Below are 57,671 nucleotides of genomic sequence, written 5' to 3' on the forward strand. Positions count from 1 at the left end.
GTTAGCTCAGTTGGTAGAGCAGTTGGCTTTTAACCAATTGGTCGTAGGTTCGAATCCCACACGACCCACCATATCGCAAGACCAAAACAGCCGGTTTATCCTCAGGGATGACCGGCTTTTTTGTGCCTGCGATTTGATGATCTACCTCTTCGAGTGCGCACTAGCTGATATTCGACGGGAAGGATTGCCTAGTATGCTTCTCCCGCTTTAAATCAATAAGTGCTTTGCACTTGAAAATCCGTCAGGGCGATCGGCAGTTGGCGGCCGAGCGTAGGCAGGATGGGGCAATAAGCATCAAGGAGGAGCGCTCATGATGCGTGTCAAGGAACGTTTCTCAGCCTACAACCAAGTGCTGAGTGTGTTGCCTTTTCGCAAGCAGCTCATCGGTCAGGGGCTGTCGATGGCCGGCGATGCGATTTGTCTGGCGGCGCTGCCGATAGCGTTCATACGAGAAGGTTTGGGTGGCGGTGTGTTTGGCTTCGTCATGGCCGCAGTGGGTGTCGGAACAGTGATCGGTGCTCTGGCCGGGGGGATGCTTGCGGATCGCAAGTCGCCTAAACAAGTACTCATTTATACCGATACGGCCAGAGGAGTAACGCAACTTGCCGTCGTTGCGTTACTCATGACAGGGGCGCCTTGGGGCTTGATGGTGCTCGCCTACCTGATCTTCGGTATCGGCATCGGTGTTTCACGGCCATGCGCTCAGGTTCTGCTGGTCAATCTGCTGCCCAAAAAAGCTCTAGTGGCGGGCAACGGAGCGATGAACTTCATTGATAATCTGGTCGCCATTCTGTTTCCGGCCACGTTGGGCGTGTTCATCATTCTGTGGGAGCCGGTATGGGGAATACTGATCGATGGCTTGACCTTCTTCTGCGCTGCGATTTACACCGCTCAATTGCCGAATGTCGGCCATCATGAATCAGACGAAGAGTTCTCGCTGCGTGAGGCGCTCAATGGCGTCACTGTGGTTATCAATAACGCGACGCTGGTGCTGGGGTTTGCCGCGACGCTGGTGCTGAACGTTTTGTGTTTTCCGATTTTTCTGGTGGTTGCCCCTTACGCGATCAGTCATCGCTTCAGCGAAGAAATGTGGGGTTATTGCCTGGCCGCATCGGGGTTCGGCGCGTGTGTTGGCTCAGTCATCACCGTGCTGGCTTCGGGACATGAGCGACTGGTGGGGCTTGCGGTCATTTGCGGACTGTTTCTGGCGGGGGCCATGGCGTTGCTCGGGCTGGGTACGTTGGCATGGATGGCTATTCTGGGGGCGACATTCGTCGGTATCGTCGAAGCCTCCTGGCTCACGGGTTGGGCAACCGCTATGCAGACACTCTCCCCGGAGAAGGATCTGGGCAAAGTCGTGGCGGTAGATACCTTCGTCACCAGCGGCGCTCACCCCTTTATTTATATGGGCAGCGGTGTGGTCGGCGGGATTATCGGCTACTCCCAGGCCCTGACGCTCACCGCCGTTGTCAGTGCGGGCGCAATACTGTTGATTGTCCTTACGGCAATCCTGTTCTCTCCAAGGGTGTACCAGGGCTAGCGGCAGCCCGGGCACTGGCCTTGAGTGACCGTGAAGTGTAGCGATAGAGTTGCCCACGGTTTCGAGCTAAATCCACAGCGCTAGGGAACGTCTTGCAGCCCCAGGGTCACGTCATCAATGATCGCCTTCGCCATCTCGCTGAGGTAGTGCGACGCCCAGCGCATGGTTTCATGGCCATCGTCCATGGCGCCCAGATAAGAAAGCCTGTTGACGCAGTTCAACAGTAACGAGGCGTGTTGTAGGGCTTCTTCGCCCGAGACACCGGCAATGACGCTGAACAGGCGCTGGTTCTCAGCGTTGCATGCACCAAAGGTGGCGCCGCCAACGGTTTTGATCAACGGGGAGACGTTCATAGGTCACCTCGTTTTGCATCGAGATGTAGGGCTTTGGGCCGGTCGACAGTACGCGTAGGGCATTTTTTGAACGGATTGAGAGCGTGCATCTGGCATTACTCCTGTATGTGAGGAGCTACCACGGTTCGCCGCTAAACGAATAAGGGTGGCAGCTGTGCGCAGGTTAGCGGACCGGGCATACAGGACCCCGGCAGACCCGAAGGTCTCCCACGCACAGCCGCCATAAACAGATAGGCGGGCACAAAAAAGCGCCTGCTATCGGAATGGTGGGCGCTGTGCGCCTGTATGAACTCGGGCCGCTAAACCCGTTCGCTGATGTGCAGCGACGTCGGAAGGGTAACGCTTACTTAGTTAAAAAGTCGAGAGCTCCCGAATGCCATACGCCCTATCCATCATAAAAAAAAGCGTCCTTGCGGACGCTTTTTTATGCCTGCGTAAAACCCAGCCTGTGGTCACTGCCTCGGACAGCGACCACCTGACACCCTAGGTTGCCGCTGGCGCGGGAGGCGGGGTCGATGACGTCGTGCCGTTGCCTGCGGCAGCCGCGGCAGCAGCCTTGTCGTCTTCATCTTGCAAGTCTTGCAGCGCCGCTGAGTACTGGTCGGCTTCTGCCTTGGGCACCATCTGCCACGAAGGTTTGCGCACCGCATAGAAGATAAAGGGCGGTATGCCCGCGATGATCAGCCCGAGCAGCAATATCCCCGCGTATTCGAGGAACGGCATGCTGCTGAAACTGCTCGGTGGAATAAAGCCGAAGATCAGCGCCACGCAGGTCGAAAACAGACCCAGATAGCACCAGCCGTGCAGCCCTTTGAGCACATAGCCGCGTTTGACGTTGGGCTGAGTTTTGCGCAACTTCATGGCGGCCAGGAACATGAACACGTAAATGATCAGGTACATCAACGCGGCCATGGCACTGATCATCCAGAAGGCATCGGATACGTTGTCGATGAAGATATAAATCGTTGAAAGCAGGGTTACGATGATGGCCTGCAAGTACAGGATGTTTTTCTGTACGCCTTTTTTGTTCACTTGTTGAAAGATCGGCGGAAGCATGCCGGCTTTACCGACAAACAGCAGCCCCGTAGACGGGCCTGCCGTCCAGGCCAGCACGCCGCCCAAAGCACCAATAATCAACAGGATTGCCAGAATAGGCGTTGCCCACGGTATGCCGAAGCCTTCGAAAAAGGCGGAGTAGGCCTGAATGACGCCCGCGGTCAGGCTGGTCGAATCAGCCGGAACCACTATCGAAATCGCCACGGTCGGCGGGATGAACACCAGCAGAATCATGAAGAAGGCCAACAGGATGGCGCGCGGCATTTCTTTTTGCGGGTTGCGCAGCTCGCGGGCGTGAATGGCGTTCATTTCAATACCGGCGAACGCCAGGAAGTTACTCACGATCAACACCAGACCCGTGATGGCCCCGGTGAATTGATGCCAAAAGTCCTGATGCAGTTTATGTGCGCCCACTTGTGCGGTGGTGTGGGTGTCGAAAATGGTCGGAATCAGTGCGTCCCACGTCAGCGGGGTCGCCGATTTATGCCCCAGTACCAGCCAGGCCACGCCCAGCAGAACCAGGAGCGCCGCAGGCAATGCCGTGCCCAGCAGCATGAACCAGGAGGTCAATTTGGACAGGGCTGTCATGCCGTTAAGCGCAACAAAGGTCGATAGCCAATACAGGACGATGATCACCGCGGTGGTGAATACCCCGCTCTTGGCCAGCTCAGGATTGATCAGGTAGGCCAGCGTACTGGCGCCAAAGCCCAGCACGATGGGGTACCAGGTGACCACTTGTACCCACATGAACCACATGATGAAAAAGCCCGGTCGGTCGCCATATGCTTGGCGGACCCAGCCGTAAATCCCGCCGTTCCAGCCGGTGCCCAGTTCAGAGGCAACCAGTGACACCGGGATGAAGAACAGCAGCGCCGGGATCACGTAGAGAAACACCGAGCCCAGGCCGTAGACCGCCATGCTGGGCAATGAGCGGATGCTGGCAACAGCGGCAACCATCATGAAGCAGATGGTGAGCCACGACATGTATGTTTTAGCTTTGCTGGTAGTAGCCATGGATGTCTCGCTCCTTTACGCGAATTCGTGCAGCAGGCTCAGATTGAGCGTGCGGCTCAGGTGCTCGGCGGCCAACTGGCCGCGCACGCTGTTACCCGCCACATCCAAAGGCGGGGCAAAAGCGGCAATGGCGCACACGCCCGGCACCACAGCCAGAATGCCACCCCCGACGCCACTTTTACCCGGCAAGCCAACCTTGTAGTACCAGTCGCCCGTGGTGTCATACAGGCCATTCAAGGTCATCTCGGAAAGGATCGGCGCCACATTTTTCGCGGCCACAACACGCTTGCCGGTGATGGGGTTCACGCCGCCATTGGCCAGCGTCACGCCCATGGTCACCAGGTCATGGCAGGTAATCGACACCGAGCATTGGCGGGTGTAGACATCGCACACTTGCATCGGGTCGGCGTGCATGTACCCGTAGCTTTGCAACAGCCAGGCAATGCCGCGGTTGTGTTGATTGGTGTCGGCCTCCGATTGGTAAACCTCTTCGTTGACCGGCAGTTCGCGCCCTGCAAAAGCGTTGTAGGTGGTTTGAATCTGATCCCAGCGATCCTTCGCGTTGTCGGCCTTGATCAGGCTAACCGTGGCCATCGCACCGGCATTGACAAAGGGATTCAGCGGTCTGCCCTTGTGCAACTCCAGGGCAATCACCGAGTTGAAAGGCTCGCCGGTCGGGTCGCAGCCGATCTTGCTGCGCAAGACTTGGGGACCTACTTCATCCAGCACATGCGCCAGGGTAAAGACCTTGGAAATCGACTCAATGGCGAATGCGTAATCGGTGTCGCCCACTTCGGCATGGGTGCCATCGCAAAACATGATGCTGATGCCAAACAGGTTCGAAGGGACTGAGGCCAGGTACGGGATGTAGCTGGCGTTTTTGCCGTGATGGTTGCCGGAATACCGCTGGAGCGCTTCGTCCAGTGCCTGCTTGACCTCGTCGTTTAGGGTGGTGGGTCGTTGTTTCATGGTGCTCGCTCCGTGAGGACGTTGAAGAAACAAGACTATAGATCGGAAAATTTACGTTGATCGAAAATCGGACGGCAGACCCAAAAAGGTTGTCTATGCTGGCTTGGCCTGACCCGAGCCGCAGTTGATTAGGCAGGCTCCCCGGTTGACCCATACTCAAGGAGAGATCACATGGCCCTTCACCGTATCAAGAGCAATAAGGACATTGACCCCGTATTTGGTTCTTCTACGCTGGCGCACGCCGCAGCGGTCAAGTTGTTCCCAGAGGCTGAGCAATCGCCCCGTGAGGTGTATCAGCTGGTTCATGATGAGTTGTATCTGGATGGCAACGCTCGGCAGAACCTCGCCACCTTTTGCCAAACGTGGGAAGAGGATGAAGTCCACAAGCTGATGGACCTGTCGATCGACAAGAACATGATCGACAAGGACGAATACCCACAGTCCGCCGAGCTGGAAAGCCGTTGCATCCACATGCTGGCGGACTTGTGGCATTCCCCGGAAGCTGAGACCACTATCGGCACATCCACCGTAGGTTCCAGTGAAGCGTGCATGCTCGGTGGTCTGGCTGCTCTGTGGCGCTGGCGTGCAGCACGCAAGGCGGCAGGCAAGCCGACGTCCACCCCGAACATGGTCTGCGGCCCGGTTCAGGTGTGCTGGCACAAATTTGCCCGTTATTGGGACATCGAAATTCGTGAAGTGCCGATGTCCGAAGGGCACTGGTTCATGACGCCTGAGGACATGCTGGCGCGTGTCGATGAACATACGATTGTGGTGGTGCCGACCTTTGGTCAGACCTTTACCGGGCTGTATGAAACGGTAAAACCGCTGTCGGACGCGCTGGATGATCTGGATAAACGCACCGGGCTGAGCGTTGATATTCACGTCGATGGCGCAAGTGGTGCGATGCTGGCGCCGTTTTGCGCGCCGGATGTTCTTTGGGATTTTCGCGTCGCACGGGTCAAGTCCATCAGCACCTCGGGGCACAAGTTTGGCCTGGCGCCACTGGGGGCAGGCTGGGTGATCTGGCGTGACGTCAAAGAATTACCGGAAGGCTTGATCTTCCACGTGAATTATCTGGGCGGGGACATGCCAACCTTCGCCTTGAACTTCTCGCGTCCGGCGGGGCAAATCATTGCGCAGTACTACAACTTCTTGCGCCTGGGTCGTGAAGGTTACGAGCGAATTCATTCGGCGTGCTATGAAACGGCACAGTTTCTGTCCAGTGAAATTGTCAAAATCGGCCCGTTCGAAATGCTCTATGACGGTAATCCACAGCTAGGCATTCCCGCGCTGACATGGCGTTTGAAGCCGGGCGCAGAGGTGGGTTATTCGCTCTATGATCTGGCGGATCGGTTGCGAACACGCGGTTGGTTGGTGCCAGCGTATAGCTTGCCTGCGAACGCAGAAAAGGTGGTGGTGCAGCGGATTTTGGTCAAGCAGGGCCTGTCGATCGACATGGCCAAGTTACTGTTGGCTGACTTCAAGCGTGCGGTTGAGTTCTTCGATGAACACCAGCCTCATGGCTTCAAGGGCCGTGAAGGCGAGTCGGGTAACCACACCGGTCGTTAAACCCTGGCCCCGCAAGCCCATGCTCGCGGGGCCAAAAGCCGGCTTAATGCAGTTTCAGGCGCGGTTCTGTACCGCGTCCGATTCGGCTGCCCAGCATCAGCATCAAGGTACGGAACGTCCCGTAAAGCGCCATCTGGTGCATGCGATACAGCGAGATGTAGAACATTCGCGCCAACCAGCCTTCCAGCATGACGGTGCCCATCAAACTGCCCATCAAGTTACCCACCGCCGAAAAGCTCGACAGCGAAATCAGCGAGCCGTAATCGCGGTAGTGGTAGTCCGGTAATTGTGCTTTACCTTCCAGCCGCAGCTTCAGCGACTTGGCCAGCAGCGAAGCTTGCTGGTGAGCGGCTTGCGCGCGAGGCGGGACCATCTTGTCGCTGCCCGGTTGCGGGCACGCCGCGCAATCGCCAAAGGCAAAGATGTTGTCATCGCGCGTCGTTTGCAGGGTAGGGCGCACGACCAATTGGTTAATGCGGTTGGTTTCCAGCCCGGCAATGTCTTTCAGAAAGCCCGGTGCCCGAATGCCCGCCGCCCACACTTTCAAGCTGGCAGGTATTACTTGGCCGTCCTTGGTGATCAGACTGTCAGCCGTCACTTCGCTCACCGCGGCGTTGGTCAGTACGGTGACCCCCAGTTTTTCCAGGGTTTTATGCACAGGCCCGCCAATACGTTCCGGCAAGGCAGGCAACACCCGTGGACCGGCCTCGATCAGGGTGATGTGCATGTTTTCCGGCTTAATCCGATCCAGTCCGTAAGCCGCCAGCTCATGCGCGGCGTTATGCAGTTCGGCGGCCAGTTCAACACCGGTTGCCCCGGCACCCACGATCGCGACGCTGATTTGTTCAATGGCATCGGTTTGCCCGGCGTGCGCGCGCAGGTAGTGGTTGAGCAGTTGTTGATGAAACTTCTCGGCCTGTTTGCGGGTGTCGAGAAACAGGCAGTGCTCTGCTGCGCCCTGAGTGCCGAAGTCGTTGGTAGTACTGCCTACAGCAATCACCAGCGTGTCGTAACTCAGCTCGCGCGCAGGCACCAGCTCTTGGCCGTTTTCGTCGAGGGTCGCCGACAATGAGATCTTTTTCGAGTCGCGATCCAGACCGCTCATGCGCCCCAGCTGGAACTCGAAGTGGTTCCATTTAGCCTGAGCGACATAGTTGAGCTCGTCTTCCGAAGAGTTGAGCGAGCCAGCGGCCACTTCGTGCAGCAGCGGTTTCCAGATATGGGTCAGGTTGGCGTCGACCAGCGTGACGCTGGCTTTACCGCGCTTGCCCAGAGTCTTACCCAGGCGGGTCGCCAACTCCAGGCCGCCGGCGCCGCCGCCGACAATAACAATACGATGGGACATAGGTATCACTCACAAGGCTTGAAAAAAAATTCTGTGCCTGAGCGATCCGGGCGAGCGCAACGCAGCTCATAGCGCCAGATAACTCAGGAGGCGGCTCAAAAAGCCAAGGCCAATCACCACGATCACCACCACAGCAAGGAGCAGCCAAGGCCTGAAAGGCCGGCGCTCAACTTGATGTTGAGGAAGCAGCAGGTACTCTTCGACATGCTTTTGATCATCTGAGTTCAAGCGGCTGGACATATTTTGGGCCTCGTCCGATAGACGTTGCAGGCGGAGTTAAAGCTACAGCATTGATCAACCGGGATGAAATGAAGCATAGCCGTTGGGCCCCAGCGGCTCGACTCTTACTTGGTCGTCTAGACGAATGATGCCACTTTCTATTACCCGCGCCGTGATACCGCCGTGGCCGCGTACTGCCTGAAACGTCCCTTCACCCAATCGCTGCTCAAGCCGGGCGCAAGGCTGGCACCAGCCTGTGGTTTCGAAAATGGCCTGGCCAATCTTGAAGCGTCGACCTTTGAGGCTAAACAGGTTGATCCCGCTGATCACCAGGTTGCGGCGCAAGTCTTGCGCCAGTACGGGTTGATCGGGCGAGCGTCCCAGCAATGAGTTGATCACCGCCAGATGTTCCCACTGAATCAGTGTCACTTGTCGGGCATTGCGAGCGCCGGGCCGAGCATGGTCGCCGGTGAGTCCGGCTTCTCGCCGGGCTTCGACGGCATCCAGTTCCACCATATCGGCACGAGACTCGGGGCGCACGCCAATCCAGCGCACCACTCCGGTTTGCGGGACGGCCGCAATCAACGCTTGCAGTGGGCTCACAGGCTGATACCTACATCAAAAATAATGCTGCGGCCCAGGTTGTTGCGCAAAAAATCGGGTGCATCCGGTTGTGCGAACAGCACACGGGCGAAGGTCGGGCCGACCAACGACAAAGAGCGCCAGCCCATACGCAAGTATTCGGTCGGCGGCGGGAAGTGGCTGTTAAGGTCCAGAACCTCACGTTTGAGGCTGGAGAAGGCAATGATGTCCAACTGCCCCAGATCGATATCGCGCTCTAAATAGTTTTTGGCTTTTTTGTGCAGCGTCGGGCCCAGTCGTTGCAGCAGCTTGCTCGCAGGAATGCGTTTGGGGCGTGCTTCACGGCGCACCAGTTGGCTCAGGGAGTACGCGCTGCGCCGCCGTTGCAGCTCTTCGCGCCATTCGTCATTCAAGCGTCGACCTTCATCCAGCACAAAAAACACTTCGAAGCGCGCTTCGCCAAACAGAACATCCGGAGGTTCCTGGCTGGCGGGTGTGAAGTCCTCAGTGTGGTAAGGGACATTCAAACCCTGAAGCAGGCGCTGGCATACCCAGCGCTCACGCTCCCATTTGCGTGCATTGGATAGAAAAGCATTGGCTTGTTCGGCCTGGATCGTGAGCAGGCGCAGGTAATCTGAGTCGTCCATACAGGCACCTTAGCTTTGAAACAGGGGTTACTGATAGCCCGACGCCTATTCAGGCTGGTAGCCGCTACCCGACGCTCCCCGATTAATGCAGTCGATCAGGCAAGTCTTCGGAAAATAAATCATCTTCAGCATCCGGGCTTACCGGGATTTTATGTTCTTCACTGGCCCATGCGCCCAGATCGATCAATTTGCAGCGGTCGGAGCAAAATGGACGGAACGGGTTGCTGGGGTTCCATTCCAGGGGGGTGCCACAGGTCGGGCAGTCGATGGTCATAGGTTTGGTCATGGTTGGCCTCCGCGCAACGTTAAATAAAAATCATGCAGGCGCTCGACTTCGGTTTTGAGCGCCTCAAGGTCACGGTCATTGGTGAGCACGTCGTCAGCGTGGCGAAGGCGATCTTCGCGGCTGGCTTGTACCTTGAGAATGGCGTGTACCTGTTCTTCGCTGGTGTTGTCGCGTTTGAGCGTGCGCTGAATCTGCAACGCTTGTGGCACGTCGATCACCAGCACGCGTTGAGTCGTTGTGTATTGCCCGGACTCGATCAATAGCGGTGATACCAGAATGGCGTAAGGCGATTGGGCCTGTGCCAGATTGTCGGCGATTTCTTCACGAATCAGCGGGTGCAGCAGGGCTTCGAGCCAGCGGCGTTGCTCAGGGTCGCTAAAAATAAGCGCGCGCAATGCGCCACGGTTGAGCTGACCATCGGCTTGCAACACCTGCTCGCCGAAGTGTTCAGCAATTTGGCTCAGCGTCGGGCGCCCCGGTTCAACGACCCAGCGTGCCGCATGGTCGGCGTCAACCACATGGACACCCAACGCCGCAAAATGCTCTGCGGCAGCACTTTTGCCGCTGCCGATGCCGCCAGTCAGGCCGAGAATCCAGGGGTGTGCAGAAGGGGTATTCATTTCAACTCGAGAGCTGCCAATAGAAAGTGGTTATTTGATCACCCCAGAGCAATGCAATCCAGCCGGCAATTGCCAGGTAGGGGGCAAAGGGGATTTGAGTCGAGGTTTGCGTACGGCGCAAGGCCAGCATGATCACGCCCACCACTGCGCCTATCAGTGAGGCGAACAGCAAGGTCAGCGGTAATACCGCGATGCCGCCCCACGCCCCGATCATGGCCAGCAATTTGAAATCGCCATAGCCCAGACCGTCCTTGCCGGTCAGCAGTTTGAAGAGCCAAAAGATCGACCACAGGCAGCCATAACCCAATGCTGCGGCCCAAACCGCCTGCGACAGGCTGGTAAAGGTGTCGAAGCTGTTAAGCAGCAAGCCCAGCCACAGCAGGGGCAACACCAGCACATCAGGAACGATCATATGCTCCAGATCGATCAGGCAAATGGCGATCAATCCCCAGGTCAGCACGAGCATCCAGCCCGCTTGCGCACTGAAGCCAAAATGCCAGGCGATAAAGGCTGAAAATAATCCACAGGCCAGCTCGGTCAACGGGTAACGCGGGCTAATGGCTTTTTTGCACTCTGCGCACTTGCCGCGCAGGAACAGGTAACTGATCAGCGGGATGTTTTCCCATGCTCGCAAGCGGTGCTGGCAGTGCGGGCAATGAGAGTGGGGCAGCAACAGGTTATACACAGGGCCTTTATCGGGCGCGGGCAGGGCCAGGAACTCACGTGCTTGCGCCTGCCAATCTTGCTCAAGCATTTTGGGCAGGCGCCATACCAGCACATTGAGAAAACTGCCTACCAGCAGTCCAAGCACAAGCGCGCTGGCAATGAAGAGGTCGGGGTAACGGGTGAACAGGTCGATCATGCTCAAATTACTTGGCCTAGTTTGAATATGGGTAGATACATGGCGATGACAAGGCCGCCTACCATAACGCCCAATACCAACATGATGGCGGGCTCCATCATGCTGGTCAGGCTATCGGTCATTGTGTCGACCTCGTTCTCATAATAGGTGGCCAGATGGTCAAGCATGTTTTCCAGTGTGCCGGATTCCTCGCCAATGGCGATCATTTGAATCGCCATGTCCGGAAATACGCCGGTAGCAGCCATGGCGACATGGATCTGTGATCCCGCTGCCACCTGATGTTTGAGCGCTAGCACGGCATTTTTATATACGTTATTGCCGGTGGTGCCGGCGACAGCATCAAGCGCTTCCAGCAAGGGCACCCCGGCGGCAATAGTCGTTGCGAGTGTGCGGGCAAAGCGGGAAAGGGCCGACACGTGCAGCAGGTTACCGATAACGGGCATTTTTAGAAGCCATTTATCCAGGCGTTGACGTAACGGCTCGGAGTGTTTGTACCGATAGCGAAAGCCCGCCACCATCAGGCAAACCGATACCAGTAACCCTAATGCGTGGTCTTGAAGCACTTGGGATAACGCGATGACCCACAGAGTGAGGGCTGGAAGTTGGGCGTCAAACGAACTGAACACACGTTGAAATTGCGGCACGACTTCAAGTAATAAAATGGCGCAGACCATCACGGCCACGAGCAGGACGGCGATAGGGTAGGTCATGGCCTTTTTTATTTTCTTTTTCAGTGCCTGGGTTTTTTCTTTATAGGTGGCTATGCGTTCCAGCAGTACATCCAGGGCGCCTGCCTGTTCGCCTGCGTCGATCAAATTGCAAAAAAGGGCGTCGAAGTGCGCCGGTTTTTTACGCAATGCATTGGCCAGGCTGGTGCCTGCGCTGATGTCCTGTTTCAGGTCGTTCACCAGCTGGCGCATGGCCGGGAGCTCAACCCCTTCGGCGATAACGTTCAGGGCTTGTAACAGGGAAATGCCTGCTTTGATCAATGAGGCCAGTTGCCGGGTGAACAACATGATATCCAACGCCTTGATGGATGGACCACCGGGGCGCCCTCGATGCGCTTTACGTCGAATGTTGCGTGCGCTAATGCCTTGGCGGCGCAGTAGAGCGCGGATCATCGCCTGACTTTCGGCGCTGGTTTCTCCCTTGATTTCGGCCCCTGTGAGGTCTGTACCTTCCCACCGATACAGACGGGTCTTGACGGGTTGTGTAGGCATGCGGCTTGTCCTGGTGGCGCTGATGGCTCTTGCGAGCGCTGAACCAAAAGACTAGGTGCCGTTTCAGCCAGACCCTCCATTGGAGCGTGTCCAAAGGTGTCCGCGGAGCGGTTGTGGAGCATCGGCGGGCTAACCTTGATAGCCTGTGCGCCATTTTTGGCGGCTCAGAACGGCTATGGCATTTGGCCAAGGTGCCGCGTCTTTAATTTTGGAGATGACTTGTGAAACAACAAAAAGGCTTCACCCTGATCGAATTGATGATCGTGGTCGCGATTATTGGCCTCATCGCCTCTTTTGCATTGCCGGCGTACACCGAGCACACCATGAAGGCCCGGTTCGCAGAAGTGAATACCATCAGCAACACCTATAAAACGGCGGTAGCACTGTGCTACAGCGAGAGCAATGATTTGGCCGTATGCGATGCAGGCAGTCATGGCATTCCTGGCCCGGCCGATGCGACAGACAATCTGGCAGCGGGCATGACGGTGATTGATGGCGTGATTACCATGACCGGCACTCAGGCGGCCGGTGGCTGGACCAGCGTGCTGACGCCTGCCCTCAGTGAATCAGGCAGCACCCTGGTGTGGACACAAAGCGGTACGTGTCTTGAAAAAGGCGCCTGCAAGTAGCTTTGTAGTCGCTGACGAGGCACGAGGCTGCGATCGGCTGCGCAGCAGTCGTGAAGCCATTCAATTCGTTCATTCAAGAGGAGCGCATTGGCTGGGTTTACGAGGACGTCGTCCTCGATCGCAGCCTCGTTCCACTCGTCAGCGACTACAACAGTGGTATTTAGACGTCCGAAAATGGCGAGAATCGGTCAATGGCCAGTGCTATCGTGCGGGCTATGAACACATCCCAGAGTCTTTGCGTACCCAGCACCGCCGCCTGCGAAATCGCGCGTTTAAGCCGCGATTCGCGGTTCGACGGGGTGTTTTTTACCGCGGTGCTGAGTACACGCATCTACTGCCGCCCGGTGTGTCCGGCGCGCGCGCCCAAAGCAGAAAATGTGGTGTATTACCCCAGCGCCGCGGCGGCTCAAGCCGACGGCTTTCGCCCTTGTTTGCGCTGTCGGCCGGAGCTGGCGCCGGGTAATCCCTTCTGGCAGCAGGGTGAGCATTTGGTGTCTCGCGGCTTGAAGCTGATCAATGAAGGTTTTTTGGCTGATCACTCGCTGGAGCAGTTGGCCCAGCGCCTGCACGTCAGCGCCCGGCAAGTGCGCAGGCTCTTTGTTCAGCACGTGGGCGCGCCACCGATGGCGGTGCATGCCACGCAGCGTTTGCTGTTTGCCAAGCAACTGCTGACCGAAACGGATCTGTCGATCACTGAAGTGGCCTTGGCGTCGGGCTTTGGCAGTCTGAGGCGCTTTAATGCTGCCTTTGCCGAGGCCAACCACGCACCGCCAAGCACCTTTCGGCGTAGCCCCAAAGCACGGGCGGACAAGGCCTTGGTGTTGCGCTTGGGTTATCGTCCGCCCTATGACTTCCCCGCCTTGCTGGGTTTTTTGCAGACCCGTGCTCTACCGGGTATTGAGCAGGTCGATACGCACAGCTATCAGCGTGTATTCGATACGGGCGCCGCACCCGGCTGGTTGCGGGTCAGCGCCTGGCCCGGTGAACAGCACGCGCTGCAATTAGAACTGCTGAATGTGCCGCCGAGCCAAATGCTGGGCATCGTTACGCGGGTCCGGCGAATGTTTGATCTGGATGCCGATCCCCTTGCGATTGCCCGCACATTAAGTGCCAGCCCGGCGCTGGCGCCAGTCATCGAACGCTACCCGGGGCTGCGTCTGCCTGGGGGCTGGGACGGTTTTGAAGTGGCGGTGCGGGCGGTGTTGGGGCAGCAGGTTAGTGTGGCGGCAGCGCGCACGTTGGCCAGCAGGATTGTGCAGCGGTTCGGGGTACCCATCGAATCTCCGTGCGCGGCCCCTCTGGATCGCTTGTTCCCCGGCCCGGCGCAACTGGTTGATGCCGATCTGGGGCAGATGGGCATTACTCAGGCGCGCATTGATACGATCAAAGGGATTGCCCGCGCCTTGATCGAGGGGCGGGTGGATTTTGCCGTGGAACAACCGTTGTCGGACTTTATCGAGCGTTGGGTGCAACTGCCCGGCATAGGTGACTGGACGGCGCATTACATCGCCATGCGCGTGCTCAAGCACCCCGATGCTTTTCCTGCGGCGGACTTGATCCTGCGCCGTGAGGCCAACCCTCAAGGCGGGCCATTGACGACCAAAGCGCTGCTATCGCTGGCCGAAAGCTGGCGGCCGTGGCGAGCCTATTCCGTGATGTATTTATGGCGCGCTGCCACCGACTCGGCAGCGGCACGTAAGAGGTAATCATGAGTCAGATTTATTTCGATCAAATGCCATCGCCCATTGGCCCGCTGTTTTTGGTGTCCGATGATGAAGGATTGCGTGAGGTGCGTTTCGAACTGGAAAAGCGCCCGCACGAGCCGTTGCACGACTGGGTGCATTCAGCGCAAAAGCTGGCACAGGTTCGTCACCAGCTTGAAGCGTATTTCTCGGGAGAGTTGCAGGCTTTTGATCTGCCGCTCAAGCCACAGGGCACTGAATTTCAGCAATCAGTGTGGCGGGCGCTGACGACCATTGCGTACGCCGCAACCACCAGCTACGGGCAGCTTGCGCAACAGCTTGATCGGCCCACCGCCTCACGAGCGGTGGGTGCTGCGAACGGGCGCAATCCGATCCCGATTATCATCCCGTGCCATCGTGTGATTGGCAGTAATGGCACGTTGACCGGGTTCGCTGGCGGGTTGGCCGCCAAGCAGTGGTTGCTTGAGCATGAAATGAAATGCCAGGGGTTCGCGCTGATTTAGCTTACAAACTCAAACGCATCGACAAATCCACGGCTTTGACATCCTTGGTCATGGCGCCAATGGAAATGTAGTCCACTCCGGTTTGGGCAATAGGGAGGAGGGTAGCTTCGTTGATACCGCCGCTGGCTTCCAGTTTGGCCTTGCCTGCGTTAAGGCGCACGGCCTCGCGCATATCGTCCATGCTCAGCTCGTCGAGCATGATGATGTCTGCCCCGGCCGCCAGCGCTTCCTTGAGTTCAGAGAGGCTTTCCACTTCAATTTCCACGGGTTTTCCCGGTGCGATTTTGTGCGCGGCAATGATGGCCTGCGCAATGCCGCCGCAGGCTGCAATGTGGTTTTCCTTGATCAAAAAGGCGTCGTACAGGCCGATGCGGTGATTGTGGCAACCGCCGCAGGTCACGGCGTACTTTTGCGCAAGACGCAGACCCGGCAAGGTTTTACGGGTGTCGAGCAATTTGACCTGAGTACCGGCAACCTGATCGGCCAGCAACTGCGCGTGAGTCGCGACACCGGACAACAGTTGCAGAAAGTTAAGAGCACTGCGTTCTCCGCTGAGCAGAGAGCGGGCCGGGCCTTCAAGGTGAAAGAGTATTTGGTTCGGGGTTACACGCTCGCCATCGGACACTTGCCAATGCACTGCAACACGCGGGTCCAGCTGACGAAACACGGTATCGACCCACGCGGTTCCGCTAATGACAGCCGCTTGGCGCGTAATGATTGAGGCTTTTGCCAGGCGCTCGGCCGGGATCAGCTGTGCAGTGATGTCGCCGCTGCCGAGGTCTTCGGCTAACGCACGGCGCACGTTGGCTTCGATTTCGGCAGTGAGGTCGGCCAGACGTAAATTCGGCATAACGAGCTCCACAAACAAAGTGCATCGATTATAGAGGCATGCCGGGAGTGAACCCAAGGTGCGTGCGACACAGAGGGTGAATGGCGACAACTGTGCGTTTTTTGGCACTTTGAGGTTTTATTCAATCACTGATGCCATGATGTGAAGAGTGTGCTGGCACAAGCGGCATGATTTACAAGATAATCCGCCTTCTATTTGGCGTCATGGCTTTGACGCGCAGGCCTGGAGGGCGGGATGCACATTGACGGGAAAGGGGAGGCTCCACAATGGGCCTCAACGGAGTTAGCGACGCACTCGCCGCTCACCCGCTTGCCCGTGATCCTGTCACAGGTGCATGACAAGGCGGCGCAGCAACTTAAGCAACAGTTGCAGGTGCTGTTTGATAACGCCGATAAAGCCCTGTTCGAGATGGCCGACAAAGCCCGGAGCAATGCGCAGCAAAGCCTGTTTTTCGAGGCCATGCGCGACCTGCGGCTTAAGCGCAAGAATATTGAGCGTGGTTTTCTCTATCGTCTGTTTAAGGCCTTTATCACCCTGACCCAGCCCACGGCCACTGAGCCAACCTTATTGGGCAAGGGGCTCTTCCCGACTGTATGTTCGTTGCTGGGCGATGATGTTGCCCGTGCCCAGGCAGTCAATTCGATGGTGTCCCGAGTGCTGATTCGCGACCATCGGGCTTTGTGCCATTTGACTACGCGATTCAACACCTTGAGCTGGATGAGGCTGGATGAACAGAGCAACCCTCTGGGACCGGCGATGTTGTGTGAGTATTTTCTGCAAGCCGAGCGCGACCAAGGTGTCGACATCAAAGTCAAACTGATCACGCTGCAGTTATTCGAACATTACCTGCTCAGGCATACCGGGCATCTGTATGCCGACGCCAATCAGTTATTGATCGCCACGGGTGTATTGCCCAACCTCTGCGCGATCACGTCGGATTACCCTCAGGATGTTCCAGCTTCGGGGGCATATGCCTCTCAGTTGGTGGGCCAACTGTTCGAATACATCAGCGGCGATCGCAACCTTTCGCCGTCGCTTAAAAAGCTCATCGCCCAAGTGCAGCAGCCCATCCTCAGGATCGCGCAAATGGACCAGAACTTTTTCAGTTCTGACAGCCACCCGGCACGGCGCTTGCTCAATCTTATGGCGCAGGCCGCCATCGGTTGGGACGCGAGCCTCGATTGCGAAAATGACCCGCTCCATGCCTGCATTGAGCACGTCGTGCAGCAGTTGGCTGCTCATTCAGGGAGCAGCCCTGAAGCGCTGGAAACCGTGCTGCAGAATTTTCTGGTCTTTACCCATGCCCAAAGAGCGCGCGTCGAAGTGCTTGAGTTGTCCATCAGTGATGACCTGTGCGCGTCTCCTCAGCAAGTGCCGACAGAACCCTTTACCGGAATGGACGAGCAGGATCACCTGGGGTTGTTGCTGGTCAGTCAACTGCGCATCGGCAGTTGGATCGAAATCAAGGACGGGCAGGGTATCTGCCAGCGCTGCAAACTGATTGCGATCGTCGAACCTGAAGGCCGGTATGTTTTTGTCAACCGAAGCGGTATTCGGGTGGAGGAAAAAACCCGTGGCGAGCTGATTGCACAGCTGCGATGCGGTGCGATTGAATTGCTGGACGAAGGTCTGTTATTTGACCGGGCACTGGCGTCGGTCATCCACAGTCTGGCGCATTAAAGCGAGCATGGCAGATTGCTGCCCATCCGCGTGCGCATCGCGGCATACTGCGCCTTTGGTTTGAGCTGTCGAAGGAGGCTGTATGCTGCTGGACCCCGCTAGCGGTTGGTTTGAAGGCGTATGCCATTGCCCGTCGCCCAATTTCAATGAGCGCCCTGATGGCGAAATCTCCTTGTTGGTTATCCACAACATCAGCTTGCCACCCGGCCAGTTTGCCACCGGAAAGGTTCAGGCGTTTTTTCAGAACCAACTGAATGCCACCGAACATCCATTCTTTGAAAGCATCCGTGAATTGAAAGTCAGTGCGCACTTTCTGATTGAACGGGATGGCAAAATCACGCAGTTTGTTTCATGCCTTGATCGCGCTTGGCATGCAGGTGTTTCAAGTTTTGAAGGTCGTGAGACGTGCAACGACTTTTCGCTGGGCATCGAGCTGGAAGGCACCGATGAGCTTCCGTTCACCGATGCGCAGTATGACGCCTTGATTGCTTTGACCTTGCAACTGCAAGGGGCTTATCCAGCCATTACTGTGCAGCGGATATGTGGCCACAGTGACGTGGCCCCCGGGCGTAAAACAGACCCGGGCCCTAAGTTTGACTGGCAGCGCTATCGCGGTGTGTTGCAGCACAGAGGAGAGATGCAATGAGTTTTGTGGTGTTACTGCTGGCGATTGTGATCGAAAAGTTCTCAAGTTTGCGCCAGCGTTTGCAGCGTGATGGGGGCTGGCTGCGAGAGTTGCAGTCAATGGAAGCCCGCCCGAAGTTCGCGAACCGTCCCTGGCTGGTACTGGCCATTTTGATCCTGTGCCCGGTGGCCCTGCTGGCCTTGTTGCTGTGGGTGCTCGACCCTGTGGCCTATGGTCTGTTGGCGCTGCCCGTGCATGTGCTGGTGGTGATTTACAGTTTGGGCAGAGGTGATATCCAGGCGGGGTTAGGGCCTTTTCGAGACACCTGGCGCCGTGGCGACTTGCAGGCGGGTGCTCATGTTGCGGAGCGTGACATAGGTGTTAGCGCTGAAAATGGCGAGCAATTACTGGAAAAGGTGCAAAGCCATTTGCTGTGGCAGTCGTACCAGGGGTTTTTTGCGGTGATTTTTTGGTACTTCCTGCTGGGGCCGGTGGCGGCCTTGAGCTATCGCTTGCTGGCGCTGGCAGCCGAACAAGGCAAAAACCCGGAGTTGGTTGAACGCGCGCAGCAACTTCGCCATGCCTTTGACTGGGTGCCGGTGCGGTTGCTGGCGGCCAGTTTTGCGTTAGTGGACAATTTCGCGGCCGTGGGCCGGGTGATGTTGCATGAGTTATTGAATTGGGACATTAGCGCCGAGCAGTTGATCAACAAGGCCGGTTGTGCGGCGGCAGAAATCGCGGCCCCGCAGACGGGGCCTGAGGGTGTGGAGAGTCTGGACACACTGTGGGCTTTGCTGCTGCGCGCAGCGTTGTTGTGGTATGCCGGTTTTGCGGTGTGGACGTTGTTGCTCTAAACGTCAAAAGCCCCCTCACCCTAACCCTCTCCCGGAGGGAGAGGGGACTGACCGCATGCGGTTTCAGATTTAACATCATTCTGCTCCCTCTCCCTCTGGGAGAGGGCTGGGGTGAGGGTTCCATCCAAACACCTCACACGCATTCGCAGTCGTCGCCTCAGCCAACTGCTCTTCACTGACGCCCATGACCTGCGCCAGTGCCCGGCATATAGCCGGAAGGTGCTGCGGGCTGTTGCGCTGGTGGGCAAACATGGCGGGCGCCATGTCCGGAGCATCTGTCTCCAGCACCACGGCACTGAGCGGCAAATCAGCCATCACCCGGTGTAATCGCAAGGCCTGCGGCCACGTCCCGGCACCCCCCAAGCCCAATTTGAACCCCAGCTTTATATACTCGCGCGCCTCTTCCCGACTCCCCGCAAACGCGTGAATAATCCCGCCGCGTTTCAGGCGAAAGCGTTTAAGTGTCGCAATCACCTGCGCATGACTACGCCGAACATGCAGCAAGGCTGGAAGGTGGAAATCGGCCGCCAGTTGCAACTGCGCTTCAAACAACTGTTGCTGACCCTCGCGATCGAGTTCGGGTAGAAAGTAATCCAGGCCGATTTCACCCACGGCACACACTTGTGGATGCCCGGCCAGCCTACTCAGCCAGTCGCCCAGCTCAGTGACATGTTCGGCCCGGTGCTGCTTGAGGTACACCGGGTGCAAGCCAAACGCGGCAAACAGATGAGGGTCTGTTTGCACCAGGTCCCACAGCCGATGCCAATTACCTTGATAGACCCCCAGCACCACCATTTGCTCGACGCCCAAAGCCCGACTGCGGCTCAGCACGTGTTCGCGATCAGCATCGAAGTCCGGGAAGTCGAGATGGGTGTGGGTGTCGATCAAATGCATGTTCAGGCCTGATGAATGCGCTGTTTGAACACGCGGGCAATGGCGTGGATGCCGGGTTCATAGCGTTGTTCTTCAATGGCCGCCAAGGCAAGGTCCAACGCCTTTTCAGCAATCATTTGATGTTGCTGGCCCATGGCATTGACGGGCAATGGCAGAAAGTCCAGCAACTGCGTGTCACCAAAGGTGGCCAGACGCAACGGCGGTTTATGTTCTGGATGCTCCAGCAGCGCATCGAACATGCCTTGCAGTAACACGTACGAAGTGGTCACCAGCGCATCGGGCAAATGCCCAAGACGCTCCAGCAACTCGTCGATAATGCGTCGGCCACACTCACGGCTAAAGGCGCTGCCGTGTTCGATCAGAATGTCGCCTTCAAAGCCCTCCAGGGCTTTTTTGAAGCCCGCCGCCCGCGCTTGACTGACGCTTAGCTCAGGACGAGCGCCGATCAAGGCGATTTGTCGCGGTATGGGCTGTAACAGGCTGCGGGTCAATTGCAGGCTGGCCTCGCAGTCATCGCTGATCACCGAGCAAAAGCGCGCCGGGTCCAGCGTGCGGTCAATAGCAATAATCGGCATGCCCAGCTCTTGCAGGTTGCGGTAGCTGTCGTCTTCGGCGGGCAAGCAACTGGCGACGAACAAGGCATCGCAGCGGCGGGCACGAAACAGTTTGAGCAACTGCCGCTCGCTGTCGGGTGCATCGTCGGAACTGGCGATCAGTAACTGGTAGCCACGGGCACGGGCGCCTTTTTCCAGCTGCTTGGCGATACGCGCATAACTCGGGTTTTCGAGGTCGGGGAGGATAAACCCCAATGTGCGTGTGTGCCGACTGCGCAGCCCGGCCGCTTGCGGGTTGGGGGTGAAGCCATGCTCTTCAACCACCGCGCGCACGCGTTCGACCGTGGCGCTGCTGATGCGCTGCTGCTCGGCCTTGCCGTTGATGACGTAGCTGGCAGTGGTAACGGATACACCTGCCAGTTGAGCTATATCACTGAGCTTCACGCCGAAAATTCCTTATTTTTTGTAGTACATATCAACATTTTCGCCAATCCTACCCGATTGTGGCAGTCGATCATCGTCTGCCTTGCATGCACGGTATTTTTTTGAGTCAGCGCAGGCGCACGTCAAACAATGCGACAGGTTGGGCTTCAAGCGGGGGCAATTATGCAGTAACGTGCCGTGCATTTAGGATTAAACGTTTCAGCAAGCGTGTTTAATAGGGTTTCCCACAAATGATGTGCTTGCCACACATCGGCCCATGCGGTCTGGGGCTAACGACCTAAGCTGACCTCATTCAAAACAATACCTGGCGCCACAGAGTGCCGGAAAAGGAGAACGCATGCTCGAACTCACCATAGAGCAGATTTCCATGGGCCAAACGGCTGTGGATAAGTCTGCGGCGCTGCAATTACTCGCGGATAAACTGGTCGCCGATGGGTTGGTGGCTGAAGGTTATCTACAGGGCTTGCAAGCGCGTGAGGCTCAAGGTTCGACCTTTTTGGGCCAGGGTATTGCCATTCCCCACGGCACTCCGGACACCCGTGAGCTGGTGCATGCCACCGGCGTGCGTTTGTTGCAGTTCCCTGAGGGCGTGGATTGGGGCGATGGCCAAATCGTCTATCTGGCGATTGGCATTGCCGCCAAGTCCGACGAACATTTGCGTTTGCTGCAATTGCTCACCCGTGCCCTTGGCGAGACTGACCTGGGCCAGGCGTTGCGCCGTGCCAGCACACCCGAGGCCTTGCTCAAGTTGCTTCAGGGCGCCCCGCAGGAATTGGCGCTGGACGCGCAGATGATTGGTCTGGGCGTATCGGCGGATGACTTCGAAGAGCTGGTATGGCGCGGCGCACGCCTGCTGCGCCAGGCCGACTGCGTCAGCAATGGCTTTGCCGCCGTGCTGCAACAAGTGGAAGCCTTGCCGCTGGGCGATGGTCTGTGGTGGCTGCACAGCGAGCAAACCGTCAAGCGTCCGGGGCTGGCGTTCGTGACCCCGGACAAGCCGATCCGTTATTTGGGCCAGCCCCTGAGCGGTTTGTTTTGTCTGGCCAGCCTGGGCGAAGCGCATCAAGCCCTGCTCGAACGTTTGTGTGCGTTACTGATTGAAGGGCGAGGCCATGAACTGGGCCGCGCCACCAGCCGTCGCGCAGTGCTCGAAGTGCTGGGCGGCGAGTTGCCGGCAGACTGGCCGAGCGCCCGCATTACCTTGCCCAATGCCCACGGCTTGCACGCGCGCCCGGCGAAAATTCTGGCGCAACTGGCCAAAAGTTTCGACGGCGACATCCGCGTGCGTATTGTCGATGGCCAAGACTCGGCGGTGTCCGCCAAAAGTTTGAGCAAACTCCTGAGCCTGGGCGCCCGTCGCGGTCAGGTGCTGGAGTTCGTCGCTGAGCCGAGCATCGCTGACGATGCCTTGCCAGCCATTTTGGCCGCCATTGAAGAAGGCCTCGGCGAAGAAGTCGAGCCGCTGCCAGCTGAAACCGAAGCGGCGCCGGTGGTGGCAGACATTGCCACGGTATTGACTGCACCCGCCGCTGGCAGCGTGCTTCAGGCCATCCCGGCAGCCCCCGGCATTGCAGTGGGCCCGGCGCATATTCAAGTGCTGCAAATGCTGGATTATCCGCTGCGTGGCGAATCGTCCGTGGTGGAGCGCGAGCGTCTGCAAAAAGCGCTGGCGGATGTGCGACAGGACATTGACGGGCTGATTCAACGCAGCCAATCCAAGGCCATTCGCGAAATTTTTATCACCCATCAGGAAATGCTCGACGACCCTGAGCTGACCGACGAAGTCGACAGTCGCCTTAAACAAGGCGAAAGCGCGGAAGCGGCGTGGATGTCGGTCATCGAAGCGGCTGCGCTCAAGCAAGAGTCCTTGCAGGATGCGTTGCTGGCCGAGCGGGCTGCCGATTTGCGCGATATTGGTCGCCGTGTGCTGGCGCAACTGTGCGGTGTCGAAACCCCGCCCGAACCCGACCAGCCTTATGTGTTGGTAATGGATGAGGTAGGCCCCTCGGATGTCGCCCGCCTTGATCCGGCACGGGTTGCCGGTATTTTGACCGCCCGCGGCGGCGCGACCGCACACAGCGCCATTGTGGCCAGAGCGCTGGGTATTCCGGCGTTGGTGGGAGCGGGCGACAGCGTCTTGCTGCTGGCGCCCGGTACGCCGTTGTTGATCGACGGGCAGCGCGGTCGCCTGCATGTCTCCCCGGATGCCGAGGCCTTGCAGCGCGCCACTCAAGAACGCGACACCCGCGAGCTGCGCTTGCAGGCTGCTGCCGAGCGCCGTCATGAACCCGCCGTCACTCAAGACGGTCACGCGGTCGAAGTGTTTGCCAATATCGGTGAGAGCAAAGGCGTCGCCAGTGCGGTGGAGCAGGGCGCGGAAGGCATTGGCCTGCTGCGTACCGAGCTGATTTTCATGGCTCACTCCCAAGCGCCCGACGAAGCCACCCAGGAAGCCGAATACCGTCGCGTACTCGATGGGCTTGAGGGGCGTCCTTTGGTCGTGCGCACGCTGGATGTGGGCGGTGACAAACCGTTGCCTTACTGGCCCATCGAGAAAGAAGAAAATCCGTTTTTGGGCGTGCGCGGCATTCGTCTGACGCTGCAACGTCCGCAAATAATGGAAAGCCAATTGCGTGCTCTGTTGCGCTCGGCGGATAACCGTCCACTGCGCATCATGTTCCCTATGGTGGGTAGCGTTGCTGAATGGCGCGCGGCGAGGGAGATGACCGAGCGCTTGCGTCTGGAAATACCGGTGGCTGATTTGCAGTTGGGCATCATGATCGAAGTGCCATCGGCGGCCTTGCTGGCGCCGGTTTTGGCCAAGGAAGTCGACTTCTTCAGCGTCGGCACTAACGACTTGACCCAGTACACATTGGCCATCGACCGGGGGCATCCGACCTTGTCGGCGCAGGCGGATGGTCTGCATCCAGCGGTGCTGCAACTGATCGACATCACCGTGCGAGCCGCCCATGCCCATGGCAAATGGGTGGGTGTATGCGGCGAACTGGCGGCCGACCCGCTGGCGGTGCCGGTATTGGTAGGGCTTGGCGTTGACGAGTTGAGCGTGTCGGCGCGCAGCATTCCCGAGGTCAAGGCGCGGGTGCGTGAATTGTCGATGGATCGCCTGAAAACCCTGGCCGCTGATGCGTTGAGCGTGGGCAGCCCGGATGAAGTTCGTGCTTTGGTGGAAGCGCTCTAATGGCCAGAATACTGACTGTCACCCTCAATCCTGCGCTGGATGTGACCGTGCGTGTGTCGCATCTGGTTCCCGGCGAAGTCAATCGCAGCCAGTCCTCTGTGACGCATGCGGCCGGTAAAGGCGTGAACGTTGCGCAAGTGCTCGCTGATTTGGGCCATACCCTGACCGTTAGCGGTTTTCTCGGTGAGGATAACCCGCACGCGTTTGAAGCCTTATTTGAGCATCGCGGTTTCGTCGACGCGTTTATCCGCGTGCCGGGCGAGACGCGCAGCAACATTAAACTGGCGGAAGACGACGGCCGTGTCACCGACCTTAACGGGCCAGGGCCGTTGGTCAGCGAGCTGGCGCAGCAAGCCTTGCTCGACAAACTCGACCAGATTGGCGCCAGCCACGATGCTGTTGTCGTGGCGGGCAGCTTGCCGCGTGGCGTCAGTGCGCAGTGGTTGCGTGAATTGTTGCTGCGCCTCAAGGCGATGGGTTTGAAGGTGGTGTTTGACAGCAGCGGTGAAGCCTTGAAAGAAGGCCTGAGTGCAGGGCCGTGGTTGATCAAACCTAACACCGAAGAGCTGAGCGACGCGCTGGGCTGTGATGTGAGTGATCTTGCAGCGCAGGTGGGTGCAGCCACTCAATTGCTGGCCAAGGGCATTGAGCATGTCGTGATTTCCGACGGTGCGCAGGGTGTTAACTGGTTTAGCCGTCGTGCGGCCTTGCATGCACAGCCGCCCAAGGTTCGCGTGGCCAGCACGGTCGGTGCGGGAGACTCGTTGCTGGCGGGCATGCTGCACGGTTTGATCAGCGGCCACAGCCCTGAACAGACCTTGTGTACGGCCACCGCGATTGCGGCGATGGCGGTCACCCAGATTGGTTTTGGTATCAGCGATGCGGTGCAGTTAGCGACGCTCGAAAGTGGCGTGCGCGTGCGCCCCCTGACAAAAGAATAAAAGGAATCCACATGAAATTAGCCATAGTGACGGGCTGCCCCAACGGCATGGTGACCAGCGTGCTGTGTGCTCGCCTGCTGGATGCAGCGGCGCAGCGTCAGGGCTGGAGCACCAGCGTTGAAGTGCATGATCCAAAACACCCCGAACGCCAATTGTCGAAAGCAATAATCGACGAAGCCGAATGGGTGCTGGTGGTGAGTAGCACGCCATTGGACATGCAGCGTTTTATCGGCAAGCGAGTGTTTCAGTGCACCCCGGCGCAAGCGCTGCAAGATGTAGAAGCCGTGGTTCAGCGTGGCGTCAAAGAGGCCGAAGTGTACGTCGCGCCTGTGCAGACCGTTGAGACAGAAAAACCGCAGAACGCGCCAAAAATTGTGGCAGTCACAGCGTGCCCGACAGGTGTTGCGCACACCTTCATGGCCGCCGAGGCTTTGCAACAGGCGGCTAAACGCTTGGGGTACGACTTGCAGGTCGAAACCCAAGGCTCTGTAGGGGCGCGCAACCCCCTGAGTGAGCAGGCCATCCGCGACGCCGATGTGGTGCTGTTGGCCGCCGATATTGAAGTGCCTACAGAGCGTTTCGCCGGAAAGAAGATTTACCGTTGCGGCACGGGTATCGCCTTGAAACAGGCCGAAGCTACGCTGAACAAAGCGTTGAGCGAAGGCCAGCAAGAGAGCGCTGCTGCGGGCGGTGGAGCTGCGCCCAAGCAAGAAAAAACCGGCATCTACAAACACCTGCTCACAGGTGTGTCGTTCATGTTGCCGATGGTGGTGGCGGGCGGCTTGTTGATTGCATTGTCGTTTGTGTTCGGCATCGAGGCTTACAAGGAGCCGGGTACATTGGCGGCGGCGCTGATGCAAATCGGCGGTGATGACGCGTTCAAGCTGATGGTGCCGTTGCTGGCGGGTTATATCGCTTATTCGATTGCCGACCGTCCGGGCCTGGCGCCGGGGATGATTGGCGGCTTGCTGGCGAGCACTTTGGGTGCCGGGTTTATCGGCGGGATCATTGCCGGATTTATAGCGGGATATTGTGCCAAGGCGATTAATCGCTATGCGAAGTTGCCGCAAAGCCTGGAAGCGCTGAAGCCGATTTTGATCATCCCATTGTTTGCCAGCCTGTTCACCGGGTTGGTGATGATCTACGTGGTGGGCAAACCTGTTGCGGGGATGCTGGAGGGTTTGACCCATTTTCTGGACAGCATGGGCACCACCAACGCGATTTTGTTGGGGGTACTGCTGGGCGGCATGATGTGTGTTGACCTGGGTGGGCCGATCAACAAGGCGGCGTATGCGTTTTCGGTGGGGCTGCTGGCGTCGCAAAGTTATGCGCCGATGGCTGCCACGATGGCAGCGGGCATGGTGCCGCCTATCGGGTTGGGTATTGCGACGTTTATTGCGCGTCGCAAGTTTGCCCAGACCGAGCGTGAGGCGGGCAAGGCTGCATTGGTGTTGGGGCTTTGCTTTATCTCTGAGGGTGCGATTCCGTTCGCGGCCAAAGACCCGTTGCGGGTCATTCCTGCAAGCATTTTGGGTGGCGCTTTGACGGGGGCGTTGTCGATGTATTTCGGTTGTAAGCTCATGGCGCCGCACGGTGGCTTGTTTGTGCTGCTGATTCCGAACGCGATTAACCATGCGTTGTTGTATTTGCTGGCGATTGTGGCGGGCAGTGTGGTGACGGCGGTGGTGTATGCGCTGATCAAACGCCCGGAGCCGGTGGAGATTGCGCTGGAAACGGCGAAGGCGTGATACCGGTAACCCTCACCCCAACCCTCTCCCAGAGGGAGAGGGGGCTGATCTGCGGCGTTGCGAGATTCTGCTTTTAGTCCCCTCTCCCTTCGGGAGAGGGTTAGGGTGAGGGGCTTTTGATTTTCTGCTGTGCTTTACGCCATATTTCCTGCAATACCCCCTCGGTCTCCACCAGCACCTGCCGGTTATCAAACCGCAGCATCTCAATTCCCAAACTACTTAAATACTGACTTCGCCGCTGGTCATAACCGCGCTGCTCAGGCGTGAAATGCTGACTGCCATCCAGCTCAACAACCAATTGCAGTTCAACGCAGTAAAAGTCCAGCACATAAGGCGGGCAGGGATGTTGGCGTCTGAACTTCAAATCCAGTACTTGTCGGGCGCGCAGTTTTTGCCATATCAGTCGTTCACAGTCGGTTTGCTGCAAGCGTAATTGGCGGGCGAATTGATGGAGCGTGGGCATGCTTCACGTCCTTGTGAAGGTGGGTGTCTGAGACAGTCTAGTTGCTGTCCGCCCTCACCCCAGCCCTCTCCCTGAGGGAGAGGGGGCTGATCTGTGGCGTTGCGAGATTCTGCTTTTGCTTTTAGTCCCCTCTCCCTCCGGGAGAGGGTTAGGGTGAGGGGCTTTTGATTTTCTGCTGTGCTTTACGCCATATTTCCTGCAATACCCCCTCGGTCTCCATCAGCACCTGCCGGTTATTAAACCGCAGCACCTCAATTCTCAAGCTATTTAAGTCCAGTTGCTGTCAGCCCTCTCCCGGAGGGAGAGGGGGCTGATCTGCGGCGTTGCGAGATTCTGCTTTTGCTTTTAGTCCCCTCTCCCTTTGGGAGAGGGCTAGGGTGAGGGGGCTGTTGTTCAGTACACATCCCGACGATAGCGACCTTGTTCAACCAATGACTCAACCGCCTCGGCACCGAGAATCTCGATCAATACTTGATCCACACCCGTCGCCATCCCTTGCAGGCTGCCGCAGATATAAATGGCAGCACCTTGCGCAACCCAGCGTTTGACCTCTTCAGCCGCTTCACGCAGACGATCCTGAACATAGATTTTCTCAGCTTGATCGCGCGAAAACGCTAAATCCAACCGGCTCAGATCACCACTGGCCAACCATCCTTGTAGCTCTTCGCGAAAGTAGAAGTCATGCGCTTCATTACGCTCGCCGAACAACAACCAGTTGGGCTGCTGGCCCTCGGCGATACGCGCCTTGAGCAAGCTGCGCAAACCCGCCAGTCCAGTGCCGTTACCCAGCAATACCAGCGGGCAGGGTTCACCCGGTAAATGGAAAGCACTGTTGCGCCGCAGACGCAGGCTGATAGCCGAACCTACTTCAGCATGTTCCGTTAACCAGCCCGACCCGAGCCCCAGACTGCCATCAGCATGTCGCTCCTGTCGTACCAGCAATTGCAGCAGGCCGTCTTGCGGGATGGACGCAATGGAGTATTCACGCATGCTCAGCGGGATCAACGAATCCACCAACGCCTGAGCATGCATGCCCACCAGATGGCCACGATTTTCAGGCAGTTGGCGGCTGGCAAGCGCCAGCGCCAGACTTTCGCTCAGACCTTCGAGCTGCACTTGGGTGTCAGGAGACAGACCCAAGCCCTCAAGAAAATGCTCCACTGCCCAGCTCGATTGGCGAGGCATGACGTCGACCAGATCGCCTGCTTGCCACGTATGAGCACCATCAGGTGCCCGCAGCCCCAACAGATAAACCCCGGAACCGCTGCTGTCAGGGTTGAGCAACTCACGTTGCACTAACTCCCAGTTGTTGTAACCGGGGGCCTGCCATTTTGCGCTGGGCGTGACGCCGGTGAGTTGCCCCAGTTGCTGCTGCCAGTGCTGAAGCGCTTGCGGATCACCACTGTCGACCTGAACGGGGGCGAACAACGATTGCGCGCCACGTTCGTTCAGCCATTGGGCAATACGCGTCGCAAAGCCACAGAAATGCGGGTATTGGCGGTCGCCCAGCGCCAGCACCGAATATTTGAGCGTTTCCAGCCCCAGCGGCTGGCCGAGGATTTTGCGTTCAAAGCCGCGTGCGCTGTCTGGTGCTTCGCCGTCACCAAAGGTGCTGACGACAAACAGGGCATTGCTCGCCTGTTGCAGGTCTTGCTGGCTGACCGACCCCAGCGGTTCGACCCGCACCGGCAAACCGGCAGCTTGTAATTGCCCGGCAGTCTGCCACGCCAGTTGCTCTGCAAAACCACTTTGGCTGGCGAAACCGATCAGCCATGAAGGCGCATCGGTATTAGTCGCCTCAACGCCCTGACGTGCCTGTTTGATCTGACGCTTCTTGCGTCGGCGGTCCAGGTACAGCAGCCAACCGGTAATAAAGAACAACGGCATGGTCAGGCTGGCGATAGTAACCAGAATACGTCCGGGCAAACCCCAGAAGCTGCCGGTGTGCAGTGCATAAATACTGGTGAGCAATTGCGCTTTGTAGGTCTTGTCGTCATAGCGCTCGACCTTCTTGATCACTCCTGTGGCCGGGTCGAGCACGATCTGGTTGAAAGCGCGCTCGTGTGGCGAAGAGTTCAAGAGATAAAAGACAGTCGCAGGCTGACCGGCCACGGGCGGCATGCGCACGTTGTACATGGTCAAGTCAGGGCCGGCGGCTTTCTGGATGCTGGCCCATATCGCGTCATAGTCGGCGACCGGCGCCGGGCCAGAAGGCCCACCCTGACCACGCGGGCCACGACCGCCACCTTGGCGTTGTTCACCGCTGGGAGCGTCTGACAGCAGTTTTTGCAGACCCTTGTTATACCACTCGTAAGACCATGACAGGCCAGTCAAGGCGGCCAACAAGTAAAAGACCATGCACCACGTGCCCGCCACCGCGTGCAAGTCCCAGTTGAAGCTGCGACCTTTCTTGGCCCAGTCCAGCGTTAACCAGGTGCGCCAGTTCAAGGCCTTGCGCGGCCAGCGCAGGTACAGTCCCGACAGGCAGAAGAACACCAACATCAAGGTGCAGGCGCCGGTGATCTGGCGTCCGGTCTGACCAATGGCCAAAAAGCGGTGCAGCTGCAACATCAGGTCGAAAAAGCCTTGCCCGGTGGCGTCGCCTTGATAGTTACCGGTGTACGGATCGACGTAACGCAGCTCGCCACGGCGTTGCCCCGGTGGCGGGGTGAGAAAGATCCGCGCAACGCTGTCACTGTCGACACCGACCCACAGCATGGATACGGGTTTGCCTTCTATGGCTTCGACTTTGCGCACCAGTTCGGCGGGAGGCAATACGCCGCTGTCGCGTTTTTCGACCTTGAGTACCGAAGGATTGAGCAGGTTCAGCAACTCGTCCTGAAAAGACACGGTGGCGCCAGTAATGCCCATCAGGGCCAGGATCAACCCTGCGGTTATCCCGAAAAACCAGTGCAACTGAAACAGGGTTTTCTTAAACACTACGACCGCCTTGCTCGCTCAATGGGTGGGGCTTTCACACAAAAGCCCCGGCCATTGAATGGACGGGGCTTGGTCAGCGCTAAACCGGTTTAGAAGTGGACGCTGGTGGTCAACAAGGCTGTACGGCCCGCCGCCTGATTGGCGAAGTGGGTCGAGAAGGCTTTGTCGTAGTAGGTTTTGTCGGTCAGGTTTTGCACGTTCAGTTGCAGGTCAATATTTTTGGTCAGCTTGTAGCTGGCCATGGCGTCGTAGCGGGTATAAGCCGGTACATACGTCGAGTTGGCAACGTTACCAAATACTTCATCCACATAGAACGCGCCGCCGCCCACCGTCAGCTTTGGCGTGATGGCATAAGTTGTCCACAGGCTGGCGCTGTTTTTCGGGGTGTTAGGCAGTTGGTTGCCGTCGGTGGCCTTGTTCAACGGGCCGCCATCTTTCTGTTTGCCATCCAAATAGGTGTAGCCCGCGAACACTTGCCACTTGTCGGTGATTTTACCCGAGGCCGACAGTTCAACACCGTCTACGCGGGTTTTACCGGCGTTTTCGTAGGTGTCAGCGTCAGTTTGTACGCGGGTGTTTTCTTTCTCGGTGCGGAAGATCGCAGCGGTCAGAGACAGGCGATCGTTGAACACATCCCACTTGGTACCGATTTCGTAGTTGGTAGTTTCTTCCGGCTCCATGTCGCTGGCCAGCAGCTTGCCGGTGCGATCCGGTGTGCCTTCCAGGGCGTTGCCTTCCATACCTTCACCCAGCATCGCGCCTGGCGGTGTTGCCGAGGTGGCGTAGGACACGTAGATGCTGCCGTTAGGACGAACCTTCCACACTAGACCCAGCTGGCCGGAGAAGAAGTCGCTGGTGTCAGAACCTTTGTAGGTGGTGGCGCCATCAGCGGTGTACGACTTGTACTTGGTTTCAAAGTGGTCGTAACGCAGGCCCATGTTCAGCAGCCACTCAGGCGTCAGTTCCAGGGTGTCCATCGCGTAAATCGCGCGGGTGGTGCTGGAGGTGTCGGTGCCGGCGTAGTTGCGTGCAATCGAGCCGTTCCAAGGATCATTCGGGTTCGGGTTGCCCAGCGAGGTGCAGTTAAAGCCGCTGGAAGCGCCGACCATGCTTGGCGTGCAGTTAGTGCTGGAGTTGCCCGGGCTGCCCGGTGTGGTATCGGTGTTGACGTCATAGGTCGACTTGCTGCTGGTTTCGCGGCTCAGCTCGATACCGGTCGAGTAGCTGTTTTTGAACCCGGCGATGTACACATCACCAAACAGATCGGTCTGGTTGGTGGTGGTGGCTGTGTTGCTCACGCGGGTATTGGCACGACGCCATACGCTGCCGTTGTTGACGTTGCCTTTACTGTCGTCGGGCTGAGTCAGGATGTAATCCTGCATGCTGTTGCCGTGACGCAAGGTGTTCTTGATGTGCAGGTCTTCGCTGAAGTCGTGCTCAAACGCCAACGTGGTGATGTCGGTGCGCGTTTTGCGGAAATCGCGGTCTTTCAGGCCGTAAAAGTTACTGCTGTCGCCACCGTTGTTCGGGCGGTCAGGGCTGGCGGCGGTGTGGGTTTTACCCACCGAGTAACCGTAAGGAATGCCCGAGTCCGGCAGGTCGTTGCTTTCCATGTGGTAGTAATCAATGTTGACGCGGGTATCCGTGCCCAAGCCAAACGCCAGCGACGGGGCGATACCCCAGCGGTCGTAGTTGACCGAGTCGCGACCGGCCACATTGCTCTCATGGCTCATCAGGTTCAAACGACCCGCAACGGTGTCGCTGAACTGGTAGTTACCGTCCAGTGTGTAGCGTTGAGTCTGGTCCGAACCCCAGGTGTAACCACCGTCGAAGGAGTTACCCAAGTGGGCTTTCTTGCTGACCATGTTGATGGTGCCGCCCGCAGCGCCACGACCGCCGAAGGCCGAGTTCGGGCCTTTGGCAACTTCAATGGATTCTACGGCGAAGATTTCGCGGCTTTGCGCGCCGGTGTCACGTACGCCATCCAGGTAGGTGTCGCCCTGAGCGTCAAAACCACGGATAAATGGACGGTCGCCCTGTGGGTTGCCGCCTTCGCCTGCGCCGAAGGTAACGCCGGGTACGGTACGCAGCGCATCTTGCAGCGAGGTGGCGGCGGTGTCTTTGATCAGTTGCTGCGGGATGATAGTGATCGAACGCGGGGTGTCGATCAGGGGAGCGGTGTACTTCGGCGAGTCGGCTTTTTCAATCTGATAAGACTGTTCAGTCTGCTCGCCCGATACCGTGGTCGCGCCAAGAGAAAGCGTGCTGCCCTGCGCCTTGCTGTCAGTGCTCTCTGCTGCTTGAACCATGTGTGCAGCGGAGGTCGCAGTAATCGCTACACCGATGGCTGAAGCCAGTAAACGCGGTGAGCTGACAGGTATTTTTATAAGTTGGCGCGACATGTGAAGATCCCTTCCCCCAGAATTTGAGCCGCGAAATATAGTGCAAACAATTCCTCCTATCAATTGAGAGCAATTACTATTAGCGCTAAATTTACAATCTTTACACTTTCCCTTTACGGTTTTTTCACGCGTGTTCGTCTATGCGGGCCTTAACAGGGTTTTACACAATCAATAAGAATCAATACCATTGCCATCCCTTTGCTATCAGGTATCGCGCCATGCTGCTGCATATTCCCGGCTTGTTCTCCCGTGAAGAAGTGCTGCGCATTCGCGAGGCGCTGGAGCAGACGGAATGGGCTGACGGTAAAATCACCGCCGGTTTCCAGTCGGCCAAGGCCAAGCACAATCTGCAATTGCCAGAAGGTCATCCGTTGTCCAAGGAAATTGGCGCGGCGATGATTGACCGACTGTGGCAAAACCCGCAGTTCATGTCGGCAGCCTTGCCGCACAAAGTGTTCCCGCCCTTGGTTAATTGCTACACGGGCGGTGGCAGTTTCGACTTTCATATCGACAACGCCGTGCGCCAACCCAAAGGCAGTCCGGAACGTGTGCGCACTGACTTGTCGGCCACCCTGTTTTTCAGCGATCCCGAAGACTACGACGGCGGTGAACTGGTGATTCAGGACACTTACGGTGTGCAGCAGGTCAAATTACCCGCAGGGGATATGGTGCTTTACCCCGGCACCAGTTTGCACAAGGTCAATGCCGTAACCCGTGGTGCCCGCTTCGCATCGTTTTTCTGGACCCAAAGCCTTGTACGTGAAGACAGTCAGCGCACGTTGTTGTACGAAATGGACGGAGCGATTCAGCAACTGACCCGCGACGTGCCGGATCACCCCTCGCTGATCCAGCTCACCGGCACCTACCATAACCTGTTGCGTCGCTGGGTCGAGGTCTGAGCCATGAGCTTTCAACTGCGTCGCCAAGAACAGCTGGATGGTCAGCAACTGACCGCCATGCTGGCTGAAAACCCGGCGCGGGCTGCGCAAGCCATTTTGCTGGCAGCCAAGCAAGGCATCGTTGACGGTCAAGCGTTGCTGGGCCAGATCTTGCTCGATGGCCAAGGCATCGCCCGCGATCCAGTCCTGGCCAGGCGCTGGTTCCAGATTGCAGCCAATGGCGGTCATTTAATGGCCCGCAATATGTTGGGCCGTTGCTGGGAGCATGGCTGGGGCGGCGCTGTGGATTGCGCCAAAGCCAGCCACGAGTACCGACTGGCGGCTGAAGCCGGGCTGGACTGGGGGCTATACAACTTTGCCAACTTGTTGGCCACTGGGCGTGGTGTGGCGCAGGACGTTACAGGCGCACTCAAGTTATACCGGGTGGCAGCGGAGGCGGGACATGCCAAGTCAATGAATCTTGTGGGGCGCTACCTCGAAGAGGGCGTGTATTGCCCGATGGACAAGGCGGCTGCCTGCGAGTGGTACAAGCGCTCGGCCAACGGTGGAGATTTTCGTGGGCAGTTTAGCTATGCCTCAGTGCTGTTGGAGAATGGCCAACTGCAAAGTGCGCTGGTGTGGTATCGCCAAGCCCTTGATAACGGCAATCTGAATTTTCTGCGCGTGGCTTATCCGGCTTTGCGCGCCAGTCGATCTGTCGCAATCCAGGCCGTGTGTGTTGACTATAAAAAACGCCTGGATGAGTTGGAACTTCTGGCGAACAATTGATTAATTAAAATCGTTGTAGTAACACTTGCTTACCCTTCTATTAAAGGCGCTTGTACAGGCCTAATTTCCTGTCTGTGAACGTGCGCATCCTACGTGCACAGTATGATTGTTTACATTGAGTAAATTGATATTGGCACTAACCTCTTGAAAGGGAAGTTAATAAGTATCAAGGAGCGTGATGTGAATAATTTAAAACGTGAAGGTGATTCTGAGAGTATAGAAAACTTAAGTGTGCATGGTGCGGCAAGTTACTTGCCTGAGCAATATTTGAAACTCATGTCGGGCGCCACACCGTCAGGGGTCGATAAAAAAGAACTGGGCTTCTTGATTCGTCGAGGCGATATCGCAAATACGCGCCAGTATGTACGTCATGTACAAACATTGCCAACCAGTTTAAAGGCAGTGCGGAAGCTATTGAATTATGAGTCTTTCGGCGTTCCCGAGCTGGAGCCTGAAAGTATCACGAAGATGCATGTCAGCATCGTTGCGCATGCTAATACGTGGTCCGCACTGGAGACGGGTACAAAAGAATTGGCGAGGCAGTTGGAGAAGTTCTCGTCAGAATTTCTACTGTTCGGCAATGCCTTGCTTGATCTTATTAAAGAGGTCGAGTTAGGTCGGCGTTTAACCGGTACGCTTGAAGATCTGACGGGGCCGGAGTTACAGAGGCTGAGTCAGATGTTGCTTAGTGCTACTGAAAAAAGCGTGGTTTCCAGTTTAAAAACTTACCTGAATATGTTGGAATTACGAACCCAGAATTTTATCAAGCAGGTCAGTGAAGTTGAAAAGCTGGCGAGCATGTTTGAAATCACTTTAACCGATGACTTAATACCGACTCTGCAGATAAAACTCTCGGCCTACAAGTATTCTGGCAAACCCGGTGAACGTGAAGAGTGGATGGATCAGATAGAAGAACTCGATGATCAAATAGAAATTCTGAGTGCCACCTATAAGAAATTGGTGGGGCTAGCTTTTTCGGGAGTGGCTGCAGGCCCTTTAGGTCTCATCATCACGGGTGGGGTATTCGGCGATAAAGCCGAAAAGTGTCGAAAACAGAAGAACCAGCTTATCGAACAAAGAAAAGCTGTAAGAGAAAAAGTGAAAGAGTCGGATCGGATCTCAGACTTGCTGGACGGGTTGCAGCAGCAATTTGTTGACCTGCAAGGGCGAATGTTCTCCGCTGAAGTGGGGGCTAAACAATTGTCACAAGTGTGGGCTTATATTGCCCGTTATCTGGAAGAGGCGAGGGATGAGCTCGATCAGGTGGATAACATGGCCGAATTGCACTTGTTTGCCCTTAATTTGTCTTTGGTGATTAATCCTTGGCGCAGTATAAAAGATTATTCAGCTCAGATTTCCAATGCCTTTAATGAACTGATCAAGCCGTAATTGCATAAGGAGACCTCACGTGAACGGAATCACTTCTTTGAATCTATACCCGTCGTTGAACATGACCGCTATTCAATCTGCCATGTCCCTGTTTAATCAGGTGGTGAGCAGTAATTACTATGTGTTTCTTCCAGGTTTGCAAGAGCGTGTCGTGGCGGGGAGTGCAATGATGAACCATCATGGCCGTGCCTTGGTAGTCGAGGTTATGAAGCTGGAAGTCAAAATTTCGAATTCGGGCATTGGCGACATTGCAGCACAATACCGCGAGCTGAGTGAATCAAACGCTGTGACCGAGGCAGTGAAGAGTAAAGGCATGGAGAGTCTATATTTCCTCAGCAAGAAGCGGTTGCTAAGTGTGATAACAAAAGCCGAAGAGACTCGATTGGCGGTGCATGCGTTAAAACAGGAATTTAACGCGTTAAGCCTTGATCATTATGCAAGCGAGTTACTTGACTATGATGAAAGCCGTTTAAAGATACTGCACGCACGCGAGGCGTCATTACAAACGCAGCGTGAAAAAATAGTGGCAGACCTGCAGGCACTTAAAGCGGCAGATGCCGACTTGGGGACTGATTTTTGGCTAGAACAAACCAAATCATTACTGCCCACGCCTGAAGAAGTGGAGCTGTTGGTTTCGATTGCAATCGTACCCAAAGTCGATGCCCAGATTATCCAACTGGCATTGCAGCGATTAGGCCAATATGTTGACCTTATAGCTGAAGTGGCAAAGCGTTCGTCTCTCGCGCAGGCGATTATGAAAGCTTCAGGAAAATTAACCGCCAATACCCGTGAACGCTTAGATAACCAGGAAAAAATCCAGGTGTTGCAGGCACGAAAAGAAAGGGTTGAAGCTTATGATTGTCTGCTGGAAGCCAAGGCCCAGTGGGTGGGGCAAGTCGGCAACGTCTTAGAATGTGTAGAAATTTTTTTGAGAGAGTGCCGGTTATTTCAAACGGCAGAAGCGGTGGAGATGCGCCGGTTATACGATCACTTTTTGACCTTTGAACAGATGCTCCGTCAGGTACGTGTGTAAAAGGGGCAGAACAAAGCCGGGTGAAGGGTTATGAACATGGCGCCCATGAAATGTTCCTCATGGGCGCCATGACGATTCGCTACTTATAGATAGAACGATTTCAACGGTGGGAAGCCATTGAATTCAACTGCACTGTAGCTGGTGGTGTAAGCACCGGTCGACAGCCAGTACAAGCGGTCGCCAATGGCCAGGTTCAGCGGCAGACCGTATTTGTAATTTTCATACATGATGTCGGCGCTGTCGCAGGTAGGGCCGGCGATGACGACTTCTTCCATCTCGCCTTTCTTTTCAGTCCAGATCGGGAATTTGATGGCTTCGTCCATCGTTTCGATAAGGCCCGAAAATTTGCCCACGTCCGTGTACACCCAACGCTCGACGGCGGTGCGTGATTTACGCGCGACTAATACCACTTCACTGACCAGAATGCCGGCGTTGGCAATTAGCGAGCGGCCTGGCTCCAGAATGATTTCTGGCAGGTCATCACCGAAGTCATCTTTCAGGAAACGGATGATTTCTTCAGCGTAGGTTTCCAGACTGTTGGTGCGGGTAATGTAGTTGGCCGGGAAGCCACCGCCCATGTTGATCAGTTTGAGGACAATGCCGTCTTCTTCTTTCAGACGCTCGAAGATCACTTTGACCTTGGCAATCGCCGCGTCCCACACACCGATGTCGCGTTGCTGCGAACCCACGTGGAAGGAAATGCCGTAAGGCACCAGGCCCAGTTCGCGAGCCAGAATCAGCAGGTCCATGGCCATGTCAGTCTGGCAGCCGAACTTGCGTGACAGTGGCCAATCAGCCGTGGTCGAGCCTTCGGTAAGGATGCGCACGTAAATTTTTGAGCCGGGTGCGGCCTTGGCAATGTTGCGCAAGTCGGCTTCGGAGTCGGTGGAGAACAGACGCACGCCTTTCTCGTAGAAATAACGGATGTCTTTGGATTTCTTGATGGTGTTGCCGTAGCTGATGCGATCGGGGCTGACGCCACGGTCCATGACTTTATCCAGCTCGTAGATCGACGCGATGTCGAAGCTCGAACCTTTGTCGCGCAGCAGATCAATGATTTCGACGGCCGGGTTGGCCTTCACCGCGTAATACACCTTGGCGAATTCGAAACCTGCGCGCAGGTCGTCATAAGCCTTGCTGATCATGGCGGTGTCGATCACCACGAACGGGGTTTCCTGGGTGTCAGCGAACGCCTTCATTTTGTTGAAGGTGTCGCGCGCGTAATAGTCTTCGACCTGGATCGACATGCTGGGGAACTCCTGTGGCAAACGTCATCAATAAATGGGTGCAGCTGAACATCCTCCGTATCCCCACTTTGGTTCGCCTACTTCCCAAGGCATGTCCGCCGAAAGCAAATAAGGTAAATGAACCTTGCTGTCTCGTCGTCAGTACTTGAGCCGGATGGATCGTTTCCAGCATGGATGTTCGGCGCGAACTTTAGGGCGTGGGAGCCTTGAGATCAACAAAAAATGTCGCGTTTTTGCACGGGTTTGTCGGGGGGATAAATGTCGGCCCTTTGTGTAACCGACTGTGATGTCAGTGCAGAGTTCACGCAGGAGAAAATCAAAAGCCCCTCACCCCAACCCTCTCCCACGGGGAGAGGGAGCTAATGTGGGGCGTTGCGCAATTCAGCTTTTGACATTAGTCCCCTCTCCCCCGGGGAGAGGGAACTGATTTAGGGAGTTGCGCAATTCGGCTTTTGACTTTAGTCCCCTCTCCCTCCGGGAGAGGGTTAGGGTGAGGGGGGCAATGGATCAGGCCATCGCTGTTTCAGCGGGCGACACAATGCTGCTCTTGGCCCCACGCGAGCGACCAGAACTCAGGTATGCCGCAATCGACTCTTGTGTCACTTCACCCTGGAACACGCGCTCGGGGTCCATCACCGGCAACCACGAACGGTTGAACTCGTACATGCGCGACAGCAGGATGCGCAAGTGTTCTTCCGACGCAGCAGTGGCGGTGAACTCCCGCAGGAACTGGCCACAGGTGCCGGTCTGACGGTGCAAGTCGCGTCGACGTACATAGCCCAGCGCCTTGTTGTCGCCATCAGTGACCACAACATAACGGCGGTCCAGTTCGTCCATCAATTCCAGCGCTTCGCCCACCGGTGTTTCCGGGCTTACCGACGGTGCGTTGTCGGCCGCATCTTCTGCCTTGACCAACAACAGGCGCTTGAGCGTGCTGTCCTGACCTACAAAGTTGCTGACAAATTCATCCGCTGGATGCGCCAGCAAGGTGTCTGGGTGATCCATCTGCAGCAGTTTGCCGCCACGGAAAATGGCGATTTTGTCGCCCAGCTTGATGGCTTCGTCGATGTCATGGCTGACCATGATCACGGTCTTGTTCAGGGCCCGCTGCATCTCGAAAAATTCGTTCTGGATCATCTCGCGGTTGATCGGATCGACCGCACCAAACGGCTCATCCATCAACAGCAGCGGGGCGTCAGCCGCCAATGCGCGAATCACGCCGATACGCTGCTGCTGGCCACCGGACAACTCACGCGGGTAGCGATGCAAATACTGCTTGGGTTCCAGCTTGATCATGCTCATCAGTTCGCGAGCGCGCTCATGGCACTTTTGCTTGTCCCAGCCCAGCAGGCGCGGAACGACGGTGATGTTTTCTTCGATGGTCATGTTCGGGAACAGACCGATCTGCTGGATCACATAGCCGATATTGCGACGCAGCGTCACCGGGTCGAGGTCGGTGGTGTCTTCGCCGTTGATCAGAATCTTGCCGGAGGTCGGCTTGATCAGGCGGTTGATCATTTTCAGCGTGGTGCTTTTACCGCAACCCGAGGGCCCCAGGAATACACAGATTTCGCCTTCGTTGACGGTCAGGCTTACCGAGTCCACGGCCTTTACATCTTTGCCGTTGCTTTGGAATGTTTTGCTGAGGTTTTGAAGTTCGATCATTTGAGCAGTCCTTTTGGAGTCAGCGAGCGTTGCAGCCATTGCAGAAACAGGTCAGCGATGATGGCCAGAACACTGACCAACACGGCGCCGACGATCAGCATCGACATGTCGCTACGGCTGATTGCAGCAAGAATAAGTACACCCAGACCACCGGCACCGATGGTGGCGGCAATGGTCATGACACCGATGTTCATGACCACGGCGGTACGCACGCCGGCCAGAATCACCGGCACCGCGATGGGCAGTTCGACCATGCGCAGGCGCTGGCTGAAAGTCATGCCGATGCCGCGTGCGGCTTCGCGAATACCCGGTTCCACGCCGGTTAGGGCCAGGAAGGTGTTGCGCATGATCGGCAGCAGTGAATACAGGAACACCGCGGTAATGGCTGGCATCGGGCCAAGGCCTTGGCCGAACTTGGAGTAGAGCGGCAGCAGCAGGCCAAACAGGGCAATCGACGGGATGGTCAGCAGCACCGTGGCACTGGCTTGTAGCGGGCCGGCGAGTGACGGGAAGCGTGTCATCAAGACACCCAGTGGAACACCGATCAGGATCGCCAAAACGACGGCGATGCCCACCAATGTGATGTGTTGCAGTGTGAGATGCAGAACCAGTGACCAGTCCATGTGGGAAAAGGCGTTTAAAAATTCCATGTCTTCTCCTCGGTTCAGTTCAGTGGGTGCTGGCGCAGAAAATCTGCGGCGACTTTGGACGGGCTTTCGTGATCGACGTCGACTCGGGCGTTCAGTTGACGCATGGTTTCATCGTCGAACAGATCGGCCAGTGGCTTGAGCAAACCTTCGAGCTCCGGGTGCTTGTCCAGATAGGCTTTACTCACCACCGGCGCTGCGGTGTAGTCCGGGAAGTAGTGCATGTCGTCTTCAAGCAATTTGAGGTTGAAGGCGCTCAAGCGGCCGTCCGTGGTGTAAACCAGGCCGGCAAACACCTGACCGTTTTTCAGCGCGGTGTAGACCAGCCCGGCGTCCATCTGGCGGATATTGCGGCGCGTCAGGTCCATGTCATAAAGCTTGACCATGCCCTGCAAACCGTCAGAGCGGTTAGCAAACTCGGTGTCCAGTGCCACCAGCGCATCTTTGTTTTGCGGATCGCGCAGGGCCTTGTTCAGGTCGCTGACGCTGTTGATCTGCGGAAATTCCTCGGCCACTTTCTGTGGCAAGGCCAGCGCGTAGGTATTGCTGAACTTGGACGGATGCAGCCAGATCAGGCCTTTTTTGGCATCCAGCTCTTTAACCCGGTCGTAGGATTGCTGGCTGTCGAGTTTGTCGGTTACGTGGTTGTAAGCCACCAGTGACACACCGGTGTATTCCCACACCATGTCCAGTTGCCCGGTTTCATGGGCCGAACGGGCCAGGCTACTGCCCAAACCGCCGGTGACTTGTGCGTTGTAGCCCTTGCTGTTGAGGTATTGCGAGGTGATTTCAGCGAGCAGCGTTTGCTCGGTAAATACCCGCGCCCCAATGCGAATCAAGGGTTTTTCTGCAGCCTGGACAATGCCTGCGCACAGCAGAACGCAGCCCAGTAAAAAGCTAATTTTTTTCATGCTTATTCCTTTGCTCAGCCAGACCTTAAGCAGGTCGCAGACCGCGTTCCAACCAGCGACGGCTGATGAGAATCACCAGGCCATCGAGCAGCAATGCCAACAGCGCGGTACACGCGGCGCCAAGGATCAATTGCGGCTGATTGTTGAGGGCGATGCCGGGGAAAATCAGGCTGCCCAGGCTGTTGGCGCCGATCAGGAACGCCAGCGGTGCAGTACCGACGTTGATCGCCAGTGCCACGCGCACACCGCCCATGATGATGGGCACGGCGTTGGGCATTTCGACCCGCCAGAGTACTTGGCGCGGGGTCATGCCGATGCCGACGGCGGCTTCTTTGAGCGAACCCTGTACGTTTTTCAGGCCTTCATAAGTGTTGCGCACAATGGGCAGCAACGAAGCGAGAAACAGGGCGAAGATGGCCGGACCGCTGCCGATACCCAGAAAACCCAGTGCAATGGCCAATACGGCCAGCGGCGGGACGGTGTTACCGATGTTGAACACCTGCATGAAACGCTCGGCGCGGGCGGCCATGCTTGGTCTGCTGAGAAAAATCCCGGCGGGTATCCCTACAAGGAGGGCGGCAAACATTGAAGCGAGTACGAGGTACAGATGGGCTTGCAGATAGAACAACAAATCATCTTGATAGCGTTCGATAGTGCTGATGCCGATCCAGTGGACCAACAGGGCCAGAAGCGCGATAACGATCACACTTCCTATAAGCCCTTTTCCATAGCGATTAGCCACAGGCGGACTCCTTTTTTTTAGTCGGCGGACACATTGTCGCGTGGCAACGCCATTCCTGGCTGCCGACAATGGGTTCGCGAAAAGCAACAGGTCGTGGCGAAAAAAACGCCGTCATCACCTGTCATTAGCGCAGCCTCGTCAGGCTAACTTGCTGATATATCAGCCCCTGACGGTTTGTCGTATCAGGGGAGTGGACGCCTCCACTGCCTAAAAGGTTCACATTTTTTACGGCACATTGCCACCCTTAACCGACGAGTCACGGCACCAACGGTGGCTGCACACAGGGTATTTGAGCTATAATCCGCGCCCTTTTTTGAATCAATCGTCAGGCGATTTCCCATGACCCATCAGGCCGCCGAAGTCGCGAAACGCCGCACTTTCGCCATCATTTCCCACCCCGATGCGGGTAAAACCACCATCACCGAAAAGCTCTTGCTGATGGGTAAGGCGATTGCTGTCGCCGGTACGGTGAAATCGCGAAAGTCCGACCGCCATGCCACCTCCGACTGGATGGAAATGGAGAAACAACGGGGTATTTCGATTACCACGTCGGTCATGCAGTTCCCGTATCGCGACCACATGATCAACCTGCTCGACACCCCGGGCCACGAAGATTTTTCTGAAGACACCTACCGCACGTTGACCGCAGTCGACTCGGCGCTGATGGTGCTCGACGGCGGTAAAGGGGTTGAGCCACGTACCATCGCCCTGATGGACGTTTGCCGCCTGCGCGACACGCCTATCGTCAGCTTTATCAACAAACTCGACCGCGACATTCGCGACCCGATCGAGTTGCTTGACGAAATCGAAGCCGTCCTCAAAATCAAGGCCGCGCCGATTACCTGGCCGATTGGTTGCTACCGTGACTTCAAGGGTGTGTACCACCTGGCTGATGACTACATCATCGTTTACACCGCTGGTCATGGTCATGAGCGCACCGAAACCAAGATCATCGAGAAGCTCGACTCTGACGAAGCCCGCGCCCACCTGGGTGACGAATACCAGCGTTTCGTCGATCAGCTGGAACTGGTTCAAGGCGCTTGCCATGAGTTCAACCAGCAGGAATTCCTCGACGGCCAACTGACCCCGGTGTTCTTCGGTACTGCATTGGGCAACTTCGGTGTCGATCACGTGCTCGATGCCGTGGTCAACTGGGCTCCAGAGCCGCTGCCGCGCGTGGCTAACGAGCGCGTGGTTGAACCGACCGAAGAGAAATTCAGCGGTTTCGTGTTCAAAATTCAGGCGAACATGGACCCTAAGCACCGCGACCGCATCGCCTTTATGCGTATTTGCTCGGGCAAGTACGAAAAGGGCATGAAAATGCGTCACGTGCGTACCGGCAAAGACATCCGCATTGGCGATGCACTGACGTTCTTCTCTTCGGAGCGTGAACAACTCGAAGAAGCCTACGCGGGTGACATCATCGGCCTGCACAACCACGGCACCATCCAGATCGGTGACACCTTCACCGAAGGCGAAGTGTTGGGCTTCACCGGCATCCCGCACTTTGCCCCGGAACTGTTCCGTCGCGTGCGTCTGCGCGACCCGCTCAAGTCCAAGCAACTGCGTCAGGGCTTGCAGCAACTGGCCGAAGAGGGTGCCACCCAGGTGTTCTTCCCGGAACGCAGCAACGACATCATCTTGGGTGCGGTCGGTGTTCTGCAATTCGACGTGGTGGCCAGCCGCCTGAAAGGCGAATACAAAGTGGAATGCTCCTACGAGCCGATCACTGTGTACTCGGCGCGCTGGATCGACTGCGACGATAAGAAGAAGCTGGAAGAGTTCAAAATCAAGGCAGTGGAAAACCTCGCGATTGACGGCGGTGGTCACCTGACCTATCTGGCGCCAACCCGCGTTAACCTCGCGTTGATGGAAGAGCGCTGGCCCGATGTGAAGTTCCGCGCCACGCGTGAGCATCACTAAACCTGGAAGTGCTAGAAAAAACCCCGTTGCGAAAGCCACGGGGTTTTTTTCATCCCGCGAATGGCGATTAACATGGGCGAGATGAGGGCTTTACCCCCGTGGTTAGTTCAAATAGTTCTAGGAAGCTTTAAGGCAATAGCCAGTAGAGAGTCTAGGTTTAACCGTATCTGTTCTTAAACCGATGGAGCTCGCTATGAACCTGTTTCAACGCAGTGTGCTAATGCTCAAAGTGCTGGTGCTTTTGATGATCAGTGCGACGACGGCATGGGCAAGCAACCCGCTGACACTTCCGGGCGTCGGCGCGTCGGCCAGCGGCGTAGCCGGGCCTGCAGCACATGTCATTTACAAGTCAGATTCAGAACCGGGTGATCAAGGCCAGGGCGGCAGCTCGGGGGATGATGATCAGGTCGATGGCGACAGCGGGACGAATGGCGAAGACTCGACCGAGGGCGATGGCAAGACGGATCCTGAAGACGATGACAGCGTCGATGACGGTAAGTCCAGCAAAGGGCAGTATTGATCGCTAGCGACAAAAGCTGATCACTTTCCTGTAGGAGCTGTCGAGCTCCGCGAGGCTGCGATCGGCGGCAAGGCCGTCGCAAAACAGTACTTGCGGTGTATTAGCACATAGCAGAGTTCGGGTTTTCGGTCTCTGATGCACCGCGCTCATCGCACTGGCGACGATTGCATTGTCGAACGCAGCCTCGCGGAGCTCGACAGCTGCTACGGGTTTCGCATCACAGTGAAGGCGCTGCGGCTTAGCTACTAAGCCGCAGCACTTCTCTTACAGAAACTGCTCAGCGTAATGGCATGCCACCTGACGGTTGTCGAGCAGGCGCAGGGCCGGTTCGTCTGTGCTGCACAACTCGGTCGCGTACGGGCAGCGCTTGTGGAAGGCGCACCCCGACGGCGGGTTCAACGGGTTGGGCAATTCGCCGACAATTTTGATTTTCGGTTTGAGCGGGTCCGGGTGGATGGTCGGGGTCGCTGACAGCAACGCTTGGGTGTAAGGGTGCAATGGGCGGGTGTAGATCTCTTCCTTGGGGCCCATCTCAACCGGACGCCCCAGGTACATCACCAGCACGGTGTCGGCCACGTGGCGCACCACCGCAAGGTTGTGTGAGATAAACACGTAGGCGGTGTTGAACTCCTGCTGCAAGTCCATGAACAGGTTGAGCACTTGAGCCTGAATCGACACGTCGAGCGCCGAGGTCGGTTCGTCGGCCACCAACACTTTGGGTTGCAACATCATCGCGCGCGCCAAGGCAATGCGCTGACGTTGACCGCCCGAGAACATGTGCGGGTAGCGCTGGTAATGCTCAGGGCGCAACCCCACTTGCTTCATCATGGCCTGAACTTTTTCGCGACGTTCGCTGGCGCTCAAGGTGGTGTTGATCAGCAGCGGTTCGGCCAGTTGATCGCCGACTTTTTGCCGCGGGTTAAGCGACGCATAAGGGCTTTGGAACACCATCTGCACGTCTTTGCGCAGTTGCTTGCGCTCAGCTTTGTTGGCCCCGGTCACTTCTTGTCCGGCGATTTTCAATGAGCCGGAGGACGGCTCTTCAATCAGGGTCAGGGCGCGGGCGAGGGTGGATTTGCCGCAGCCTGATTCACCCACTACAGCAAGGGTTTTGCCCGCTTCAAGTTCAAACGATACGCCGTTGAGGGCGCGCACCAAGGCATGGCCTTTGAACAGGCCACGGGATACTTCGTAGTGACGGGTTAGGTCGCGGGCAGTAAGAACAACAGTCATTACGCCACCTCCTGATTCAAGGGGAAGAAGCAGCGCACCTGGCTGTGAGCTTTGGGCTCCAGCGCTGGACGTTGCTGGCGGCAGGTGTCTTGCACATAGGGGCAGCGCGGCGACAGCAGGCAACCGTTGGGGCGGTCGTAGCGACCTGGAACGATGCCGGGCAAGGTGGCCAGACGCTCGGCGCCCATGCTGTGTTCCGGGATCGCAGCCAACAAAGCTTCGCTGTACGGGTGGCCCGGTACCTCGAACAAGCCCGGCACCTGGCCGACTTCCACGGCTTGGCCTGCGTACATCACGCACACCCGCTGAGCGGTTTCGGCCACCACGGCGAGGTCGTGGGTGATCAGCACCAACCCCATGTTTTGTTCGCGTTGCAGGTTGAGCAGCAAGTCCATGATCTGGGCTTGAATGGTCACGTCGAGCGCGGTGGTCGGTTCGTCAGCGATCAGCAGTTTGGGTTCGCCAGCGATGGCCATGGCAATCGCAACGCGCTGGCTCATGCCACCCGACAGTTGGTGCGGGTAGGCGTCCATGCGGCTGGCAGCGCCGGGGATTTCTACTTTTTCGAGCAGTTCAATCGCGCGTTTGCGCGCCTGTTTTTTCGACATTTTGAGGTGCAGGCGCAGGACTTCTTCAATCTGGAAACCCACGGTGTAGCTGGGGTTCAGCGCGGTCATCGGGTCCTGGAAAACCATCGCCATGTCTTTGCCGACAATTTGTCGACGTTGACGGGCGCTGAGGGTCAGCATGTTTTTGCCATCGAAGTTGAGCGCGTCGGCGGTGACGATGCCGGGATGCTCGATCAGGCCCATCAGCGCCATCATGGTCACGGATTTTCCGGAACCCGACTCGCCTACGATGGCCAACACTTCGCCTTTGTCGACGGACAGGCTAAGACCGTCAACCACGGGCACGGCTGTGGCGTCGCCAAAGCGAACGTTGAGATTCTTGATTTCTAACAGTGACATGGGAATCTCCTCAGGCGGCGTTCTTGAGTTTCGGGTCCAGCGCATCGCGCAGGCCGTCGCCCATCAAGTTGATTGCCAGCACGCTGAGCAAAATGGTCAAACCGGGCAGGCTGACGACCCACCACGCCCGTTCGATGTAGTCGCGGGCCGAGGCCAGCATGGTGCCCCATTCCGGGGTCGGTGGTTGTACGCCAAGGCCCAGAAAGCCCAGTGCGGCGGCGTCGAGAATGGCCGAGGAAAAGCTCAAGGTGGCCTGAACGATCAGCGGTGCCATGCAGTTGGGCAATACGGTGATGAACATCAGGCGCGGCAAGCTGGCGCCGGCCAAACGGGCGGCTGTCACGTAGTCGCGGTTCAGTTCGCCCATCACGGCGGCACGGGTCAGACGCACGTAGGACGGCAATGAAACCACGGCAATGGCGATCACGGTGTTGATCAGGCCAGGGCCGAGGATGGCGACAATCGCCACGGCCAGCAGCAAGGACGGCAGGGCCAGCATGATGTCCATCAAACGCATGATGCTGGGGCCAAGAATGCGCGGGAAGAACCCGGCAAACAGTCCCAGAATCACGCCCGGAATCAGCGAAATGACCACGGACGACAAACCGATCAGCAGCGACAGGCGCGACCCTTCGATGAGGCGCGAGAGAAGGTCACGGCCCAGTTCGTCGGTGCCCAGCAGGAACTGCCAGTTGCCGCCCTCAAGCCAGACTGGCGGGGTCAGCAGGAAGTCGCGGTATTGCTCGCTGGGGTTATGCGGGGCGACCCACGGGGCAAAAATCGCGCAGAACACGATGATGCTCATGAAGATGAGGCCGGCCACGGCGCCTTTGTTTTTCGCGAAGGCGTGCCAGAACTCTTTGTAAGGCGATGGATAAAGCAGGCTTTGATCCACTTCTGTAGCGTTGGTTGTGGTGGTCATGGTCAGGATCTCAGCGCTGGTGACGGATGCGTGGGTTGGCAAAGCCGTAGAGGATGTCCACCACGAAGTTGACCAGAATCACCAGGCAGGCGATTAGCAGGATGCCGTTTTGCACCACGGGATAGTCCCGGGCGCCAATGGCTTCAATCAGCCATTTGCCGATACCGGGCCACGAAAAGATGGTTTCGGTCAGTACGGCACCGGCCAGCAGGGTGCCGACTTGCAGGCCGACCACGGTGAGCACCGGGATCAGCGCGTTACGCAGGCCGTGTACGAATACCACACGGGCGGGCGACAGGCCTTTGGCGCGTGCGGTACGGATGTAGTCTTCGCGCAGCACTTCTAGCATGGATGAGCGGGTCATCCGTGCGATCACGGCCAACGGAATAGTGCCCAGCACAATGGCGGGCAGGATCAAGTGGTGCAGCGCATCCCAAAAGGCTTCGGGTTCCTCGCTGAGCAGGGTGTCGATGAGCATGAAGCCGGTTTTCGGCTCAATGTCATACAGCAGGTCGATGCGTCCGGACACTGGCGTCCAACCCAGGCCGACGGAGAAGAACATGATCAGAATCAGCCCCCACCAGAAGATCGGCATTGAATAACCCGCCAGGGAAATCCCCATCACCCCGTGGTCAAACAACGAGCCGCGCTTGAGCGCCGCGATAACCCCTGCTAGTAAACCGAGGATGCCGGCGAACAACAGCGCGGCCATCGACAGTTCAAGGGTGGCCGGGAACAGTGCGGTAAATTCGGTCCACACGCTTTCACGTGTTCTGAGGGATTCGCCAAGATCGCCGTGGGCGAGCTTACCGATGTAGTCAAAGTATTGCTCATACAAAGGTTTGTTCAGGCCCAGACGTTCCATGGCCTGTGCGTGCATTTCGGGGTCGACCCGACGCTCGCCCATCATGACTTCGACCGGATCGCCGGGAATCATGCGAATCAGAGCAAAGGTCAGCAGGGTGATGCCGAAGAACGTGGGAATCAACAATCCCACTCGGCGGGCAATAAAACTAAACATCGTGTGGTGTACCTCATCAGCCGGTCAGGCAAGTCCGCCAGTGTTCGGTTGCACGCTGGCGGGTGTTTTATTGTTCTACTTCACCTGGGTGGTGGCGAAGTTGTTATTGGTCAGTGGGCTAAGGGTATAGCCCTCGACGTTTTTGCGCATCGCTGTAAAAAGCATCGGGTGCACCACATTGATCCAGGGTTGGTCCTGATTGAAAATTACCTGCGCCTGCTCATAGAGTGCAGCTCGCTCTGCGGGTTCAGTGATGTTGCGCGCCTTGGTGATCAGGGCTTCGAAGTCCTTGTTGCACCAGCGGGCGTAGTTCTCACCATTTTTGGCGGCTTCGCAGCTCAGCAGTGGTGTGAGGAAATTATCCGGGTCGCCGTTATCGCCGCCCCAGCCGGTGGACACAAGGTCATGCTCGCCATTTTTGGCGCGCTTGAGCATTTCGCCCCACTCCATGACGCGTATATCCAGCTTGAGGCCGATTTGCGCCAGATCCGATTGCAGGAGTTGTGCACCCAGCATCGGATTAGGATTGGTCGGGCCGCCGCCATTGCGTGTGAACAGGGTAAAGACTTGCCCTTCAGGTACACCGGCTTCCTTGAGCAGAGCGCGGGCTTTGTCGAGGTCGCGGGGCGGGATCGGGATGTTTTTGTTAAAGCCGAGCATTGTTGGCGGATATGGATTTATGGCTAGCAGTGCATTACCGGAACCGTGCACGGTATTGAGGTAAGTCTGCTTGTCGAACGCCATGTCGATGGCTTTGCGCACCCGGACATCGTTCAGATAGGGATGGCTTGAATTGATGGCGATGTAGCTGGTCATCAGCGCGGCCAATTCATCGACCTTCAGATTAGCGTCGGTGCGGATGTTTTTGACGTCATCTGGCTTGGGGTATAGCGCGATCTGGCATTCGTTGGCCTTGAGCTTTTGCAGGCGCACGTTGCTGTCGGTGGAAATGGCAAAGATCAGCGCATCGCTGGGTGGCTTGCCGCGAAAGTATTCGGGGTTGGCCTTGAAGCGTACCTGAGCGTCTTTGTTATAACGCACGAAGATGAACGGGCCGGTGCCGATCGGCTTGCTGTTGAGTTCGGCTGTTTTGCCGCTCTTGAGCAACTGGTCTGCGTATTCGGCTGAGTAGATCGAGGTGAAGGGCATGGCCACGTCGGTCAAAAAGGGCGACTCGGCTTTGTTGAGCGTGATTTTGACGGTCAGGTCATCGACTTTTTCGACGCTTTTAAGCAGGTCTTTAAAGCCCATGCTTTCGAAAAAGGGGAAACCGACCAAGGAAAGTTTGTGCCATGGATGATTCGGGTCCAGCTGGCGCTGAAAACTCCAGACCACGTCGTCGGCATTTAAATTGCGGGTCGGTTTGAAATAATCCGTGGTGTGAAACTTAACGCCGGGGCGCAGGTAGAAGGTGTATACCAGCCCGTCCGGGCTGATGTCCCAGCGTTCGGCCAGCGCGGGCTCGATGTTCGTGGTGCCGGGAGCAAAGTCCACCAAACGGTTGAGGATGGTTTCCGCCGAAGCATCGGCCGTAACGGCGGTGGTGTATTGAGCGATGTCGAACCCTTCAGGGCTGGCTTCGGTACAGACCACCAGATTCTTGGCGCTAACACTGACAGCGGTGCTGAGCAGTGCCACGGCCAGGGCGGTGCATAGTGGACGTTTTTTCATTGCAACCCTCTCCAATTGGTTGAGCCAGCGTAACGACTACGGCTGACTCGTAGAATCAGCCGTAGTGCTAAGGGGGTGTAAGCGGTGTTTTACAAAATATTGAATGGGATGGTGGTGACCAAGCGGAACTCGTTGATGCTGCCGTCAGCTTGATTTTTGCTGGCGCGGTGTGTGGTGTAGGTGGCGCGAATGGCAGTGGCTTTCAGCGGACCACTTTGGATTGCATAGGACGTGCCAACGCTGTACTCGTAGTGTTTCTCACCGTCCATATTTCGCACGTCATAGGCGGTGCCTTTGTAATGAGTACCGTCAATGTCCCAACCGCGAGCGGTGTAGGCGTTGAACTTCAGGCCCGGAATACCGTACTGCGCCATGTTGATGCTGTAGGCCAGCTGCAGCGACTTCTCGTTCGGGCCGTTGAAGTCCGAGAGCAGGGAGTTGGCCAGGTAGATACCGTTGGTTTCATGCAGGTAGTCGAAGTACTCGTCGCCCACGATTTGCTGGAATGACAAGCTGACGGTGTGCGCCTGATGGGTCAGGGCGAACGCCAGGCTATAGGCATCGTTGTTGATGTCCCCCATGGCCTTGCTGCCGGTGTCGAGGGTTTTGTAGTAGTTGAAGTTGGTGTTCAAGCCCAGGATGGCGTTGTCACCCATGTCATGTACGGCGCCGAAGTAGTACTGGTTCCAGAAGTCTTCTACGTGGGTGGCGTACAGCGTGGTTTTCAGGTTTTTGAAGGGTTGGTAATTAAGGCCGGCGACGCTGGCGCGGTCTGTCTCGACCCCGGTGGCGCTGTATTCACTGCGGAATTTGCTGAGGCTGGCTTCGGTACGCGGCGACACGCGATCAAAGGAACCCGCGTCGAAGGACAGGTTATTGAACTCTTCGCTGTGCAACGCCACCCCTTGAAAGCTGGATGGCAGTGCCCGGTTGCCGATCACATCGATGGTCGGGCTGCTGAAGTTCTGTCGGCCTGCGGTCAGCGTGGTGTTGGAGATGCGAGCACTAATATTGGCCAGCCCCAGTTTGCTCCACTGGCCGACGGCGTCGCCGTTATGACGGGTCAGGGTGCGGTTGTTGTCGCCAGCAATGTCATTGATGTCGCGATCCAGTGCGATGGCGTTGTAAGCCGCGAACTGGGTGCTGAAACCGACGGTGCCCTGGGTGAATCCCGAGGAGTAATCAAGGATGGTGCCCTGTACCCAGTTGATCCGGCGCGGGGTGGTTTTTGTTACGCCGTGATCGTTGTAGGTAAAGCGCCCGTCGCGGCGCTTGAGTTCGTTGGCATACCAGTTGCGCGTGCTGCCGCTCAAGGTTTGTTCTTCTACAAAGCCTTTGGTTTCGCTTTGAGCGCTGGCACCGGTTTTCAGTTCGGTGGCTATGAACTCATCGGCGTGGGCCATTACGGCCAAGCCGCTGATGGACAAAGCTAACAACGCGCTGCTTGTGACTTTCATGGTTGAGGCTCCTTGCTGCTTTTTTTATTGCCGGCCTTTATTGGTTTGACCTGGCTGTTATGGAACTTTGAAGCGTTACAAACCGGTACCCGTCCTGCGATCCGCACACCTTCAACCCACCGTCCCAAATGGCTGGCTGAAGGAGAACGCAGGGGAGGGGGTTAATCCTTGAGGCTGACGCCCGAGAACGCATTGCGTCCAAAGGGGCTGACCGTGAATCCTTCGACCTTGGCGCTAAGCGGCTGGTTGACCGTGGAGTGCGCAATCGGCGTCATGGGCACGTTTTGCTTGATCAACTGCTGGGCCTGTTTGTACAGCACAGTGCGTTGGTCGCGGTCTGTGATGGTTTTTGCGTTTTTGACCAGCGTGTCGTAGGCCTTGTCGCACCACATGGAGTAGTTGTTACCGCCAATGGCGTCGCAGCTGTAGAGGGTGCCGAGCCAGTTGTCCGGGTCACCGTTGTCGCCGGTCCAGCCAATCAGGCTGATGTCATGTTCGCCATTCTTGGTGCGCTTGATGTATTCGCCCCATTCATAGCTGACGATGTTGACCTTGAGCCCGATTTTCCCCCAGTCTGCCTGGAGCATTTCAGCCATCAATTTGGCGTTCGGGTTGTACGGCCGTTGTACCGGCATGGCCCACAGGTTGATCACCGTGCCTTCTTTAACCCCGGCAGCCTTGAGCAGTTCTTTGGCTTTTTCGGGGTTGTAGGGGGTGTCTGTGATGGTCTCGTCGTAAGACCACTGGGTGGGCGGCATGGCGTTTACAGCTTTTTGCCCTGCGCCCTGATACACCGCTTTGAGAATGGCGTCCTTATTGACGGCCATGTCCAGCGCCTGACGTACGGGAAGCTGATCGAGGGGTTTGTGCGTAACGTTGTAGGCAATATAACCAAGGTTGAAACCGGGCTTTTCGATGACCTGAATTTTCGGGTCTGCCTTAAGACCGGCAATGTCCGCCGGGCGCGGATTAAGCGATACCTGACACTCGCCTTTGCGCAGCTTCTGCATGCGGGCAGAGGCGTCGACGCTGATCGAAAAAATCAGATTGTCGAGTTTGACCACGTCCGGGTTCCAATAGTCCTTGTTAGCGGCGTAGCGGATGTTCGAATCTTTTTGATAGCGCTGAAACACATACGGGCCAGTACCCACCGGTTTCTGATTGATGTCGCTGGGTTTGCCGGTCTTGAGCAGTTGATCGGCATATTCGGCGGACAGAATCGCGGCAAAGCTCATGGCAAGGTTTTGAATGAACGCGGCGTCGACTGAGTTGAGTTTCATCACAACGGTCAACGGATCGGTTTTTTCAACGCTGGCGATGTTCTTGTCCAGGCTCATACCGGTGAAATACGGGAACTCGGTTGGGTAAGCCTTACGGAACGGGTGCTCAGGATTAAGCATGCGGTTGAACGTGAAGAGCACGTCATCGGCATTGAAATTACGGGTCGGGGTAAACCATTTGGTGGTGTGAAATTTCACATCATCACGCAAATGAAAGGTCCAGGTCAGTCCGTCTTCGGACACGTCCCAGCTTTTTGCCAGTGCGGGAATGGCGGCAGTTCCGCCTTTCTCGAATTCGGCCAGACGGTTGTAGATCGGTTCTGCCGCATCGTTGTCGGTGGCGGTGGTGTATTGCGCGGTATCAAAACCGACGGGGCTGCCTTCCGAGCAGAAAACCAGGCTATTGGCTGCGATTGCGAGCGGGCTTGCGGCCAGAATGCCGGCACTGAGTAATACAGATAAAACCACTGGGTTGCGCATAGTTGCCAATCCTTGTTCTTGTTTTTGGTCCTGAACGCACGTTGTGATTGCGCACGAAGCGGCTCAGAGCGTCGATATCATCAGCTGCGATTTTTTACATGGCGCAATAGACTGGCTCTGCGTCGACGTTAGGGAGTCGACACACAGGAGTAAATGCGGCAGGACTGACAATCGTGTAGGAAATGTCTCTAAGTCCTATAGCCACCGCTGTAGTACGCAGTGGCTTTAGGGTGAAGGGGATTTCCGATTGCGAGGCGGGTGGGGGGATGCGGTGTTGTCACCGCATTGACCCTTTGCCTTATTTGCTGACGCTCACGCCGTAGAAGGAGTTCAAGGCAAACGGACTGATCTTGAAACCCTCCACGTTTTTGCGCATCGGCTGATACACCGTCGAGTGGGCGATCGGTGTCATGGGCACTTGTTGTTTGATCAGTTGCTGCGCCTCTTGATACAACTTTGTGCGCTCAGCAACATCGGTGGTGGCTTTTGCGGCCTTGACCAGTTTGTCGAACTGCGGGTTGCACCACTTGGAGAAGTTGTTGCCTTCAATCGCGTCGCAACCAAACAGGGTGCCCAGCCAGTTGTCCGGGTCACCGTTGTCGCCACTCCAGCCAATCAGCATTGCGCCGTTTTCACCGCCCTTGGAGCGCTTGATGTACTCGCCCCACTCATAGGTCATGATCTTGGCGTTAATGCCAATCTTGGCCCAGTCCGATTGCAGCATTTCAGCCATCAGCTTGGCATTGGGGTTGTAGGGGCGTTGAACCGGCATGGCCCACAGGGTGATTTCGGTACCTGGCTTGATGCCGGCTTCCTTGAGCAACTCTTTGGCTTTCTCAGGGTTGTAAGCAGAATCCTTGATGGTGGTGTCGTAGGACCATTGGGTCGGTGGCATGGAACCGACGGCCAGTTGGCCTGCGCCCTGATAGACCGAGTCGATGATTTGCTGTTTGTTCACTGACATATCCAGCGCCTGGCGAACCTTGAGCTGAGCCATCGGGTTGGGCTCGTTGCTGCCCTTGATCTTGTCCATCACGTTGTAAGCGATGTAACCGAGGTTGAAGCCTGCTTGATCGGGCATCTTCAGGTTCGGGTCGGCTTTAAGCGCTTGCAGATCTGCCGGGCGTGGGTAGAGCGTTACCTGACACTCATTCTTTTTCAGCTTTTGCATCCGCACCGACGGGTCGGTGGTGATGGCGAAAATCAGGTTGTCGATTTTGACGTCTTCAGGCTTCCAGTAGTCCTTGTTGCCGGTGTAACGGATGTTCGAGTCTTTCTGGTAGCTCTTGAATACAAAAGGACCGGTGCCGATGGGCTTTTGATTGATGTCGGCAGGTTTGCCTTCCTTGAGCAGCTTATCGGCGTACTCAGCGGACTGGATAGAAGCAAAGCTCATGGCCAGGTTCTGGATGAACGCTGCGTCGACGGTGTTCAGAGTGAATTTGACGGTTTTGTCGTCAACTTTTTCCACCTTGGCGATGTTTTTATCCATGCCCATGTCGGTGAAATAAGGGAATTCGGTGGGGTAGGCCTTACGGAACGGCATGTCTTTGTCGAGCATGCGGTTGAAGGTGAACAGCACGTCGTCAGCGTTGAACTCGCGGGTCGGTTTGAAGTAAGGCGTGGTGTGGAACTTGACGCCATCGCGCAGGTGGAACGTCCACGTCAGGTTGTCGGGCGAAACATCCCAGCTCGTGGCCAAACCGGGTTCGACGGCGGTGCCGCCACGTTGGAATTGGCTCAATCGGTTGTACATCGTTTCGGCCGAGGCATCGAAATCCGTACCCGTGGTGTATTGGCCCGGGTCAAAACCGGCAGGGCTGCCTTCGGAGCAATACACCAGATTGGTTGCCGCTTGGGCAAAAGGTGCACTGGCCAGCAGGCTGGCGCTCACTAACAACGGAATGACCGCGAGTTTGAACATGGAGACCTCATGATTTTTATCATTTTTGATTTGAGGGCGACCTTGTGAGTCGACCTGGCGATACTTATGCACGGCCCGTACCCAATGCAATATGTGTATGAGTGTGCACCCGCAAAAAGTGGAACGTGCGTACAAGAATGTCGCTTATCTGTAACTTGTGACGCATTTGATCGTTTGCGTCATGGTTTTCGACTCTTTTAGTTACGTATGCGCGACGCGCAAGTGCGCTTATTGCTCACCTTTGGTGCGGGGTTGTTACTTATCCAGACTTTTGGCAGGCGCGCATGTAAGTCCATGCTCTAAATGGTGTAGGAATTTTCTAATACTGAAGTTGGGGGGCGCTTGCGGCTATTCCTCCGGGCGTAAAAAAGCCCTTGAAGCAACTGGGCTTCAAGGGCTTTGGAGAAACGTACGTCGTTTTATTGCATCTGCACTTCAATCACACCGTCAGCACTCATGCTGACTTCGCTGGTCCCGGCTTCGATTTCGGGTGTAGGCGCCGAGTCCATCGCAGGGGCGGCTGCTTTCATCATCATGGCACCGCGCATATAGGGTTGCGGGTAGCCATTGCTGTTGAGGTTCAGGCTCACGATTTTGTACCCTTTGCCGCCCAGGGCGTCGGTGGCCAGTTGAGCGCGTGCCTTGAAGGCGTTGACCGCATCTTTGAGCAGTGCATCTTCGCTGGTCTTGCGCGTGGCATTGGCAACGGTGAACTGCATATTGCCCATTTTAAGGGTTTGCATCAGCTCGCCGGTCAGCTTGGACAGGGCTGCGAAATCGGTACTTTCCAGGCGCAACTCTGCGCGTTCACGCCAGCCGGTGATTTTCTGAGTTTTGTTGTCGTAAATAGGAAAGCTGTTACGCGACCCCTGCCGCAGGGTCACTTCCTTGACCTGTTTGGCCTGATTCAAGGCGTTATTCATTGTGGTAGTGATTTCGGCGGCCAGTTTGGCTGAATCGCTGTTTTGCGCTTCGGTGTACAACGTCACAATCATCAGGTCGCGAGGAACCTCCTGACTGGCTTCGGCTCGCAGTGACACCTGATTGTAGTTAATGCCTTCGGCCAACGCCGGCAGGCTGGCGAAAGCGCCGAGGGTCAAAGTCAGAAGGGCGGCAGTACGCTGAAACGTCGACATAAAAGCTCCTTGGATGGATAAACCCATAAGACTGTAGAAAGTGGCCATCAGTTCGCCCAGTTACATTTTCACTACAACTGCACTGTGCCCGGTAGCAGCTGCCGCAGGCGGCGTCCGGCGGCGAAGCCGTCGCAAAATGAGGCAGCGCGATTTAACGGTTGTATCGAGATTCGCGGATTTACGATCGCTTCGCAATCGGACGCCGCCTTCGGCAGCTGCTACGGGGTTAGCGCAGGGGCCGGCTAATAGACAATAATCCAGAAATTACACTGTGGCCCTTTGCCGCACTTATGTCTGTCAGGCCTTCAGCTTGGTTATACTCCGTGCGATCCGCCTGCAGTGCTCATCAGGAGAGCTCATGCTCGCCCCCGAACAGTTAGTGTCCGTTACTCGCCAAAATCTCTGGCGCCTTACCATTATCCGAACACTCGTGCTGGCCGCGCAGGCGAGTTCGGTAGGCATTGCCTACCTGTTCGATCTGTTGCCGCTGCCGTGGTTTCAGCTGTGCCTGACGCTGGCGTTCTCCATGCTGCTGTGTGCCTTCACGGCCATCCGGTTGCGCACCACATGGCCGGTAACCGAGCTGGAATACGCACTCCAACTTGCGTGCGACCTGTTTATCCACAGTGCCTTGCTGTATTTCTCGGGCGGCTCGACCAACCCGTTTGTTTCTTATTATCTGGTGCCGCTGACCATTGCTGCTGTAACCCTGCCCTGGCGCTTCTCGGTGGTGCTGTCGTGCATCGCACTCACCTTGTACACCTTGTTGCTGGTTCAGTCTTATCCGCTGGACACGATGGCGTTCTTCCGCGAAAAACTACAGATCTATGGGATGTGGCTAAGTTTTGCGCTGTCGGCGGGGGTTATTACCTTTTTTGCCGCAAAAATGGCCGAAGAGTTGCGTCGCCAGGAAGAGTTGCGCGCATTGCGTCGCGAAGAAGGGCTGCGCGATCAGCAATTGTTGGCCGTGGCCACGCAGGCAGCCGGTGCGGCCCATGAGCTGGGCACACCGCTGTCGACCATGAGCGTATTGCTCAAGGAGATGCGCAGCGACCACCCGGACCCCGAGTTGCAGGAAGACTTGAGCGTGCTTCAGGATCAGGTCAAGTTGTGCAAGGAGACCT

Annotated in this window: 49 protein-coding genes (1 of these 49 running past the window's edge); 18 read left to right on the plus strand and 31 right to left on the minus strand. The window is 56.9% G+C overall.

The features are described 5' to 3' along the window. Positions 1-310 precede the first annotated feature (310 nt). On the plus strand, positions 311-1,540 hold the full coding sequence (locus GHN86_RS01315; protein ID WP_153382520.1) for an MFS transporter: 1,230 nt from the start codon (positions 311-313) through the stop codon (positions 1,538-1,540). A gap of 80 nt (positions 1,541-1,620) precedes the next feature. Here GHN86_RS01315 and GHN86_RS01320 read toward each other — a convergent pair whose 3' ends face one another. The 3 genes from GHN86_RS01320 to glsA all read right to left on the minus strand — a co-directional run bounded on the left by GHN86_RS01320 (position 1,621) and on the right by glsA (position 4,932). Next, the gene (locus GHN86_RS01320; RefSeq protein ID WP_122785827.1) at positions 1,621-1,893 is read right to left on the minus strand and encodes a DUF3077 domain-containing protein; all 273 of its coding nucleotides are present in this window, start codon (positions 1,891-1,893) and stop codon (positions 1,621-1,623) included. 483 nt (positions 1,894-2,376) lie between these two features. Beyond that, the gene (locus GHN86_RS01325) at positions 2,377-3,963 is read right to left on the minus strand and encodes an amino acid permease (RefSeq protein WP_153382518.1); all 1,587 of its coding nucleotides are present in this window, start codon (positions 3,961-3,963) and stop codon (positions 2,377-2,379) included. Between the two features lie 15 nt (positions 3,964-3,978). Further along, the gene (gene glsA / locus GHN86_RS01330) at positions 3,979-4,932 is read right to left on the minus strand and encodes a glutaminase A (RefSeq protein ID WP_153382516.1); all 954 of its coding nucleotides are present in this window, start codon (positions 4,930-4,932) and stop codon (positions 3,979-3,981) included. Positions 4,933-5,103: 171 nt separating this feature from the next. Here glsA and GHN86_RS01335 point away from each other — a divergent pair, with 171 nt between their 5' ends. Further along, a complete protein-coding gene (locus GHN86_RS01335) occupies positions 5,104-6,501 on the plus strand; it encodes a glutamate decarboxylase (protein WP_153382514.1) in 1,398 nt (465 codons plus the stop codon). Between the two features lie 43 nt (positions 6,502-6,544). Here the strand turns inward: GHN86_RS01335 and GHN86_RS01340 are convergent, their stop codons facing one another. The 8 genes from GHN86_RS01340 to GHN86_RS01375 all read right to left on the minus strand — a co-directional run bounded on the left by GHN86_RS01340 (position 6,545) and on the right by GHN86_RS01375 (position 12,282). After that, positions 6,545-7,846 carry an NAD(P)/FAD-dependent oxidoreductase gene (locus GHN86_RS01340; protein ID WP_153382512.1) on the minus strand — a complete coding sequence of 434 codons (1,302 nt, stop codon included), beginning with the start codon at positions 7,844-7,846 and terminating at the stop codon, positions 6,545-6,547. Between the two features lie 66 nt (positions 7,847-7,912). Beyond that, positions 7,913-8,086 carry a DUF3094 family protein gene (locus GHN86_RS01345; protein ID WP_153382510.1) on the minus strand — a complete coding sequence of 58 codons (174 nt, stop codon included), beginning with the start codon at positions 8,084-8,086 and terminating at the stop codon, positions 7,913-7,915. Positions 8,087-8,140: 54 nt separating this feature from the next. After that, entirely contained in the window at positions 8,141-8,668 is a 528-nt protein-coding gene (locus GHN86_RS01350) for an MOSC domain-containing protein (protein ID WP_323369564.1), read from the minus strand. Further along, on the minus strand, positions 8,665-9,294 hold the full coding sequence (locus GHN86_RS01355) for a DUF1780 domain-containing protein (protein ID WP_146384323.1): 630 nt from the start codon (positions 9,292-9,294) through the stop codon (positions 8,665-8,667). Before GHN86_RS01355 ends, GHN86_RS01350 begins: the two co-directional genes overlap by 4 nt. Positions 9,295-9,376: 82 nt before the next feature. Further along, positions 9,377-9,580 (minus strand): DNA gyrase inhibitor YacG, encoded by a 204-nt coding sequence (gene yacG / locus GHN86_RS01360; protein ID WP_153382509.1) that lies wholly within the window; start codon positions 9,578-9,580, stop codon positions 9,377-9,379. Next, positions 9,577-10,200: a dephospho-CoA kinase gene (gene coaE, locus GHN86_RS01365; protein ID WP_153386005.1), complete on the minus strand. Its 624-nt coding sequence runs from the start codon at positions 10,198-10,200 to the stop codon at positions 9,577-9,579. Before coaE ends, yacG begins: the two co-directional genes overlap by 4 nt. A 1-nt stretch (position 10,201) precedes the next feature. Beyond that, positions 10,202-11,062, minus strand: coding sequence for a prepilin peptidase (locus GHN86_RS01370; protein WP_153382507.1), 861 nt, complete (start codon positions 11,060-11,062; stop codon positions 10,202-10,204). 2 nt (positions 11,063-11,064) lie between these two features. Continuing rightward, positions 11,065-12,282: a type II secretion system F family protein gene (locus GHN86_RS01375; protein WP_153382506.1), complete on the minus strand. Its 1,218-nt coding sequence runs from the start codon at positions 12,280-12,282 to the stop codon at positions 11,065-11,067. Between the two features lie 221 nt (positions 12,283-12,503). On the opposite strand from GHN86_RS01375, the gene GHN86_RS01380 reads away from it, so the two are divergent. The 3 genes from GHN86_RS01380 to GHN86_RS01390 all read left to right on the plus strand — a co-directional run bounded on the left by GHN86_RS01380 (position 12,504) and on the right by GHN86_RS01390 (position 15,117). Further along, the gene (locus GHN86_RS01380) at positions 12,504-12,911 is read left to right on the plus strand and encodes a pilin (protein WP_323369563.1); all 408 of its coding nucleotides are present in this window, start codon (positions 12,504-12,506) and stop codon (positions 12,909-12,911) included. A 215-nt stretch (positions 12,912-13,126) separates the two neighbouring features. Further along, on the plus strand, positions 13,127-14,617 hold the full coding sequence (locus tag GHN86_RS01385) for a DNA-3-methyladenine glycosylase 2 (RefSeq protein ID WP_153386007.1): 1,491 nt from the start codon (positions 13,127-13,129) through the stop codon (positions 14,615-14,617). Between the two features lie 2 nt (positions 14,618-14,619). Further along, the gene (locus tag GHN86_RS01390) at positions 14,620-15,117 is read left to right on the plus strand and encodes a methylated-DNA--[protein]-cysteine S-methyltransferase (RefSeq protein WP_153382502.1); all 498 of its coding nucleotides are present in this window, start codon (positions 14,620-14,622) and stop codon (positions 15,115-15,117) included. Between the two features lies 1 nt (position 15,118). On the opposite strand, the gene nadC is transcribed toward GHN86_RS01390, so the two are convergent. Further along, positions 15,119-15,967, minus strand: a complete 849-nt coding sequence (gene nadC, locus GHN86_RS01395) for a carboxylating nicotinate-nucleotide diphosphorylase (RefSeq protein WP_153382500.1) — start codon at positions 15,965-15,967, stop codon at positions 15,119-15,121. Positions 15,968-16,201: 234 nt separating this feature from the next. On the opposite strand from nadC, the gene GHN86_RS01400 reads away from it, so the two are divergent. From GHN86_RS01400 to ampE, 3 genes are all read left to right on the plus strand, one after another. After that, positions 16,202-17,647 carry a DUF1631 family protein gene (locus GHN86_RS01400; protein WP_153382498.1) on the plus strand — a complete coding sequence of 482 codons (1,446 nt, stop codon included), beginning with the start codon at positions 16,202-16,204 and terminating at the stop codon, positions 17,645-17,647. 82 nt (positions 17,648-17,729) lie between these two features. Next, positions 17,730-18,293 (plus strand): 1,6-anhydro-N-acetylmuramyl-L-alanine amidase AmpD, encoded by a 564-nt coding sequence (gene ampD / locus GHN86_RS01405; RefSeq protein WP_153382496.1) that lies wholly within the window; start codon positions 17,730-17,732, stop codon positions 18,291-18,293. After that, the gene (gene ampE, locus GHN86_RS01410; RefSeq protein WP_153382494.1) at positions 18,290-19,126 is read left to right on the plus strand and encodes a regulatory signaling modulator protein AmpE; all 837 of its coding nucleotides are present in this window, start codon (positions 18,290-18,292) and stop codon (positions 19,124-19,126) included. The genes ampD and ampE overlap by 4 nt, the downstream gene beginning before the upstream one ends. 75 nt (positions 19,127-19,201) lie before the next feature. On the opposite strand, the gene GHN86_RS01415 is transcribed toward ampE, so the two are convergent. Then, on the minus strand, positions 19,202-20,020 hold the full coding sequence (locus GHN86_RS01415; protein WP_153382492.1) for a TatD family hydrolase: 819 nt from the start codon (positions 20,018-20,020) through the stop codon (positions 19,202-19,204). 2 nt (positions 20,021-20,022) lie between these two features. Further along, positions 20,023-21,018: a catabolite repressor/activator gene (gene cra, locus GHN86_RS01420; protein WP_323369560.1), complete on the minus strand. Its 996-nt coding sequence runs from the start codon at positions 21,016-21,018 to the stop codon at positions 20,023-20,025. A 337-nt stretch (positions 21,019-21,355) separates the two neighbouring features. On the opposite strand from cra, the gene ptsP reads away from it, so the two are divergent. The 3 genes from ptsP to GHN86_RS01435 are packed head-to-tail and all read left to right on the plus strand — an operon-like array spanning position 21,356 to position 26,906. Next, positions 21,356-24,217, plus strand: a complete 2,862-nt coding sequence (ptsP, locus tag GHN86_RS01425) for a phosphoenolpyruvate--protein phosphotransferase (RefSeq protein ID WP_153386009.1) — start codon at positions 21,356-21,358, stop codon at positions 24,215-24,217. Further along, positions 24,217-25,158, plus strand: coding sequence for a 1-phosphofructokinase (pfkB, locus tag GHN86_RS01430; RefSeq protein ID WP_153381402.1), 942 nt, complete (start codon positions 24,217-24,219; stop codon positions 25,156-25,158). The genes ptsP and pfkB overlap by 1 nt, the downstream gene beginning before the upstream one ends. Before the next feature lie 11 nt (positions 25,159-25,169). Continuing rightward, complete coding sequence (locus GHN86_RS01435; protein WP_153386011.1) at positions 25,170-26,906, plus strand: PTS fructose-like transporter subunit IIB; 1,737 nt, start codon at positions 25,170-25,172, stop codon at positions 26,904-26,906. A gap of 100 nt (positions 26,907-27,006) precedes the next feature. Here GHN86_RS01435 and GHN86_RS01440 read toward each other — a convergent pair whose 3' ends face one another. The 3 genes from GHN86_RS01440 to GHN86_RS01450 all read right to left on the minus strand — a co-directional run bounded on the left by GHN86_RS01440 (position 27,007) and on the right by GHN86_RS01450 (position 32,711). Continuing rightward, positions 27,007-27,369 carry an endonuclease domain-containing protein gene (locus tag GHN86_RS01440; RefSeq protein WP_153381400.1) on the minus strand — a complete coding sequence of 121 codons (363 nt, stop codon included), beginning with the start codon at positions 27,367-27,369 and terminating at the stop codon, positions 27,007-27,009. A gap of 393 nt (positions 27,370-27,762) precedes the next feature. Then, complete coding sequence (locus GHN86_RS01445; RefSeq protein WP_323369944.1) at positions 27,763-30,309, minus strand: sulfite reductase flavoprotein subunit alpha; 2,547 nt, start codon at positions 30,307-30,309, stop codon at positions 27,763-27,765. Between the two features lie 89 nt (positions 30,310-30,398). Then, a complete protein-coding gene (locus tag GHN86_RS01450) occupies positions 30,399-32,711 on the minus strand; it encodes a TonB-dependent receptor (RefSeq protein ID WP_153381399.1) in 2,313 nt (770 codons plus the stop codon). A gap of 218 nt (positions 32,712-32,929) precedes the next feature. Here GHN86_RS01450 and GHN86_RS01455 point away from each other — a divergent pair, with 218 nt between their 5' ends. From GHN86_RS01455 to GHN86_RS01470, 4 genes are all read left to right on the plus strand, one after another. Continuing rightward, entirely contained in the window at positions 32,930-33,610 is a 681-nt protein-coding gene (locus tag GHN86_RS01455) for a Fe2+-dependent dioxygenase (protein ID WP_153381398.1), read from the plus strand. A gap of 3 nt (positions 33,611-33,613) precedes the next feature. Further along, on the plus strand, positions 33,614-34,378 hold the full coding sequence (locus GHN86_RS01460) for a tetratricopeptide repeat protein (protein ID WP_153381397.1): 765 nt from the start codon (positions 33,614-33,616) through the stop codon (positions 34,376-34,378). A 180-nt stretch (positions 34,379-34,558) separates the two neighbouring features. After that, positions 34,559-35,767 carry an alpha-xenorhabdolysin family binary toxin subunit A gene (locus GHN86_RS01465; RefSeq protein ID WP_153381396.1) on the plus strand — a complete coding sequence of 403 codons (1,209 nt, stop codon included), beginning with the start codon at positions 34,559-34,561 and terminating at the stop codon, positions 35,765-35,767. 19 nt (positions 35,768-35,786) lie between these two features. Then, on the plus strand, positions 35,787-36,800 hold the full coding sequence (locus tag GHN86_RS01470) for an alpha-xenorhabdolysin family binary toxin subunit B (protein ID WP_153386013.1): 1,014 nt from the start codon (positions 35,787-35,789) through the stop codon (positions 36,798-36,800). Between the two features lie 83 nt (positions 36,801-36,883). On the opposite strand, the gene GHN86_RS01475 is transcribed toward GHN86_RS01470, so the two are convergent. From GHN86_RS01475 to GHN86_RS01495, 5 genes are all read right to left on the minus strand, one after another. Beyond that, positions 36,884-38,047 carry a type III PLP-dependent enzyme gene (locus GHN86_RS01475; RefSeq protein ID WP_153381394.1) on the minus strand — a complete coding sequence of 388 codons (1,164 nt, stop codon included), beginning with the start codon at positions 38,045-38,047 and terminating at the stop codon, positions 36,884-36,886. A 507-nt stretch (positions 38,048-38,554) separates the two neighbouring features. After that, positions 38,555-39,712: a betaine/proline/choline family ABC transporter ATP-binding protein gene (locus tag GHN86_RS01480; RefSeq protein ID WP_153381393.1), complete on the minus strand. Its 1,158-nt coding sequence runs from the start codon at positions 39,710-39,712 to the stop codon at positions 38,555-38,557. Further along, positions 39,709-40,362: an ABC transporter permease gene (locus GHN86_RS01485; protein WP_153386015.1), complete on the minus strand. Its 654-nt coding sequence runs from the start codon at positions 40,360-40,362 to the stop codon at positions 39,709-39,711. The genes GHN86_RS01480 and GHN86_RS01485 overlap by 4 nt, the downstream gene beginning before the upstream one ends. Before the next feature lie 14 nt (positions 40,363-40,376). Next, the gene (locus GHN86_RS01490) at positions 40,377-41,270 is read right to left on the minus strand and encodes a glycine betaine ABC transporter substrate-binding protein (RefSeq protein WP_153381391.1); all 894 of its coding nucleotides are present in this window, start codon (positions 41,268-41,270) and stop codon (positions 40,377-40,379) included. A 25-nt stretch (positions 41,271-41,295) separates the two neighbouring features. Then, positions 41,296-42,012, minus strand: coding sequence for an ABC transporter permease (locus GHN86_RS01495; protein WP_323369459.1), 717 nt, complete (start codon positions 42,010-42,012; stop codon positions 41,296-41,298). Between the two features lie 339 nt (positions 42,013-42,351). Between GHN86_RS01495 and GHN86_RS01500 the strand changes: the two genes are divergently transcribed. Together GHN86_RS01500 and GHN86_RS01505 are read left to right on the plus strand one after the other, a co-directional pair. Next, a complete protein-coding gene (locus tag GHN86_RS01500) occupies positions 42,352-43,935 on the plus strand; it encodes a peptide chain release factor 3 (protein ID WP_153381390.1) in 1,584 nt (527 codons plus the stop codon). Between the two features lie 193 nt (positions 43,936-44,128). Then, positions 44,129-44,455, plus strand: coding sequence for a hypothetical protein (locus tag GHN86_RS01505; protein WP_153381389.1), 327 nt, complete (start codon positions 44,129-44,131; stop codon positions 44,453-44,455). A gap of 264 nt (positions 44,456-44,719) precedes the next feature. Here GHN86_RS01505 and GHN86_RS01510 read toward each other — a convergent pair whose 3' ends face one another. From GHN86_RS01510 to GHN86_RS01550, 9 genes are all read right to left on the minus strand, one after another. Then, a complete protein-coding gene (locus GHN86_RS01510) occupies positions 44,720-45,688 on the minus strand; it encodes a peptide ABC transporter ATP-binding protein (RefSeq protein WP_153381388.1) in 969 nt (322 codons plus the stop codon). Then, complete coding sequence (locus GHN86_RS01515) at positions 45,688-46,656, minus strand: ABC transporter ATP-binding protein (protein ID WP_153381387.1); 969 nt, start codon at positions 46,654-46,656, stop codon at positions 45,688-45,690. The genes GHN86_RS01510 and GHN86_RS01515 overlap by 1 nt, the downstream gene beginning before the upstream one ends. 10 nt (positions 46,657-46,666) lie before the next feature. After that, on the minus strand, positions 46,667-47,578 hold the full coding sequence (locus tag GHN86_RS01520) for an ABC transporter permease subunit (protein ID WP_153381386.1): 912 nt from the start codon (positions 47,576-47,578) through the stop codon (positions 46,667-46,669). Positions 47,579-47,588: 10 nt separating this feature from the next. Further along, entirely contained in the window at positions 47,589-48,599 is a 1,011-nt protein-coding gene (locus GHN86_RS01525; protein WP_153381385.1) for an ABC transporter permease subunit, read from the minus strand. 75 nt (positions 48,600-48,674) lie between these two features. Continuing rightward, positions 48,675-50,270 (minus strand): ABC transporter substrate-binding protein, encoded by a 1,596-nt coding sequence (locus GHN86_RS01530; protein WP_153381384.1) that lies wholly within the window; start codon positions 50,268-50,270, stop codon positions 48,675-48,677. Positions 50,271-50,359: 89 nt separating this feature from the next. Beyond that, positions 50,360-51,727 carry an OprD family porin gene (locus GHN86_RS01535; protein WP_153386017.1) on the minus strand — a complete coding sequence of 456 codons (1,368 nt, stop codon included), beginning with the start codon at positions 51,725-51,727 and terminating at the stop codon, positions 50,360-50,362. A gap of 161 nt (positions 51,728-51,888) precedes the next feature. Beyond that, on the minus strand, positions 51,889-53,487 hold the full coding sequence (locus GHN86_RS01540) for an ABC transporter substrate-binding protein (RefSeq protein ID WP_153386019.1): 1,599 nt from the start codon (positions 53,485-53,487) through the stop codon (positions 51,889-51,891). A gap of 298 nt (positions 53,488-53,785) precedes the next feature. Beyond that, positions 53,786-55,411, minus strand: a complete 1,626-nt coding sequence (locus GHN86_RS01545) for an ABC transporter substrate-binding protein (protein ID WP_153381381.1) — start codon at positions 55,409-55,411, stop codon at positions 53,786-53,788. A gap of 419 nt (positions 55,412-55,830) precedes the next feature. Next, on the minus strand, positions 55,831-56,547 hold the full coding sequence (locus GHN86_RS01550) for an SIMPL domain-containing protein (RefSeq protein ID WP_153381380.1): 717 nt from the start codon (positions 56,545-56,547) through the stop codon (positions 55,831-55,833). 358 nt (positions 56,548-56,905) lie between these two features. Here GHN86_RS01550 and GHN86_RS01555 point away from each other — a divergent pair, with 358 nt between their 5' ends. Then, positions 56,906-57,671, plus strand: the 5' portion of a protein-coding gene (locus GHN86_RS01555) for an ATP-binding protein (protein ID WP_153381379.1). 497 nt of this gene lie beyond the right edge of the window; 766 of the gene's 1,263 nt are visible here — the first part of the coding sequence; it begins with the start codon at positions 56,906-56,908; its stop codon lies off the right edge, out of view.

The organism is Pseudomonas helleri (genome assembly GCF_009600315.1).
GTDB lineage: Bacteria > Pseudomonadota > Gammaproteobacteria > Pseudomonadales > Pseudomonadaceae > Aquipseudomonas > Aquipseudomonas helleri_A.

Excerpts from the sequence above, each read along its gene's own strand:
- GHN86_RS01315 (WP_153382520.1), top strand. The coding sequence starts at position 311 with ATGATGCGTGTCAAGGAACGTTTCTCAGCCTACAACCAAGTGCTGAGT.
- GHN86_RS01320 (WP_122785827.1), bottom strand. The coding sequence starts at position 1,893 with ATGAACGTCTCCCCGTTGATCAAAACCGTTGGCGGCGCCACCTTTGGT.
- GHN86_RS01325 (WP_153382518.1), bottom strand. The coding sequence starts at position 3,963 with ATGGCTACTACCAGCAAAGCTAAAACATACATGTCGTGGCTCACCATC.
- glsA (WP_153382516.1), bottom strand. The coding sequence starts at position 4,932 with ATGAAACAACGACCCACCACCCTAAACGACGAGGTCAAGCAGGCACTG.
- GHN86_RS01335 (WP_153382514.1), top strand. The coding sequence starts at position 5,104 with ATGGCCCTTCACCGTATCAAGAGCAATAAGGACATTGACCCCGTATTT.
- GHN86_RS01340 (WP_153382512.1), bottom strand. The coding sequence starts at position 7,846 with ATGTCCCATCGTATTGTTATTGTCGGCGGCGGCGCCGGCGGCCTGGAG.
- GHN86_RS01345 (WP_153382510.1), bottom strand. The coding sequence starts at position 8,086 with ATGTCCAGCCGCTTGAACTCAGATGATCAAAAGCATGTCGAAGAGTAC.
- GHN86_RS01355 (WP_146384323.1), bottom strand. The coding sequence starts at position 9,294 with ATGGACGACTCAGATTACCTGCGCCTGCTCACGATCCAGGCCGAACAA.
- yacG (WP_153382509.1), bottom strand. The coding sequence starts at position 9,580 with ATGACCAAACCTATGACCATCGACTGCCCGACCTGTGGCACCCCCCTG.
- coaE (WP_153386005.1), bottom strand. The coding sequence starts at position 10,200 with ATGAATACCCCTTCTGCACACCCCTGGATTCTCGGCCTGACTGGCGGC.
- GHN86_RS01370 (WP_153382507.1), bottom strand. The coding sequence starts at position 11,062 with ATGATCGACCTGTTCACCCGTTACCCCGACCTCTTCATTGCCAGCGCG.
- GHN86_RS01375 (WP_153382506.1), bottom strand. The coding sequence starts at position 12,282 with ATGCCTACACAACCCGTCAAGACCCGTCTGTATCGGTGGGAAGGTACA.
- GHN86_RS01385 (WP_153386007.1), top strand. The coding sequence starts at position 13,127 with ATGAACACATCCCAGAGTCTTTGCGTACCCAGCACCGCCGCCTGCGAA.
- GHN86_RS01390 (WP_153382502.1), top strand. The coding sequence starts at position 14,620 with ATGAGTCAGATTTATTTCGATCAAATGCCATCGCCCATTGGCCCGCTG.
- nadC (WP_153382500.1), bottom strand. The coding sequence starts at position 15,967 with ATGCCGAATTTACGTCTGGCCGACCTCACTGCCGAAATCGAAGCCAAC.
- GHN86_RS01400 (WP_153382498.1), top strand. The coding sequence starts at position 16,202 with ATGCACATTGACGGGAAAGGGGAGGCTCCACAATGGGCCTCAACGGAG.
- ampD (WP_153382496.1), top strand. The coding sequence starts at position 17,730 with ATGCTGCTGGACCCCGCTAGCGGTTGGTTTGAAGGCGTATGCCATTGC.
- ampE (WP_153382494.1), top strand. The coding sequence starts at position 18,290 with ATGAGTTTTGTGGTGTTACTGCTGGCGATTGTGATCGAAAAGTTCTCA.
- GHN86_RS01415 (WP_153382492.1), bottom strand. The coding sequence starts at position 20,020 with ATGCATTTGATCGACACCCACACCCATCTCGACTTCCCGGACTTCGAT.
- ptsP (WP_153386009.1), top strand. The coding sequence starts at position 21,356 with ATGCTCGAACTCACCATAGAGCAGATTTCCATGGGCCAAACGGCTGTG.
- pfkB (WP_153381402.1), top strand. The coding sequence starts at position 24,217 with ATGGCCAGAATACTGACTGTCACCCTCAATCCTGCGCTGGATGTGACC.
- GHN86_RS01435 (WP_153386011.1), top strand. The coding sequence starts at position 25,170 with ATGAAATTAGCCATAGTGACGGGCTGCCCCAACGGCATGGTGACCAGC.
- GHN86_RS01440 (WP_153381400.1), bottom strand. The coding sequence starts at position 27,369 with ATGCCCACGCTCCATCAATTCGCCCGCCAATTACGCTTGCAGCAAACC.
- GHN86_RS01450 (WP_153381399.1), bottom strand. The coding sequence starts at position 32,711 with ATGTCGCGCCAACTTATAAAAATACCTGTCAGCTCACCGCGTTTACTG.
- GHN86_RS01455 (WP_153381398.1), top strand. The coding sequence starts at position 32,930 with ATGCTGCTGCATATTCCCGGCTTGTTCTCCCGTGAAGAAGTGCTGCGC.
- GHN86_RS01460 (WP_153381397.1), top strand. The coding sequence starts at position 33,614 with ATGAGCTTTCAACTGCGTCGCCAAGAACAGCTGGATGGTCAGCAACTG.
- GHN86_RS01475 (WP_153381394.1), bottom strand. The coding sequence starts at position 38,047 with ATGTCGATCCAGGTCGAAGACTATTACGCGCGCGACACCTTCAACAAA.
- GHN86_RS01480 (WP_153381393.1), bottom strand. The coding sequence starts at position 39,712 with ATGATCGAACTTCAAAACCTCAGCAAAACATTCCAAAGCAACGGCAAA.
- GHN86_RS01485 (WP_153386015.1), bottom strand. The coding sequence starts at position 40,362 with ATGGAATTTTTAAACGCCTTTTCCCACATGGACTGGTCACTGGTTCTG.
- GHN86_RS01490 (WP_153381391.1), bottom strand. The coding sequence starts at position 41,270 with ATGAAAAAAATTAGCTTTTTACTGGGCTGCGTTCTGCTGTGCGCAGGC.
- GHN86_RS01500 (WP_153381390.1), top strand. The coding sequence starts at position 42,352 with ATGACCCATCAGGCCGCCGAAGTCGCGAAACGCCGCACTTTCGCCATC.
- GHN86_RS01505 (WP_153381389.1), top strand. The coding sequence starts at position 44,129 with ATGAACCTGTTTCAACGCAGTGTGCTAATGCTCAAAGTGCTGGTGCTT.
- GHN86_RS01510 (WP_153381388.1), bottom strand. The coding sequence starts at position 45,688 with ATGACTGTTGTTCTTACTGCCCGCGACCTAACCCGTCACTACGAAGTA.
- GHN86_RS01515 (WP_153381387.1), bottom strand. The coding sequence starts at position 46,656 with ATGTCACTGTTAGAAATCAAGAATCTCAACGTTCGCTTTGGCGACGCC.
- GHN86_RS01520 (WP_153381386.1), bottom strand. The coding sequence starts at position 47,578 with ATGACCACCACAACCAACGCTACAGAAGTGGATCAAAGCCTGCTTTAT.
- GHN86_RS01525 (WP_153381385.1), bottom strand. The coding sequence starts at position 48,599 with ATGTTTAGTTTTATTGCCCGCCGAGTGGGATTGTTGATTCCCACGTTC.
- GHN86_RS01530 (WP_153381384.1), bottom strand. The coding sequence starts at position 50,270 with ATGAAAAAACGTCCACTATGCACCGCCCTGGCCGTGGCACTGCTCAGC.
- GHN86_RS01535 (WP_153386017.1), bottom strand. The coding sequence starts at position 51,727 with ATGAAAGTCACAAGCAGCGCGTTGTTAGCTTTGTCCATCAGCGGCTTG.
- GHN86_RS01540 (WP_153386019.1), bottom strand. The coding sequence starts at position 53,487 with ATGCGCAACCCAGTGGTTTTATCTGTATTACTCAGTGCCGGCATTCTG.
- GHN86_RS01545 (WP_153381381.1), bottom strand. The coding sequence starts at position 55,411 with ATGTTCAAACTCGCGGTCATTCCGTTGTTAGTGAGCGCCAGCCTGCTG.
- GHN86_RS01550 (WP_153381380.1), bottom strand. The coding sequence starts at position 56,547 with ATGTCGACGTTTCAGCGTACTGCCGCCCTTCTGACTTTGACCCTCGGC.